This is a genomic window from Aquirufa sp. (assembly GCF_964796385.1).
Window position 1 is genome coordinate 1 of sequence record NZ_CBAUBA010000020.1, and the last position, 49,874, is coordinate 49,874.

Consider the following 49,874-nt stretch of genomic DNA (forward strand, 5'->3'; position numbering starts at 1 on the left):
CAAGGAAGTTAAACGGAATAGATCCCATTGAGATTGGTATTGGTATTAATCGAGGTAAAGCCATTGCAGGGAATATTGGATCAAAAGATCAAATGAATTATACCGTCATAGGTGATGCGGTAAATCTAGCTGCCCGGCTATGTTCTAACGCAGATGCAGGTCAAATTCTTGTTTCGGAATCTGTTGTTTCTGAAGTCGAAAATTTAGGGCTTTTTGATTTTCAAAAGTTAGAGGCAATAAAAGTAAAAGGGAAAGAACAAGAGGTCCAGATTTTTGCACTTGTAAAATGCTTCTGTACGCCTAAAGTGCTGGAGGTGCATGATTTAGTGCTTTCTGATTTACTAATCAACTTAGCTCCTGATTTGTACTACCATTGTATTTCGCATACGGTGGATGTATTTATAAGCGCTCGTAAAATTGCTATTTTAGAAGGTATAGGTGAAGATGATTTAGAGCTATTGTTAGTTGCTGCTCTTTTTCATGATACCGGTTTTTTAGTAAAAGCGGATGGACATGAGGAAATCTCATGCCAATTTGCCCAAGATCATTTGTTTAGGATTGGCTTTAATAAAAATCAAATTGATCTTATTTGTGGCATGATTATGGCCACTAAGATTCCGCAAAAACCACTGAATAAATTAGAAGAAATTATCGCTGATGCTGATTTAGATTATTTAGGAAGGAATGATTTTTTTACCATTGGAGATCAATTATTTAATGAATTACAAGCAAGAAAGGTTGTTGACAATGTATTTGATTGGGATCAAATTCAAATCAAATTCTTAGAAAACCATCAATACTTTACGAAGACTTCCCAAAAATCAAGAGCAACACAAAAAGAGAAACATTTACAATTAATAAAATCAAAATATTCATGAGTACTCATTCAACCAAAGAAAATATTCAAGATTTTTTCTATTCAGTTTCAGGCATTTTGTTTGCTGGATTTGCTTTAAAGAGTTTTTTAGTCCCTAACCATTTTTTGGATGGTGGAGTGACAGGAGGGGCTCTTTTAATTCATGAAACGTATCATATTCCAATCACCATGCTGGTGATCTTGTGTAATGTGCCATTTATCATCATGGGTGGATATTTAATTGGTAGAAGTTTTGCGATACGCACTTTATTAGCAGTTATCGGTTTGGCATTGGTACTTACATTCGTCCCATATCCTGTCATCACTTCAGATAAATTATTGGTTTCTATTTTTGGAGGGGTCTTTTTAGGCTTAGGTATTGGCTTGGGGATGCGCGGAGGTTGTGCCATTGATGGGATTGAGGTATTAGCATTGTATACACTAAAGCGTTCCGGTTTTACGATCTCAGAAATTATTTTAGGTATTAATGTGATCTTATTTTTAATCGCTGCGATTGGCTTAGGAATGGTTACAGCACTTTATGCTATGTTGACCTATTTTATTGCCACTCGGAGCATCGATTATGTGGTGGAAGGTTTGGAAGAATATATTGGTGTTACGATTATTTCCAAAAACCATGAGGATATTAAAAAGGCTGTCGTCATGCAAATGGGAAAGGGTATTACGGTTTATAAAGGGGAGCGGGGTTTCATGAAAGATAGTTTTGAAATCAGTCATCCTACCGATATAATTTACACCATTATGACGCGTTTTGAGGTTAGACACTTACGTAATTTAGTACTTGAATATGACCCTAATGCGTTCATTTTTACCAATATCATCAAAGAAGCAGCTGGTGGGGTTTTATTGAAAAGAAAAGGGGATCATTAATTTAAAATAATACATAAAGCTATTTTTGGGTCTTGATTTAACTCTTGAAGCTTAGATTTAGTTTTATTTCTGGTGGTGCCAAAGGAATTTATAGATTGTCTTTGGTGAAGATCAGTAAAAAGATGAGGTGGTGATTCAAGCCAAGATTATCTACACTTTAGACAAAATTTAAACTCAAAAACAATCAATTATTACACATAGTTTCAACAAATGAGTCCAAGTAATATGGGGTTTGACCAGTAATTGGGTCTTCTGAATTGTTTTAATTTTAAAATAGTTAATTTAACGAGTGGAATGACCTATTTAATTGAAAATCTCAATCATATTAATTAAGTTTTGAAGACTCCTTTAATGAACAGAAATATCCTTTTATTACTAGCATTCATTTGTGTAATGACTGAGAGTTTGGCACAGAAATATGCCCCACCTCTTAGTCCCGAAGAATCCATGAAAAAGTTGCAGGTGGCCGAGGGGTTTTCCGTTGAATTATTTGCATCTGAACCCCATGTCTTTGATCCAGTTGCTTTAGAATTTGATGCGCAAGGAAATGCCTATGTCTTAGAAATGCCCGATTACCCCTATGAAGTTGAGCTCGGAAAAGGCCATGGCCGAATTCGCTTGTTGAAGGATACAGATGGAGATGGTAAAATTGACAAATCAATCATTTTCGCTGAAAATATAACAGAAGGGACAAGCATACTATTTTGGAAAGGGGGGGTACTTGTAACCGCGGCACCTCATATTCTATATGTAAAAGATACCAACGGGGATGGCAAATCAGATACCTCGGAAATTTTATTTTCAGGTTTTTTTCAAAACAATTCAGAAGCTCAAATTACCAGCCTAAAATTAGGTGTTGACAATTGGATTTACGCAAATAACCATGGCCAAAATGGGAAAGTAAGCTTCGCGAAATCACCGGAAATACCACCATTAGATGTTAAAGGTGCCGATTTTCGATTTAGATTGGATCGAAATGTTTTTGAGCTTGAAACTGGTTCAGGACAATTTGGACAAACCATTGATGACTGGGGACATCGCTTCTTTACGGAGAATTCAATTCATGTCCAACAATCAATTATTCCTTGGCGCTATACGCACAGGCATGCCTATCTTCCCATATCGAAATTTAGTACAAGTATCACAGATCACGAAGAACATACTTTTCAAGAAACTCAACCTCCCTACTGGCGGGCGGAAAGAAGTGCCCGGAGAAATAAATCATTCAAAGAAGCGAATTTGAATCGGATCGAATATGCGGAAGACCGATTTAGTGGGTCGACCGGAAGTACCATCTACCATGGTGATGCACTGCCAAAAGAGTTTTATGGTAATATTTTCACGGGTGATGTATCAGGAAATTTGGTCCATCGGGATATCCTAGGTCCAAGTGAAACAAGTCCTATCATGGTGGCTAAACGAGCTGAATCTGAAAAAAACAAGGAATTCATCTCTTCCACCGATCCCTGGTTTCGCCCCATTACATTCTCGGTTGGCCCTGACGGATACCTATATATGCTTGATTATTACCGTCAACATATTGAAACACCGGTTTCGATTCCTGATGATTTAAAAGCCGACATGGATTTTATGGCAGGTAGTGATATGGGGCGAATTTATCGGGTTAAACCGGCTAACAGCCCTTATAAAAATGTTAACATCAATCTAAATGCTGTATCAAGTATCAAATTACTTACTTATTTAGCTTACGAAAATGGATGGTACCGGACGCATGCGCATCGTTTGCTTATTGAACGTCAAGATAAGTCAGTCGTAAAATCAGCTAAACTTCTATTCAATAAAAGTAAGGATCCAAGAACGAGATTGCACCTTTTATACGTGCTGGAGGGTTTAAACGCATTGGACTTAGCAGTCATTAAAAAAGGGTTACAAGATTCTTCCCCAGGTGTTCGTGAAAATGCGTTAATGCTAGCTGAACGCTATTCAGAAACTCTTCCAATCATATTAAACATGCTAAATGATTCGTCCCCAAGGGTAAAATTACAGGCTGCCTTAAGTCTCGGGCAGTTTAAAAGTCGAGAAATTATCGCTGCATTTTCAAAACTTATTCAAAGTCAAGGAGAAAATGAATGGATACGGGTTGCGGTTTTAAGTTCAGAGATTGGCTCCTCTCCAGAACTTTTGGAATCTTTGGTAGGCCAAAATGCATTTTCTCCAAATTCTGAAAATTGGAAATTACGTTTTTTACAAGACCTTTCTTATACTATCGCGGCTAGAAACAATAAATCCCAAATGGTATCCTATTTAAATTTGTTTTCTCTTCCTACCATGAGTGATTTAAATTTACAAACGGCTGCACTAAAAGGACTTAAATTAGGATTCACTAAAAATGGCGCCTCAAAGGAAATCGCAAGCCAACTAAACACAGGGTTAGCGTCTGAAGTAAAGGTTTCTTTTCAGACCTTGCGTCAAATTTACTCAGCACGCTAATTTCAATTCCTTTAGACCACAAATTGAAAATGAGCAAATTGCACTAAAATGATAGCGAATAAATATGCACGAAGAACCTTTCTTCAAAGGCATTTGAGGTTGGGTTACCTACTGACAGGATCAGGAATTATTCTGAGCCTTAAATCCAATGCGGCAAAAAAGCAGCCAGCCAAAAAAATAGTGCCCCAAGATGATCCTAAAAATCCATGCGATGATCTTTCTAAAGTCAGTGCTGATGAAATTGCGAAGAGAAAAAAATTGGCCTATGTAAACCAATCGCCTGTTGAAGATAACCAATGTGGAAATTGCAACCTTTTCATACCCGCTCCTGATAAGCCATGTGGCGCATGTCTCTTATTTAAAGGCCCAGTTAGCCCTGCGGGCCATTGTGCTTATTGGGCTCCTATAAACGAATAATTATACAGGATTCCATTAAAGAGATAAATACGTAAGGATATGCCTAATTTTTGATTAATGTAAAACCTTGCGAATTGCTTTCATTAATATGGCCTCTGCCTCTGCAGTAACGGCTGAAGCTTGTCCAGTTTCGTAACCACCTTCTGTGTAAGCAATCGAATTTCCAATGTAACCCATCCCATAATCTCCATAGCCAGCTACGGCAACAAATAAATCTTTGCGTTCAGCTTTGGCTGCCAGTTGATATTCAACAAAAGGCTCACCAGGTAGATGAAGGATTTTCACATGTCCCATGGTTAAACAAGAAATATCAATCTTTTTGCCAGATTGAAGACGCCTTAACCAAACTAATTTTGATAAATTATTGGCTAAAAATACAGCTGTCTCCGTTTTCATTTTTGCCTCCAGTGATTCAATATGAGTTGCAGGAATCAAAGCGACCGGTTCGATGTTCCATTGAATGGAATTTGATTCTATACGTTCAAGTTGGGTTTGATCCCATGCTCTTTTCATTCCATCAGCCAAACGTTCGGCCAAAATCAATCTATTTTTTTTATCTCCATCATTGTATTTTCCTGCTGTTAGATTACCACCTGCTCCGTTGAAATGAATATGAAGTGCATCGGGAACGGCCAATTGGCGTAAAAAACGAGCAATGCCAGGGAAATCAGGATTAGCCACCCCAGTTCTGTAATAACTTTGGGGATGTGAGGCATAATAACTTAAAACCGCAATGGGTTTATCATTATTCCAAAAACTAATCAAAGAGACCATGGGGTCAATTAATCCTTCGGGTTCAGCACGGATAGCTGGATCAAGGGTGGCTGAAGTTCGCGAAGCTTTGGCTTTACCATCAGGCCCTATTATCCGTCGATTGGAGGCAACTTGATATACAGGGGCTTGTCCTTTCCCGATGTGTGTAAAGGGTACTGCAACAGAAATAGATTTCTGGATGGCAAGACCGAGACGTTTAATCAGATCTCTTGTATAAGTCCCTTCAAAAGCGTTTGGATTTAAGCCTGCCTCTTGCATTAATTTCTCCGCCCCTAAATCGGATGTGGGGGCATCATGCTGATGAATGGCATGCACAACAACCCGCTCAGGAATTGTAGCCGCCGCCTCAGCCATAACGCGTTTAAATTCATCTTGACTATCATTACTGACCCCAATCCAATCTACTGAGCACATGACAATCGGTAGCCCCGCCCCTAAAATAACGACCCCTTTCGCGCGCAAACCTAAATCCCAGTCATTAACCATGGGATTATACGTTAATTCAGACCCTACCGGTGGTGTTGCGTCTATATCGAATAGCGCTAGCTTTAGGGTTGGCTGTACGGATTGCGCATTACTTAAAACAGCATGAAGCGCAAACACACAAATAAAAACGAAACGAAAAAGCAAAGCATTTGATTTGTAAAACATTCCCTAAATTTTAGACCTATGTTCAAAGCATGAGGTTGAAACATTCATTTTATCCAAATTTAAAGTTTCCTACTAGTGCTTATTTTTAAACAATGTTAAAGAAAATATCCATTATGTAAAATTTATGTCAAATTTCTTGTCTACTTACAAGTAAGTCAATCAAGTAGTCGCCTCACAACTAGATGCCTTTAAATTAGTACAGGATTTTGAATCTTTACAGCTTAATGGTAAATCTTTTTTATTTCAAATATGTTAAAGACAAAAGCATTAATTTTTCGGCGGCTGTCTTTGATTTCAATCTGGTAAAATCACGTGACGTGTTATCGCCAACTTCATAAACTAGTGCTTCTGCGTTAAATTCCCGATTAAAAAATGCTTTAGAAATTACTCCAGAGGTAGGTTTGCTTCCTCTCGCATTTACTTTATAATCTGGAATTGTCTGTTCCAACGACTCAAACCAACGTGTGATTAGTCCGTCCATGTTGGTGGGCTTTTCCGTGATATTTGTGTAAAAAATATCATCCCAAGTTGAATGAAAGTCAATACCAAAATAAAGTTTACGTTGGGTTCCAGTGAGTTTTTTTCGCAGGAAATCACGCACAATTTGTGTTTCAGGTTGGTTGAAATCCTCCCAATCCCGATTGAGGTCAATTCCCCCCGTGTTATGTCGCCAATGTCCATTATCAACTCCATCCGGGTTCATCATAGGGACCACATAAACGGTATATTTTTGTCTGAATTTTTTCGCAGTTTCAGAATCCAAGCAAAGCGATTCCACAAATGCCTGCAAAGCAAATTGACCCGTAACCTCAGGTGGATGCAAACGCCCAATAACAATCATAATCTTCGAGTCCGACTGATCTTCGCCGATACGCAAGCATTGAAATGGTCTATTTTGGGGTGATTTACCAATGATTTCGCTCGATACAAATTTATTTTTCAGAATTCCTTTCGACCAATCAGTGACAATCGACGAAGTCATCAGTTCTTGCGCAGCCACCCAAGTTGTCTTGCTATCTACACGAACGCGCACAAAGGCAGATTCCGATAACGCATTGTCCTGGAAATTTTGGTTTTTAGCTTGAGGATCTTTGACTAAGATACAATCGGTTGAATCAACTACTTGCCAAGTTTTACCATCCCGACTGATCTTTGGGAAATAGCGATGTTTGGCATTTAAATAGGTTAGGTGAATCCATATAGTCTTCGGAGTCTTACTTGTTACTTTAAACGCATACCAGGGACTCGGATTGATGGGGTAATTTTCTGCAGCTATGATCGCCGTGTAAAGTGTATCATTATCTTGCGTGATTCCGTTGAGTCTCGCTCCGGCAAAATCATTATCAAACGTAATATTCCCTAAGGTTTGTTGGCCAAGCCACTGCGGAATAATCGCATGGTTTCGCGTATCTACTTTTCCAGTACTAGAGGCGGATTGTCCCTCAAATTTGGGTTTTGTTGTCTGTGAAAAACCTGTAAAAGTTAAGAATACTAGGAGTGCAGTAAATAGTTTATTCATTTTAAATTAGCATCTATGATGCATTAAAGTTTCAGTTGGTTACATTCTTGTTTTTAATGAATAATTTCAAGAACGCTTATTTTGTGAATGTTTAAATCAGAAAACGTCAAAAAATTTCCATTAATTAAATAAATAATTATACAGGTAAAAATGATAATAAAACAACAATTAGTTTCAAAAAAGTAATATAAGTTTTAAGTTTGATTTCTATTAATTTATTTAAAAAACCAATTCACCCTAAAAACACATGAATTTAAAACTACCAATTTTACTTCTTTTATTGTTTTGTACGTTCGCGGGTTTCGCCCAAAAAACAATTAAAGGTCAAGTAAAAGATGACAAAAGCCAAGAGGGGTTACCCGGAGTTTCTATCTTAGTTCGGGGAACTAATGTAGGCACATCGACCGATTCAAATGGTAATTTCTCTCTCAATGTTCCAGATAATGCTAAAGAACTTAACTTTAGCTCTGTTGGATACAACGCTAAAGTTATTGCCATCGGAACCCAGGCATTTATTAATGTTTTATTAGCAGAAGATGCTGTAAATCTACAAGAAGTTGTAGTTAATGCGTTAGGATTTAAAACCAAAAGAGATCGATCTGGTTCTACTTCTTCAAGTGTTTCTGCAGAAGCAATTCGGTCAAGTGGGGAAGCCAATATTTTGAATAGTCTGGCAGGAAAGGCCTCGGGTGTTAAAATTTCTCGTGCCAATGGAGACCCGGGTGCAGGAACTAATATCCAAATTCGTGGAGCAAATACCATTGGTGGTTCTTCGCAGCCTTTAGTTATTGTGGATGGCGTTCCGTTATCCAATGACAACCTGTATGGTTCAGGAAGTTCACGGTCAGGTGGGGTATCCCAACAATCCCGTTTGAATGATTTGAATCCAGAAGATATCGAATCTACACAGATTTTAAAAGGTGCTTCGGCGGCTGCTTTATGGGGTTCCAGAGCAGCAAATGGTGTTTTGGTGATTACCACGAAGCAGGGGAAGTTAAATCAAAAAATGAAAGTTAGTTATTCGGCTACCTATTCAATGGATGAAATCAATAGAAAACATCCCATGCAGACTACTTTTGGTCAGGGTACAGGTGGAAGGTATAGTGCAACGGCTTCCAATTCTTGGGGAGATAAAATTTCTGCAAGATCCGGTGAGCCAGATGTATTTAATACGAAGGGCGAATATTTCTTAGGTAATGACGGGCAAAGATATTACCCTATCACGGCTAAAAATTCGAAAGATGTCTTTGTTGATCAAAACTTCGATCAAGTTTTTCAAAAAGGCTCATTCTTAGAGCATAATCTTAGTATTTCTGGTGGCAGCGGAAAAACAACCAACTTTTTTAGTTTAGGTTATTTAGGGCAAGAGGGTATTATCAGGAATAGTGATTACAGTCGATTTACCATGCGATTTAATAATCAGACATTCTTCAGTAACAATGTAAATCTGACGACTAAGGCTAACTACATTAGAACGAATAGTAATCGAATTCAACAAAATTCAAATACGGCGGGTCTTTATCTAGGCTTACTTCGTCAGCCAGCTGATTTTGATCAAACGGCTTACATTGGTACTCACTTTTCAAGTGCAGGTGTTCCCACTGAAGGTAGACAAAGAAGTTATAGAAGGTATTTAGGAAACAACATCAATCCATTTTTTAATAACGCATTGTGGACAATTAATGAGCAAGAAGCTACTTCAGCCGTTGATCGTTTTAATGCAAATACCAACCTGAATATTAATCCGATCAGTTGGCTTAACATCGACTTACGCGGTGGTATCGATACCTATATTGACAAACGTGTTTACTTTGCACCAATTGGTTCAGCGAGTTTTAATAACGGTAGATTAGATAATGAGAACTTCACTAATTCCGAAATTAACTTAGATGCGATCGTGCGTGCTGATTTTCCGGACTTAGTAGCTGATAAAGTTGGATTTAATGCTACCGTAGGTTTTAACGTGAACGATCGAAATAGAAATAATTTGTATGCTAATTCGCGAAATTTTTTGGTGAATAGTAGAATTCAATCATTCTCCAATAGTGTTGCTCCTTTTGAAGTTTCCAATAGCACTAACCGAATTAGGTCAAATAGATTGTACTCGATTTTCGCATTTGATTTTTACAAACAAGTATACCTTAGTTTTTCAGGCACTCAGGAAGCAGCCTCTACGATTAAAGGCAACTATTTTTATCCTTCCATGGATTTGGCTTGGCAGTTTTCACAATTGCCAAACATGACCAATAAATTACTCTCGTTTGGTAAAATAAGAATGTCTTATGGGCAAGTAGGTGTTCAGCCCACTGCTTATAAGTTTGGTACTACGTATGAAAAGTTTTCATATTTAACTTATGATGATGAGCTTGATGTCAACGAGTTTGGAGGTGGTTTCAGACTTAATGATGATCAAGGTAATGATGTATTGAGACCAGAAATTAAGACTGAGATGGAGTTAGGTACTGATTTACGCTTCTTTAAGGATCGTTTAAGCCTAGGTTTGACGTACTACAAAAATGAAATTAACGATATCCTTCTTGCTGTCAATTTATCTCCATCTTCTGGATTTTTGTCTAAATATGCCAATGCAGGTAGAATGGAAAATAGAGGTTTGGAGATTGATTTAGGATACAAGATTATCGCACAAGCTAATTATGGCTTGGAATTGTATGGAAACTGGAACAATAACAGAAACAAAGTCTTAGATCTAGCAGGGGTAGATAGAGTTGCCTTGTCAGACCAATCCATTACCTCCAATGCAATCGTTGGCCAACCTTTAGGTATCCTATTCGGAAGTAAAGCACTTAGAAATGATGACGGTAGTTTGGCATTAGATGCCAATGGATTTCCTAAACTGGCTCCTCAGCAAGGAATTATTGGTGATCCGAATCCAGACTGGAGAGGTGGCTTAGGACTCAAAGGATTTTACAAGAAATTAAATTTCAATGTGTTGTTTGAGACCTATCAAGGTGGAGATTTTGCAGAAAGAACGCGTTTTGTATTAAATGCTTTCGGAACGTACGGAGATACAGGCAATGAAGTTACTTTGACAAAAGATACTAAAAACTCAGCAGGAAGAGTTTTCCCAGCTGGAACTACCTTGCGTGGTAACCTTTTTGATTATGGTGGAGGCGAAGTATTACTAGATGAAGGCTGGTATAATTCACTTGGTGGTGGATTGGGTGGATCAGCCATTAACGAGTTCTCCATCACGGATGGTAGCTGGACGCGTCTTCGTGAAGTTTCACTAGGTTATAACCTGGGCGGTGCGAAGTTCAAAAAAGCTACCAAATTTGACTCTGTTGATTTATCAGTTTCGGGAAGAAATCTATTTATCTGGACGAAGGTAAAAGGAATTGACCCAGAAGTAAATCAATCTGGTGTTGATAATGGATTTGGTATCGAATATTTCACGAATCCAAGTACACGTTCGTGGGTATTTACTGCGAAGTTTAATTTTTAAAATCTTAATTTGAAACGATGAAAAATATAAAATATGCAGCTCTATCGCTATTGTTAATATTTAGTGTAGGGTGTGAAAAAATAGTTGTAGGAATTAACGATAATCCAAATGAGATTTCCTCAGATTCCTTTGAAGCTGGTGTGTTGTTACTTAGAGGAATTGAAATCGCTAATATCTCTGTCCAAGCTGGACATGGTACGCGGATTGGTGGTATGTGGACTGGACAGACCAGGGGTTTAATTTTGTTGTACAAAAGTATAGCAGAATATAATATTTCTGCTGAGGAAACTAATAATATCTGGCAGAATGCGTATCAAGGAGTTGTTAAACAAGCCAGACTTTTGAGACAACAAACCGCATCAAGCCCGAAAGCAAAACAGTATTCGGGGATTACAAAGGTTCTGGAAGCACATACGTTGGGTACTATGGCAAGCTTGTTCGGAGATATTCCTTATACAGAAATAGCGAGAGAAGAAATTGCTGACCCTAAATTTGATAGTCAAAAATTTGTTTTTGCTCAATTGCAAATTTTGCTAGATGAAGCAATAACGGATCTGGGTGCTGCTCCTAATACAGATATTCCTGAAGATTTAATTTATGCTGGAAATACTGTGAAATGGATTAAGGCTGCCCGTACATTAAAAGCACGCTTGTACATGTACACGCGTGAGTATGATAAGGCAAACCAGCAAGCATTATTAGGTATTCTTACGGCAACTGATGCTATGCTTTATACACCTCCGGCAATTGGTTTAGGAAGTACAAATCTTAATTACAAAATGGTTATTGAACGCGGAGGATATTGGGGCTTTACTGGATCGTATCTAGATGATTTATTAGGAAAAGGACGTAACAATGCCAAAACTCAGGAAAATGCACGTTTGGCTTACTATCGATTTGATGGAGCATCGGCTACGAACAATAAGGGTATTGCCGCAATTAATACACCAATGGTGTTAGTTGGCTTTGAAGAAAACCAATTAATTTTAGCCGAAACGGCCGTTAGAGCTGGAAAAACAGCTGATGGACTTGCTCAATTAAACAAATTAAGAGCGTATTTAACTGGCGGTAAGGCATTTTTAAAATTGAACGCAGCAGACCCATTAAAATATGATGCGTATGTATTAGCCGACTTTGAAAAAGGTGGCATGGAAAACCTAGATGGAATTCCTACCGATAGAGCTTTACTTCGTGAAATTATTGAGGAAAGATATGTATCTGGTTTCACAGGTTTATTGGCTTTTGATGACTTGAGAAGATTAAGTTCGAAAGAAAAAGATATTGCTGTATTACCTCCATATAATTCTCCAACTATCAAGCAATATCCGCAACGCTTCATTGTGGCGCAATCAGAGCTTAGTGCCAATCAAAATGCACCTAAGGATCCAGGAATATTTAGCGTTACAGAAGTAAATAAATAGTTAACTGATTGGTTAAATTCCAATTATTTATAATTAGCAAAACCCTCCAAGTACATTAACTTGGAGGGTTTTGTTTAGCCTCCTAAAACCATGAAATCACTTCTTCACTTTTTGGTACTCAGTCTTTTTATTCCGATGTTCGGAAATGCCCAGGATGAAAAGCCAGCAGCGATCGAAAGAGCTTGTCCCAATGTCTTTTCTTTCAAAAAGAATGACAAAACGTATTCGTTTCGTTATGCCAGTAATCATCCGATAGCTGAGCAGAATAAAAAAATTAAGCAGTTGGTGATTTACATTCATGGGGCGAGACGGAATGGATTGGACTACTATGAGTGGGGAGAAAAAGCGGTCAATGCAGCCAATAAAAAAGAAGAAACACTATTTATTTCACCCCAATTTAATTCAGAGAAAGATTTAGAGGACCACAAGCACGATTCGTCCCATTTGTTTTGGGTAAAGAATAATTGGCGAATAGGCGATGAATCGGTATCGAGTACGAAACGTGCCATGGAAGACTCATTCAGCAGTTTTAGTTTAGTTGATTCGTTGATCGCCCGAGCTTGTGACAAAAAGCTTTTTCCGAGTCTGAAAAAAATTACCATCATTGGTCATTCGGCCGGAGGACAGTTTGTTTCCCGTTATGTGGGCATGACGCCTATGCCTTCGATCGCTTCGAAATACAAGTTTAATTTTATCGTCATGAATCCATCTACCTACATGTATTTAGATGATCGAAGACCTGTAAAAACGGAAACTGGTTTAACGTTTATCAAACCCGATACCAGTGGTTGTCCTGGTTTCAATGATTATCCTCGGGGCATGGACAAGCTAAATCCGTATGCTTCCCTAGTGGGTGTTGAAACCATCAAGAAACTATTCCTGAATCGAGATATTCGATTTATTCTGGGTGAGAAAGATGTCAATATGAACGATAGTAGTTTAGACAAGACATGCGAGGGCAATATGCAAGGGCGTTTTCGTTTAGAGCGGGGGCAATATTTTTATGATTACGTCCAACTGTTTTCCCCCAAAAAGAAACTATACCAAATGGCCGTTGTACCAGATGTAGCTCATGATGGAGATAAAATGGTTAATTCTAAGGAGGCTCGTTGGCATATTTTTGGTATGTAGTTTAATTAAAATATGATTAAATGAATTTTTTCCAAATCGAGAATGATGCCATTATCGCGGGACTATTTTTAATTCTATTAGCTGGAATTTTTTATAGTGCTGATTCCAATCATGGTTTTTGGAAAAAATTATATGGGGTAGTTCCGCCCTTATTGTTTTGTTATTTGATTCCAGGTTTTCTGAATAGTTACCATGTGATCAGTGGAGAAGCATCTGGTTTATATCGTTTTGCGACGGCTTACTTACTTCCTGCCTCCTTGATTTTATTATTATCGACAGCAAATCTGAAAGCTATCTTTGGATTAGGTAATAAAGCGTTACTTATATTTTTTACAGGTTCAATCGGTATCGTTATTGGCGGCCCTATCGCATTGTATGTTGTCTCGTTCTTTTCTGACAGTTTTCATGTCGCAGCTCAGGAAGCGGGGTATTGGAAAGGATTGGTTACCATCACGGGTTCGTGGATTGGCGGAAGTAGTAGCCAATTGGCATTAAAAGAGATTTATGGATGCTCAGAAGAGCTATTTGTCATCATTTTGGTCATCGACGCTTTGGTGGCCAATGTATGGACAGCGCTCTTATTTTATGGTGCAGGAATTACCCATAAAATTGATGCATGGCTCGGGGCAGATGCAACGTTGATTGAGGATGTCAAAAAAAATATCTTAAAATTTAAGGAGACGAAAGATAAACCTGCCGACTTAAAAGACCTGACATTTATTTTGGGCATAGGATTTGGTGGAACGGCTGTTGCGCATGCGTGTAGTGGCTTAATTTCAAAATTGTTTGCACCACATCGCGACTGGCTCATTGCGCATGGTTTAGAGCCTTTTTCATCCCAATTCTTATGGCTGATACTCTTGTCAACAACGATCGGAATACTTTTATCGTTTACCCGCGTTAGAAAAATGGAAAAGCTAGGGAGCACGGATTTTGCCACGCTCTTTATTTATTTCTTAATTATGACCATTGGCATGCGTCTCAATTTATTTACTATCGGAGCCAACGTTGGATTACTCGCAGTAGCAATAATCTGGATGCTGATACATATTATTTCTATGATTGTAGCTGCCAAAATTATCAAAGCCCCTTTCTTTTTTGTGGCAGTCGGAAGCCAAGCAAATATCGGTGGAGTGGCGACTGCACCCGCCGTGGCTGCAGCTTTTCATCCTTCCTTAGCGCCTGTGGGAGTTTTATTGGCAGTTTTGAGCCATGTCATTGGTACGTATGCTGGCATTATTTCAGCTTGGTTAATGCGCTTGGTGGATGTCTAATCTGCTTTCTGCGTTAAGAGCGCAATACACATCTTCATTCCTTCCTCGTAGTTTTTAATTTTAATGTTCTCGTTGGCAGCATGTATGTTGTTATACGGATTAGGAATTCTAAGTGATACCGCTGGCACGTTTAAGGTTTCGATGAAAGAAGCCATGGGTTGCGAACCACCCGTGGCACGCACCTTTAAAAATTTGCCCACAGCTCTTTCTGTTGCTTTGGATAACCATAGGCCGATTTCAGAATCCATCGGCGTTCTAAAAGGTAGTGATCCTTCTTTTTGTTTCAACGTAGCCAAGGTTTTGAATCTGGCTCTTTGTTGGTCCGTAGGTAAACTATCAATTAATGTAACGCCATGTTGTGTTAAGTAGTTTTTGATTAAACCGATTTGTCTCGAACCGGGTGTTTCGGGAACCAATCGTAAATCTAATTCAGCAATGGCCATACTCGGAATCGTCGTGGTGACTAGTTTTCCTACGTTGGATGCTTGCAAACCACGGATATTTAAGCTGGGGAACTGCATTGCTTCCTGATAAGTTTCTCCCACTTTTTCGGCTTCTGCAATGCCAATTTCCGCATTTATTTCCGCCATATTTTCGGGTATTTCAGCAAATGATTTTTTGTCGGCTGCTGTAATCGTAACTCCATCATAAAACCCTGGAATCGTTACCCGTCCATCATCGTCTTTCATGCCCGCCAAAAGCTTAGCTAATTTTAATGCTGGATTGGGGGCATAGTTGCCATACTGCCCGCTGTGCAAATTTTCTTTGGCACCGTATACCGTTAGGGTTAGCGTGGCGATGCCTCGCGCTCCAAACATGATCGTCGGGATATCCGAAATGTGTCTCGTCCCATCCATGATCACTAGGCGGTCGGCCGCCAAAAGCGCCCGATTCTTTTTGACTAAATCTGCGATGGTGGGGGAACTTAACTCCTCTTGAAAATCCATGATCACCTTGACGTTATATTCAGGTGTAATATTTCTTTTTTTTAGGGCGTTTAAAGCAGAAATTAAACACATGGCAGGGCCCTTTGAATCGGATGCAGACCGAGCAACTATTTTCCATTCAGGGTCTATTTTGGTCTCAATCTCATTCCATGAAACTTCTTCTCCTTTTTGATTTCTAATAACCGGCTCAAAAGGATTAGGTTGATTCCAAGCCGATTTTTCTACGGGTTGACCGTCTATTTGCAGATAAAATAAAACATTGGGCTTTTTGGGGTCGGTTATGTATTCAGCGTATAAATGAGGTATTTTCGACGAAACTAGCTGCGTGGTTTTAAACCCTAAATTTTGAAATGTTTTTTCACACCACTTCAGATTGGTTTCAATTTGTTGGGGATAATTCCCATCATTGGGCATTTGGAGGAATTCTTTGAATGTCAAAAGCGAGCCTTTAATCTCTGACTGTTCAATTTCATTTATTTCGAGCTTGGTGAACTTTTGGCCATAAGCCGACAAAGAGGTAACCAATAGAAGGGCAAAAAGAATTCTCATCTGCATGAAGATTTTATGAAAAATGGGAGAGTGAAAATAGGCAGAATCAAGCAAATAGCATAACTATTTTGCTGTAATACTAAAGCTACTAAGATTTAGTGTTAAATGACTTAAATGGAAGATCGTATTAGGGAAATGCCGGGTACAAATATTCAATTAATTAGTTAAGCTTTTTGCCTGAAAACCCCACTCGTCCTACCACTCCCGTTTAAAAAAACCACCTCGTGTGAGGTGGTTTCTGGTGGCCCAACTAGTTGACTAATTTAGTAGACTAATGAACCTAAATCGTATCTAAACCGAACCAGATTAATCTATTTGTATTTTTGGAGTGTCTTAACGGATTAGTATCCGGTGAAATCCGACTCCTGTGCTCTCTTATTTGCTGCTCTAATTCAGTATTGATTTATTTTATTTAAAATGAAATAATTACTAAATTAGAAACATCGAGAAACACTCCTTAAGGTAAAGTCCACTTTAGTTTGACGACGTACATGCAATAACAAAAAACATGCCCTACTAATGTATCACCAACATCTCATTGTTAAAGCTGTTTTAATCTTACATTTTAACTTGTAAAATAATGATGAAAGTATTGATTTTTTGCCTTATAATTTCAATTTCTGGCTTTTCACAAGTAAGCGAAAGGAATATTTTGTCTCAGAAATATTCGTTGGAATTTCTTTCTAAAAATTTGATTCCCCACAATGAATGGAAGCCATATCCAAAAACGAGTCAGGAATGGCAGGCCATTTTGACTTCTGTGCAAATTGATGAAATAATCAAAATTTCGGAAAACTTGCTTAATTGCCCTATTGCCGAAATTACTGGCTCTATGGCTATGGATTTTGTTCGTTCTGGAGATAGGGAAAATCACGGAAAGGCATCCTTTGGTCGTAGAAACCATTTGGTGCCATTGATTATAGCTGAAAGTATTGAAAATAAAGGACGATTCACCGAAAAGATTTTTAACCTTATGTGGGCTATTTGTGAGGAAAGTTATTGGGGTGTACCCGCCCATATTCGTAGTACTGGGCTACCCGATATTGAAAACCCTGTTGTTGATTTATTTGCCGCTGAAACTGCCGCAGTATTAGGTTTAGCTGACTATTTGATCGGTGAAAAAATGGACAACATTAATCATTTAATAAGAAAAAGAATTTATTTTGAAACGAATAGAAGGGTTTTGCAACCCATTAAAAAATGGGAAAATTATTTTTACCTAAGTCGCACAAAACCAGTCAATAATTGGAATCCGTGGATCATTTCAAACCTTTTGATGGCCAATTTATTTTTGGAAAAAAATGAAACTAGGAGGGTGGAAAATGTAAAAGATTATTTATTTCATTTAGATGCCTACTTAAATAGTTTAGGCGAAGATGGTGGTTGCAATGAGGGTCCTACTTATTGGTTTCATGCTGGGGCTTCTGTATTTGACTTTCTCGAAATTATGAAAAGCGTTTCTAAAGGAAAAATCAATATTTATCATGAGCCTTTGATAAAAAATATGGCTTCATATGTATATAAAATGCACATTTCTAATACTTATTTTGTGAATTTTGCTGATGCAGATCCAAAAATTGAGGAACCCGATGGCTTGCTGCTTTATCGGTTTGGAAAGGCAATTGACGACGAGAAAATGATAGCAATGGGGCAATGGGCATTTTATAAGTTTAATCAAGAAATGACTGTTCCAGGAAGAAATTCAATGCGAGTGATGGAAAACCTGATGTATAGAAATAAAATTCCCATGCAGACCGGACAGTATCAACCCAGCGGAACTTATTATATTGCAGATATTCAGGTACTTAGTTCAAGAACAAAACAAGACTTATTCCTGGCGACACATGGGGGACACAATGCCGAAAGTCATAACCATAATGATGTGGGTGACTTTATTGTATATGCTAATGGAGAACCTATAATAATCGACCCTGGTCGTGGAAATTATACGGCTCGCACCCAAACACAACGTTACGACTTATGGTATACGCAGTCAAACTATCATAATCTACCCATCATCAATGGTATCGGGCAAAGAGTTGGGCGAGAATTTGAGGCAAAAGAGGTTAAATCTATTGTCAATGAAAGTGAAGCAACGTTAAAAATGAATATTGCCTCAGCCTATGAAAAAGAAGCAAAAGTTCAATCTTGGAATCGCTCAATAAGCTTAAATCATCAGAAAAATAGGGTTGAAATTTTGGAAGATTATGTTTTAATCGATAGACCAATTTCATTGCAGCAAGTATTCATGACGGTATGTAAAATTAATATAGATACACCGGGTACCATTGTACTTGAAGCTGAGCATTCAAAATTTGAGATTAGCTATGACCCAAAACTTTGGAAGCCAAGCATTGAACTAGCCTCTACCGAAGGCATGGAATATAAAAAATTTAAAACTAATTGGGGTGGCAAGCCAGTTTCCAGAATAATTCTTGAAAATAAAACCCTCAAGCAAAAAGGTAAGTATGGATTTGTGGTGAAAGAGTTATCTAGTAAATAATACATTGATAATTAATTTCATACTGTTTGTAAGCCTTTGTCAGGTTTATCTAAATGGTCATGATACCATAAAGTTTTTTACCCTGTAAATCGAAAGCGAAATTGGACTGTAAGCGACAACTTTATGAATGGTTTGATTTTAAAACAAAACTAGATCTCGACCGAAATCTCGACTCGTGCTATGCAATTTGCTATCGCTCTCATTAATATGAAGGAATACTTATTTTTGCTATTCATTCTGATGTATTTAATGGTTGAGTTATAGGTTTGAACAAATAAAAATCTCATTAATATCTTATAGAATTAATCTATTCTAATTTTTATGATTTATTCTATGGGAGTGTGGTGAGTTAAAATCAGTCTCTTGTGCTCTTTTGTTTGCTGCTAGGGAATGAAGGTGTTTGCTTTATTTCAGTTGGGTCGTATCTACACGGCTAGGGGTATCTTCCCCGGATATAATACTGGTCGCACTCTTAGCGATCGCCTTAATAATCTCAGTCATATTAGCTAAGTCCAAAGTCTGTACTTCGTCGCTGGCCTTGTGGTAATTAGGTTCACTGTCCATTTTAGAGGTAGAAATGGTATGCGCTGGAACGCCTAATTCTGCTAACGTCGCATTGTCTGAACGGTAAAATAAGTTTTGGTCTGGGTAAGGATCCGGATAAAAGGTAAATGGCGATCCTGTAAGATTCTTTTTTAAAATTTCCCCCATCGAAGATTTCTCATAGCCTGTGATGTAGGCGCTATTTTTACCCCATTTACTTTCTGTACCAATCATCTCCAAATTAAACATGGCTATCACTTGGTCTGGATTGAATTGTTTTGAGAAATAAGAACTTCCGTGGCCCCCGCTTTCCTCGGCTGTAAAGGCCGTAAAAATGAGTGTCCGTTCGTTATCACGCTTTTTAGCGTAGTATTTTGCTAGCATCATTACAGCGGTTGTTCCAGCAGCATCGTCATTCGCCCCGTTGTAGATGGAATCTCCTCGCACAGCTTTCCCGATCCCTAGGTGATCATAATGACCTGAGAAAATAACATATTCATTTGGACGAGATTTGCCAGGAAGGATCCCCACGACGTTAGCTAATTCGAGACGTTCGACTTTTTGGACCGCGGTGATTTTAAACTTGGCAGGTATGGTATTGGCAATCACGAAAATTATGTTGGCCTGTGATTCTCTGAGCGGACCTCTGCCCGACAGGCGAGGAATATATTTTGCAAAGCTCTCGTGCAAGAAAGCGATGGTGGGCTTTTTGGCATTCATAATCGTGTAAGCATTTTGGCCAAAATTAGCTCCCTCTTGAATGCTTGCCACTTCGTAACCCGATTTTTCGTCGAGTTCAACTGAAGACTCTTTGGAAATAATCGCGATTTGGTTTGCCTCTAAAGATTTTTCATCCACGCGTATGTTAGCGGAAATTAGCGAAGACTTAAACATGGGGAAAGTTTGCAAATACGTTCCGTTGGTCTTTTGCAATTTTGCTTTTTTGAATTCTTCTGCAATGAAATTCGCGGCCTTTTCTATGCCTGGTGTAAAGGGTTTTCTGCCGGCCAACTCATCTGAGGCTAAATAGGTTTCGATGCGCTCCGTTTCTGCGCGCGAAATAATTTTGTCAATTTTTTGCGCCTGAGCCAGTAAGGGTAGCGCTATGAGTAGTAAGATTTTATTCATTGGAAATTTTTTTTCCGACAATATTACAAAATTACCTACAGAATGGATGTTAATGTTAGGAAAAGGAATCTGGTAGGGAAAACTCTTTTTTATTAGATCTCCGTCTAGAATATTCATTATCAGTCGCCTAAATTTTGGTAATTTATCGTGAAAATTTGCATATTTACATAATATTTCACGATCAATAGGTTTGATCAACATGATAAACCAAACTACAAAAGATAAAATTGAGGCATTGCGTCAGCAATACATGAATTTGACAAAGGGAAATGAACCTTTGTTGAAAGAAATAGCCCTTGCCGAAATTCCAGAAATGGTTTACAACTCAAATGCGATTGAAAACTCTACACTTTCCTTAGAAGACACCGAAAAAATTCTTTTAGGAGGCATTTTGGGGCGAAAAGTAAATGTTCGTGAAGTATACGAAGCTAAAAATTTAGCTACGGTTACAGAAGCTTTATTGGAAAAAAACAATTCGACACTCCAAATCAAACTCATTTTAAGTTGGCACAAAATCTTACTCACCCTAATTGACAACAACATTGCTGGTCGATTTAGAATAGGTAAAGAATGGGTACGGGTAGGTAATCACTTGGGAGCAAATCCGCAGTTTGTAAATATGCTCATGCAAAGGTTGGTCGATGATTACAATAAGAATAAAACAAGCTATTTTTTAGATGCTATTGCAAACTTTCATGCAGAGTTTGAAACCATTCATCCTTTTGTGGATGGGAATGGGCGTATGGGTAGAATACTTATCAATTTGCAGTTAATGAATGCAGGATTTCCGCCGATTATCATTCAAAATAAAAGCAAGCATACCGAATATTATCCACTATTTTCTCAGTTTCAAACTACAATGAAATTTGGTGGTTTTACTGAATTATTTGCCTTGCTTTTGCAAGAAAGTTTACACAAACGAATAACCCTACTCAACGCAAAAAAAATAATTCCTCTTTCCATATGGGCTTTGCAAAAAACCATTAAAGCAAATGTGGCTGCCAACAAAGCCAAAAGGCAAACCATTCCTGCCTTTCGCCTCCGTGAAAAATGGATGATTGCAGAAGAATATAATCCAACCGAACAATGAACGAAGAAGAAATAAGCGAACAATTTTTTGACGACGCAAAACAGAAGTTAAAAAGCTAAATGCGCTTTAATATACTCTGCTAGTGCGGAGAGTTGATATTTTTAAGGTTTTAATTTTTTATGGAAATGAAGTTTAAATTATTTTTAGTGTTGCTATTGATGAATCTTCAAGTTTCATTAGCTCAAAACAACCGCCTTGAAACGACCAATAAAATTGGATGGTATAGTTACACGGGAACTTTTAAAGTATCTGAAAAAGTAGGCATACATACGGAATATCAATGGCGCAGAAATAACCTGATTGCCTTTTGGCAACAAAGTCTTTTAAGAACGGGGTTAAATTATAATGTAAACGCAAGAGTACTTTTTCGATTAGGTTATGCAGTGGCAGAAACGTACCCTTATGGCGAGTATCCCTTAAATGGATTGGGTAGGAGCTTTACCGAACATAGAATTTTTGAAATGGTTCAACTTGCACATAAAGAGGGTTTAGTCGATTTTTCTCACCGATTTATGTTGGAACAAAGATTTATTGGAAAATATAGTTCGGCAAACGAGTACACAGAAGACGAATTTCCACTGTCCGGTAGAGCGAGATATATGATTCGCCTTCAGGTACCATTAAAGGGTAAAGAAATAAAAGATAAGACACCGTATGTTGCGGTTTACGATGAGATTCTTATTGGATTTGGGAAAAATGTGAATGCAAATGTTTTTGACCAAAACAGAATAGGTATTTTAGTGGGCTACCGCTTCAATAAAAATGTCAGGATCGAAGGAGGTTATTTAAATCAAACGTTGCAATTAGGTAGACTCATTAATGGAAAAAATGTATTTCAGAATAATAATGGAATTATTATTAATACTAATTTCAATATCGATATGAAAGGGAAAGCGGCAGATAAAAAATAATTAGTTGAAACCATTTAAGATATTTAACACGTATTTTAGGATTGTCGGTAAATCGCCGGCAAAAACTTGTCAGTCGGTAGTAAATTTGGATCATCAAAGGGGATATTTCTTGCATTGTTTAAAAGCGAGATCTTAATTTGTGAAGACTGTTGGCATTATTAAATTCATATGAAAAATAGCAGGTATCTATTTCTTTTCGCATTTCTGACCTCTACGCTTTGTCGTGTCGCTCAAAGTCAGACTTCACCCGAAAAGATAAAATTTGTGAGGCAGGGGGTAAAGAGATTGATTTTTGACGAAAAACAATCCATTCATTTGGCGGGAATTGAACCAGGTAAAATCATCGGATTATCTGCTATGCATCCCATCAGGCATTACTCGGATGATCACTCCAAGGTATTTGTTAGCGAAGACAAACTGCTTATTCAATCAGCGAAAGAAAGCCAGACATCCATTTGGTTTGGGGGTTTTAATTCATTTGTAACGTACTCCATTGATCTCGCTTCTTGCTCTGGAAAAGGAGAAATTGGTTTTGAATTTTCGGATGCCAATAAAAAAGAACAATGCTTTATCAAGATTGAATATAAGGACTCAATACTGACTGAAGTAAAGTTGAGAGTCGTTAAAAATGCTAAGGAAATTATAGATAAATCAATTGCAGTAAACCTTGATGAAGTAAAAAACATAAAAGGTAGAATTATTCTTCAAATGCTGGGCAGTGGATTTACTTTGTATTTGCAAGATCAAGGATTGCCACAAGTCATTGGACAAAGTGATTTTAACACCTACATTGATTTACGCGAAAAAAAGTATTTGCATTCTTTTCAATCACAGCTATTTGTACATCTGAAAGAAGGACAAGTTCAGATCAAGAAGGTTGAAATGGCTATTTCCACCGGTATTGGGTTGGCTGATATACGAACTATAACCTATGAAAATGGAGATCCTATGCTCGATCAGGGGCGATTGTGGTATACCATGTCGATTCGTGGCCGTGCCTTAGATCATCATATTCAAGGGGTATTTAGTATGGATCCAACGGTCTTTGATGTCAATCTTGAGGGAATTATCTTGTTTGATCGTAATGATGGAATATTAAGAAATGAGGTGGCTACACATCTTTTTTATGATAGAAAAAATAAGGTTTGGCGCGGATTGACTACTGGTTTTAGCGCTTTTGCGAATCCTAGTCAAGAAAAAAAACAACTGCTGGCCATTGAGAGTAAAAAGGATCCTCGATTTGGTTTTTCGACTATGGCTGCTGTCCCTATTGACATGGTGGGAGATATTGAAGACCCGCATATATTATTTGATTCAGTGGCACATAAATGGCGCATGCTGACTTGTGAAAATCTGAATGGCTATAAAGCTGTGGTGTTGGAATCCGATGATTGGAATAAAAGATATAAAAGAATTGCGGGTCCTGTCGCACATAATTCGACCGGAACATCCATTCAAAAAATAGGCGATAAATTGTTTTGTTTTTCAGGTAGTTCGGATCGGAAAATATATATATACCGTTATCCTGGGCTCCAGGAAGTAGGCAGTTTGCAGATGGATTTACCCCCTTGGGATGAAACATCTGGCACAAGAGTATGGCCTAACGTAGTTCAATTGCCAGAAGGCTATCCATTTCGATATATGGCATTAATGATGGACCGGTTTAATTACCCTGGCTTGAAAGGTCCAAATTGGACTTACGGTGCAATTTATCTATACCACGGATATGATTAAGCAATGGAACTACGAAGGAGTATAAGACGAATTAAGAACGAATGCCAATAACAAAATAGGTTAGTCCATTATCAACAAATTAAAAGGGTCGTTCCTGTTTATTAGGGAGTGTTTAATTTTAAACAAAGTCACATTTCACCTGAAAACCCCACTCGTGCTACCTGTTTTGCTACCACTCCCGTAAAATAAAAGAATCCACCCTTTTGAGGTGGATTCTGGTGGTCCCACTAGGATTCGAACCTAGGACCCCCTGCTTGTAAGGCAGGTGCTCTGAACCAGCTGAGCTATAGGACCAATCTGTTAAATTGGTTTGCAAATATCTGTCTTTTATTTTTTTTATGCAAGTCGGCACTTGAATAAACTTGATTTTTTTTATCTCTAAGGCCTATTTTTTGATTATCTGCTTGAAACACACCATCTTTGCAAGCAAATAAATTTACCATGGAATCGCTTTTTAGCCTAGACAATCTTATTAGTCTTCTTACATTAACCTTTTTGGAAATCGTTTTGGGGATTGATAATATTATTTTCATTTCCATTACGGCTTCCCGATTGCCCAAAGAAAGTCAAGCGAAAGCCCGAAACATCGGTTTGGTCTTAGCCATGGTCTTCCGTGTCATCTTGCTTTTTGGTATTTCCATTTTGATTTCACTTCAAAAGCCATTCATGCACATTGATACCACATACTTTAAAGTTGCACCCACCGGTCAAGGCGTGATTTTGTTCATCGGAGGATTATTTTTGTTGTACAAGGCTACCAATGAAATCTTTATGAAACTAGAAGGGGAGGAGGAGCACAGTACTAAAGCCGGTAAGGCGATAAACAGTGTCGCTAAAGTAGTGACTCAAATTGCACTGATTAACCTAGTATTTTCAATTGATTCCATCTTGACGGCCATAGGTCTTTCAGATAATATGTGGATTATGATTATCGCCGTTGTGGTATCGGCTGTCATCATGATGGCCTTCTCGGGGCCTGTTGGCCGTTTTGTCAACAACCACCCGTCGCTTCAAGTCCTCGGATTATCTTTCTTGATTATGATTGGTTTTATGTTAATCGCCGAAGCTAGCCACGGTTCTGAACTAAGCATCCTTGGAAATAGTATCGGTGAGATCCCCAAAGGCTATCTATATTTCTCCATTGCATTCTCGCTCTTTGTTGAATTTATCAATATCAAAATGCGTAAGCGTAATAAGCCAGTAGACCTTAAGAGGTAAAATAGACTTCAGACGTTAGACGCTAGACGTTAGCTATTGAATTAAATCAAAAAGACCCTAAGGAATATTCCCTAGGGTCTTTTAATATTTCTAATGTCCAGCGTCTAACGTCTGACGTCTATTTTTTTATTGCCTTCGCTACGCCCAACAACTCCTTAGCGCCACCTTGTGGTAAGCCCAATACCTTCTTTTTAACCTTGCCTGACGCATCCATAAAGATTATCGTTGGGTAGCCTTCAATTGGATACATATTTGCCAAAGCAGGTCCTTCACCCGCCTCCATGTCGACACCAATCGACACGAAATTTGCATTGATGTAATCGCCCAACTCTTTATTAGGGAATACTTTGTTCTTTAATACTTTACATGGGCCACACCACGTCGTGTAGGCGTCCAACATGATTAATTTGTTTTCCTTCTTTGCCTTCTCTTTCGCCTGGCGAAATGTTCCCTCAAAGAATTTGACACCATCACCTTCCGCTGCGATAGCTGGGAGAGTTAAAAGGGATAGGAATAGGATGCTTACTAGTTTTCTCATTACAAGTTGATTTAGTCCGAAGTCAACAGTCCGGAGTGAATTTAAGGTATGACGTCTAATGTCCAACGTCTAACGTCTATTGTCTGATGTCTAATGTCTAATGTCTGACGTCTGTGTTAAATTCGTATAATTAAAACCAAAGGTTTTAATTATACGAATTTAACATCACCGGCATCACCAGCAACAACACATCTTCGTGCTCATCCTGGTCAGACGGGATAATTAAGCCAGCTTTATTTGGCTCACTTAATCTAATATCTACAAATTTCGAAGATAAATTTCCTAGTAATTCAGAGATCAATTTGGCATTAAAGCCGATCTCCATGTCCTTACCAGCATATTCGCAGGCCAACGACTCATTCGCCTCATTCGAGTAATCCAAATCCTCAGCAGATAATGTCAAGCTATTCGACGTTAACTTCAAACGAATCTGGTGCGTCGTCTTATTCGAGTAAATCGAAATACGCTTCACCGAACTCAAGAATTCCAAGCGATTTATCGTCACAATCTCATTGTTCTCCTTCGGAATCGCATTCTCATATTCTGGGAAACGCTCATCGATAATCCGACAAATCAACTGGAAACTTTCAAAACTAAAGAAGGCATTCGATGCACTAAATTCAACCGTTACTTGCGTGTCAGCCGTAGGCAATGTCGACTTCAATAAGGACAACGCTTTCTTAGGTAAAATTAAGCTACTCTGCGCCTCAGGACGTATATCCGTTCTGCGGTAACGTACCAAACGATGTCCGTCCGTCGCCACAAAATTCGTATGATCTCCCATCATTTGAATCAATACCCCCGTCATAGCTGGACGCATATCATCATTTGAAACGGCCAACAATGTATTCGAAATGGCCTCACCTAATGTTAATGCCGATAATGTAATCGATTGATTTTTGGCAACCTCTGGAATCCTCGGGAAATCAATTGGATTCTCACCACTTAATTTAAACCGACCATTTTGTGTCGAAATCTCCGCTCCAAATGTGCCTTGATCCGCGCCAATTGTTACCGGTTGATCCGGTAAACTACGCAACGTCTCCAACAATAAACGTGCCGGCAAGGCGATAGATCCATTCTCAAATCCCTCCACATCCAAGGTCGTAGTCATCACCGTCTGTAAATCAGACGCCGTTAATTTCAAGGTATTACCCTCCAATTCAACTAAAATGTTCTCCAAAATTGGGATGATTGGATTACTTGCGACTACCCCATTAATGGCGGAAATCTGCTTCAATAACACATTGGAGGCGACTAGAAATTTCATTGCTTATCGTTAATTTATGACGTACGTTTTCAAACCTCGAAGTTAAAAGAATTAAGCAACAAAGCCAAGCCCTTTAGCGATTGTATTTATTCCGGCGATAGAGCACCACCATCAAACTAAACAATCCACCAAACAAAATAGGCAGTAGCATATTTATGCCCTGCCAAAATCCCTTCTCTGCCTGAATCTTTCCTTTGTCCAAAGGACGAAGTCGGATGTTTTTGCTGCGGGCCAATAAAGCCTTTTGGTCATCCAATAGGTACTGTAATCCATTCAAGATAAAGTCGGCATTCGCAAAGGTATGCTTGGAAAATGGATCAAACCCCAAAGCCAACGGTCCCTTCGTTTCCGGATCAATGCCATTCAATGCAATGTCACCGTCACCTACCAGAATCAACCCACCCGCTTGATCGGATTCACCTAAAAACCCTTTTTGTAAACTATCGTTTGGCAAAGGCCTATTTTGAAATACCGACTTAAATCGACCCTCCAATAAATACGCAATTACCTGCGTACCCGCCTTATATTTTGCCGGATCAAAATCCTTGCCTGTTGATGCAAATGGCAAGGTCGCCGGTGCCTGCTGCACCTGTGTATAGGTACTCGTCTGTAATAATGGGGTCTTTTTTAAAGAATTAGCACTTGCTACCGTATCTATACTCGACACAAAGCGCCCATAGACCGCATCTAAATTCTTAGTTATCAACGTCGCCGGATTACCACGCAATAACGGAAACGCAGGCCAAGGCATTAATTCGATACGCGGTTTATTTCCATAATTTCCTATGGCCAACGGAATCGCCCCACACAATGACGCATCTTTCACCCAATTGCTATTCAAGCGTAATCCATATCGGTAGAAAAGAGCATTTAAGCCAACATCCATCACCGAACTTACCAAACCCTGATTCGCAATGGTATCCGTCCGCACACCCTCCATAAAGAAAATACCTTTACCTCCTTTGACCAAAAATTGATCAATCTTGTATTGATCCGACGGGCTGAAAACACGGTCTGGCTGAATCAAACAAATCGCATCCAATCCATCTAATGTCGCCGAAGCGCCTAAGTCAACTGGATATAAATCGTATCGCTTGCGTAAAGCAGCAATCAGACTTAACTGATTCACTGCCGGTATGTGATTGTAATCCATCAGAAAACCGATTCTCTTACGCTCCTTTTGCGCCAAGCTTTGAATTCCTTGCATAATCTCGTATTCCAATCCCTCAATCGACTGATTCAATACCTCTTGCGGATTCGCTAATTGATTGCCTTTAAGTAATAAAACGCCTACCGATCTTTCCCCTTTTGTTATTACTAAACCCGGAAAAGCCAATTGCTGCACCTGCTTTCCATCTTGCTTATTGACAATATTCGTCGGCGGTAACCCCAAGGAATCCAACTGAAATATCATCCGCTCCCGTTCCTGCTCATCCGGGTACTCCGCATACAAATCAATTTGCTCGATTTCGATAGTCTGAGGGCTTTGACTTTTTATATCTGCCAATATACTAATCGTCGCCTGCTCGAGACGCTTAAAGCCACCGGGAAGTCCATCTCCGCCTAAGTAAACTTGAATACGAATGGGCGCATCCAATGCCTGTAGGTTCGTCAGCGTAGATGCACTTAACGTAAATTTTTTATCCTCACTGATATCCCAACGCATACGAATGAATGGACTCGCAACTAGTAGCGCGATACCCATTCCAAGCCATAAGATCCAACGATTTTTTATCATACTTAGCTTTCAAAAAAGAAAAGCATTCCTTACAGAATGCTTTTCAATCTATCTTTTATTAAACGATCAATAAAATTTGTATCGCTTATCTTCAATTTTCGCATTTTCTTTAATTGCCTCATTGATGTAGAACGAAGTACGTTGCAAATTCATCGATTGAATTTGGTTTTTGTAAACCGAATAATCCGCTAAAGCAGGTGCTTCCATTGAATTAGTTTTCTCTGCGATAAACACGCCATTTTCGCCTACGAATACCGAACTACGTTTTCCATTTTTCAAACCTGCTATGCGGCCTAAGGCAATCGCATCTGGTCCAGCCGTATTTAACATACCGGCTGACAACGTAATATCTTGTACAGACTCAACCAATGCACCTGCACCATATTTCTGTGCAATTTGCTCCAATGTACCTTTGATTCCCGCAAGCTTCGTTGAAATCTGCTCACCTTTCATTTGATTACGAACCATGGCAGTCAACTCCTCACGGAAGTCATTCACTTTTACATTTTCTTTCTCTGTTTTTCCAGTTAAATAAGCCACAATGTATTGATTATCTTGTTCGAAAACTTTCTTCGAACCATCACCTATCGACGTGTTATCATCAAATGCCCAACGAACAATTTCACGTGCATTACTTAAATTATTGATCGCTGAGGAATTCTCTAATAAACGTTCAGCACGCATCATGATAATGTTTTTGTCTTTCTTTATCGCAACTTCAAATGCAGCTTGTGTTCCGTTTGCATTCGCAAAAGCATCTGCTTGTGTGAATATTTTATCCAATGTAGCCTGTGAAGGAGCAATCGTTTTGTTGATGGCTGCCAATTTATAGCTCGTATTTGTTTTGGCATCTGTTACTTTAACTACGTGGAAACCGAAATCAGTTTCAATCACACTTGGCATTAGACCAACACCATTATAGCCAAACAATTCTTTTTCAAATGATTTGACCATTGACCCATTATTTTTGAAATAACCTAAATCACCACCATTTTGAGCAGTGCCATCCATGCCATTCATTTGAGCCAATGTCTCAAAACTTCCACCACCTTTAACTTGCGTTAAAATAGCCTCCGCACGTTGTCTTGCCTGTGCTTTCGCCGAATCGGATTTATTGGCAGGAGCAATCAAAATATGACTAGCACGCATCGTAAACAATGAGTCTTTCTTCACGCCACCATATTTATAGATCGAGTACGTTAACCCTTCTTTAAATGGACCATAGATTCCACCCACTTGGAAAGTACCTAGTTGAGTTTTAACCACTTCTGGAATTTCAGCATAAGGTAATAAATATGGAGTCCGCACATCTGAATTTAACATCGCAAATGCTGAGTCATTCGGTGCAACCGCTAAATCTTTCGCTAATTTTTTGATTTGTGAATAGAATTCGGCTGTGTCTTGCTTCGTTGGAATAACGGGGAAAGTTGCATACTGAATTGAACGTGTATTTGTTCCCTTGTATTGATCTTTATGCTTAGCTAAATAATCTTCCAATTGCGAATCTGTCACTTTAACAGTAGAGTCCGAAACAGAGAAGAACGGTACATATAAGAAACGCGCATTGAATTTAGAAGTTTGTGCTTGGTATTCTTTCGCCGCATCTGCCTGTGTCACGTAGTTCGACATACGCATTAAATTCTCATACTTCGCGCGGATACGATCTTGTGCAATTGATTTCTCAAAACTCGCCCAGCCTTGTTGTTGTTGTGCCGGCATTGTCTTCAAATTCTTTAAAAACTGAATGACAAAGGACTTGTCAAATTGACCCGTTTGTGGATTAGTGAATTGCTGGCGCACCGAAGGATGAATGTAATTTCCTTGAACCATATCAATTAATTCTTCCTCTGAAACACGTAATCCCAACGCATCAAACTCTTTTTTATAAGCAATATCCAAAACGTATTGGTTCCAAACTTGATCACGAATCATCGTCGCCTCTTGCTCGGATGGGCCTTTGCCTGTTTGTGCTGTGTAATTAGCCGTCGCCTCTTCTACCTTTTTTTGGAAATCTTGAATGAGAATACTTTCACCGGCAATATTGCCAACCTCCTGTGAGCTTCCGCCAAACAAGGATGATTTTCCTTGGAAAATATCACTTCCTATGAGAAACAACACTAAACTGATCGCGATAGCCGCTGCTGCAACCCCTGATTTCTCTCTAATTTTTGTAATTAATGCCATTGGTATGAATAAATAATTGTTTTTAATTTCTCTTTAATTGCCGATAATTTCGTGAACAAAAGAAACGCAAAATAATCACATTTCTATTCAAAAAGCAAGTCGGAACTAAACTAATCTATGCCTTTAAGGTCTTTGTCAAACTTTCTAGGAACCGATCTGCAATGGATTGGTCTATGCCTAAACTTGGCAGTAGCCGTAAGGTGTGTTTTCCGGCATACCCGCAAAAGATGTGATGGGTGTTCAATAACGTATCACGCACTGGTCCTACGGGGATTTCAAGTTCAATTCCAATCATCAAACCACGGCCACGAACTTCCTTGATTCCGGAGATTCCTGCCAATTCCCCCATCAGGTAATCACCTACCTTTGTTGAATTTTCAAGTAATTTTTCTTCCTGAATGATGTCTAAAACCGCATTCGCCGCCGTGCAGGCTAAGTGATTTCCACCAAATGTCGTCCCCAATAATCCATAACTTGCTTGAATATGTGGTGCGATTAAAACGCCACCGATCGGAAAACCATTTCCCATGCCTTTCGCAGTAGTCATCATATCGGGATGAATATCGGCAAATTGGTGTGAAAAGAATTTACCAGAACGTCCGTAACCACATTGCACGGAATCTAATATTAATTGCGCGCCCGTTTCATCACAACGTGTTCTTAACGCTTGTAAAAATTGGTTTGAAGCGACGTGTATTCCACCTACGCCTTGAATTCCTTCAACAATTACTGCTGCTGTTTCTTCGGTAATTACCTGTGCCAAACTCTCAATTTGATTGAATGGGTGGAAGCTTACATGCGAAGTGTCATTGATGGGAGCGACGATGCTTGGGTTGTCGGTGACTGCCACCGCACCCGCCGTTCTTCCATGAAATGCTTTGGTAAATGAAACTACTTTCTTGCGTCCTGTATGAAATGAGGCCAATTTTAAGGCGTTCTCATTTGATTCGGCTCCGGAATTTGTTAGGAATAATTGGAAGCTTGGGTATCCCGAAATGCGACCTAATTTTTCGGCTAATTCTTCCTGACCTGAAATGATAATTGAGTTTGAATAGAATCCAATGTTGCGCAGTTGCTCCGTCATCTTCGCCACATAATGTGGATGCGAATGCCCGATGGAAATCACCGCATGACCTCCATATAAATCTAAATATTCCTGCCCATCTTTTGCCCATACCGTACTTCCCTGTGCTTTCACAAGTTCGATCGGGTAAAGTGGGTAAACGTCGAATAGTTTCATAGTATAGTCATCAGTCACTAGTCGCTAGTCACTAGTCGCTAGTTTATATTTATTCTTACCTCTTATTTGTCACTTCTCACATCCAACCTCTAACCTCTAACGTCCAATGTCTAACGTCTAGCGTCTAACGTCTAAAAATTTGCTGCTTTGAGCCTCAACCCCGCTGATTCGTCCCAGCCGAGCATTAGGTTCATGTTTTGAACGGCTTGACCTGAGGCGCCTTTTAACAGGTTATCGATCACGGAGCTAATTAAAATTTGGCCTTCGTGAACTTCTAGGTGCAAAAAGCATTTGTTCGTGTTGACCACTTGCTTGACATCCACCGCTTGGGGGCTGACAAAAACAAAGGGCGAATCGCGGTAGTAGTTTTCGAATAAATCAATAGCCTCTTCCTGAGTTCCCGCGAAATCCGTGTACACATTCGCCATAATTCCCCGCGTAAAATTACCGCGATATGGAATGAAGTTGACCTTAGGCACAGGGTACTCAGACCCCAAAACCATGCCTATTTCTGTCAAATGCTGATGTGTGAAGGCTTTATATATGCTAATATTATTGTTTCTCCAGGAGAAATGACTCGTTGGTGATAATGCCTGACCTGCACCCGTCGACCCCGTAATCGCCGAAACATGCACGGCTGATTTGATCAATCCCGCGGTGGCTAATGGCAACAAGGCTAATTCGATTGATGTGGCAAAACAACCCGGATTGGCAATTTTATTCGCAGTACGGATTTTTTCTTTTTGAAATTCAGGTAGCCCATAGATAAAACCTTCCGATTCATCCCGGAAATCTGTGCTCAAATCTATGATTTTGGTATGCCAAGGAACCTCGTTGGCCGCTAGGAATTTCTTTGATTCCCCATGTCCAGAACATAAAAACAATACATCCACAGGACATAGCTGATCGCAGAATCGCACATGCGTCGAGCCTAGTAAGTCGGTGTGCACATCTGAAACCAATTTCCCAGCCTGTGAATTTGACATAATACACGTCAAAACTACATCGGGGTGGTTCACCAAAATGCGGAGTAATTCACCTCCCGTGTAACCTGCCGCACCTACGATTCCGATCTTTGCCATTAGTTTGATTCGTTAACTTTCCGGTGGATCATGGTTTGGTTCGAAACAATTTTCGAGAATCCACGCACATCATCGCCCGTCCAGGCTTTATTCATTTCGCCATATGCACCAAATGCAGATGACATTAAGTCAAATTTAGACTCAATTCCGGTTACTTGGAATTGGTACGGCGACAATACCACATGTACCGTTCCCGTCACATTATCTTGGGTATCTGCTAGAAATGTTTCAAAATTACGCATTACGGGCTCTAAGAATTGGCCTTCGTGCAACAAGGTTCCATACATATCACCAATGTTCTGCTTCCAGTATAATTGGTGTTTAGTCAATACATGTTTCTCTAATAAATGATGCGCCTTGATGATGATTAATGGGGCAGGAGCCTCAAAACCCACACGTCCTTTGATGCCAATAATCGTATCGCCCACGTGAATATCCCGACCGATCGCATAGGCACCCGCTCTAGCAGTCAATTCGCGAATCGCATCTACCGTGCTTGGGAAGGTGTTTCCGTCGATGCCCACTAATTGGCCATATTCAAATTGTAAAGATATTTTAGTTGGCTTAGTTTCGGTCAACTGCGTTGGCCAAGCTTCTTCCGGTAAATAACCATCCGAAGTCAGGGTTTCTTTTCCGCCAACGGACGTTCCCCAAAGACCTTTGTTGATGGAATAGGTCGATTTATGCCATTCCTGAACGACACCTTTAGATTTCAAGTAGTCGATTTCAGCTTCACGTGATAATTGTAAATCGCGAATTGGGGTAATAACCTCGCATTCAGGTGCAAGTATACGGAAGACCACATCGAAGCGCACTTGGTCATTTCCGGCACCTGTACTGCCATGCGCAATTGCTTTTGCGCCAATCTTTGCTGCATATTTAGCTACGGCTGTGGCTTGAAAAACACGCTCAGCAGATACAGAAAGTGGATATGTATTGTTTTTCAACACATTGCCAAACACTAAATATTTGATGCAGTCTTGGTAATACGATTCAACGACATCCAAAGTTACATGGGATGTAACGCCTAAGGAATATGCTTTTTCTTCAATGGTTTTTAATTCTTCAGGAGAGAATCCGCCGGTGTCAACTAAGGCTGAATGCACTTCCATTCCGCGTTCCTCTGTTAAATATTTGACACAATAGGAGGTATCTAATCCGCCACTAAAGGCTAAAATTACTTTCGGCTTGCTCATATTTACTTCGTTTTTCCTTTCGAATGGAAAGGCATTAATAATTTTTCTTTCATTTTTTTCAGCTGCATGAAATCGGCAATATTCTTCAAGAATATCCACTTCTCATCTTTTTCAACATTGCCATCAGCTTGGTTTGGGTCGAAAATCATGCCCGTACACAAGCAGATTTTACGTTCTGTACGAGTCAAAATATCATAATTCACGCAGGATTGACAACCTTTCCAGAAATTGTCATCTACGGGCAACTCGGAAAAGGTCGTTGGCTCATAGCCTAGGTCGCTATTGATTTTCATCACAGCGAGCGAGGTGGTTATACCAATGATTTTTGCGTCGGGATAGCGTTCGCGCGACAATTGGAACGCTTTTTCTTTGACAGCTTTGGCTACGCCAAATTGCCTGTGACTAGGTCTGACGATTAAACCTGAGTTAGCAACAAATTTACCATGTTGCCAGGTTTCGATGTAGCAAAAGCCTACAAATTCGCCCGTAACATCATCGGTAGCGATGATTGCTTTGCCTTCCGACATCTTCTCTTGAAGGTAATCAGGGGTTCTTTTGGCGATTCCGGTGCCTCTTGCTTTGGCAGATTCCGCCATTTCGTGGCATATTGATTCCGCTAAGTCATAATGGGATTGACTGGCGACTTGAACAGTGTATGAATTCATGAATGATAATCAGAAATAAATAATTTATTGAGTACGTGAAACTGTACAGGGTATCAAACCCTGAAAATAAACCTTCGTCGTCGGACGGAGGTAATGACGTATTTCATTGAATTATTTATCTTCATGTTCTTGTTAAACAGCGGATAAAGCCGCTAATTTGTCGCCAATTAAGCGCCAAATTTCACTAATTTGATGGGTAATTCCCAATAAACCTTCAATTATTTCATGGAAAATAATAATTCCTTGAGCACGGATCAGTTGATCTACGCATATGCCTCCGGTGTTTTTCCGATGGCGGATGCGGAAACGGGAGATGTAAATTGGTATCGACCTGATCCTCGGGCGATTATTCCTATCGAAACTTACCAGCCAGGACGTTCGCTCAAACCCATACTTAATAAGGGTATTTTTGAGATTCGGGTGGACCACCAGTTTAGACGCGTGATGGAATTTTGTGCTGCGCCGCGCGCGCATGAGTCGGAAACATGGATTTCCGCTGAGATTATTGACGTATATACCGCATTACATGAAATGGGTCTAGCTCATTCCGTTGAAGCTTATGTAGCGGGGGAGCTGGTGGGTGGATTGTATGGTGTACATATGGGTGCTGCTTTTTTTGGTGAATCCATGTTCACGCGAGCATCCAATGCCTCCAAGGTTTGTTTTCATCATTTGATTTCAATTTTACGCGCTAATCAGTTTGAATTGTTGGATTCTCAGTTTATGAACAATAATGTGCAGCGTTATGGGGCAATTGAGATTTCGCGATCAGTCTATGAAAAACGTTTGGCAAAAGCGATTAATCGCCCATGTAGTTTTGTATTTTAAACGCGCTTTTAGACCACATTTCAACGGAAAGGGCTAAATTGCATTTTCATTTTTTACCCTATGTCAAAACCAATTCTCGTTATCAAGTTCGGTTCGTCTTCCATCACCCATGCAAATGGGGAGGTTAATGAACTGACATTAGCGAAAATTGCCGAGCAAGTTGCTTCGTTAAGTTCACAGTATTCCATCGTTTTAGTTTCATCAGGTGCTGTGGCTGCGGGTAAATCAGCGTTGCATAATTATAAGGCTACACTTTCAGAACGGAAGGCTGCGGCTGCCATCGGTAATCCAATTTTGATCGCGAAATACAGTCATTACTTCCAAAAATATGGCATTTCGATTGCGCAAAGTTTGTGTGAACGCCATCATTTTTCGGAAAGAGAATCCTTTCTACAATTGAAGGAAACGTACCAGGAATTATGGCGAAGTGGGGTAATTCCCATTGCGAATGAAAATGATGTAGTTAGTAATGTCGAGTTAAAGTTTTCGGATAATGATGAATTAGCGACATTGATTGCGACGGGATTTGGGGCGGAGAAATTATTGATATCTACGTCGGTAGGTGGTTTATTAGATGCGCAAGGTCAGATCATCCGTCATGTAGAACGCATTGATGCGGATATTTTACATGTGGTTAATTCGGATACATCGAGTACCGGTTTGGGAGGGATGATTTCCAAATTAACCTTTACGCGGTTAGCGACACGGATGGGAATTAAGGTCGTTATTTTCGGACTTGATCAGGGTCAGGGAATCGTAGATGCCCTCCATGAAGAAATAGGCACGGTTTTCGAGGCACAGGAGGCTTCATTTACGGCTCGCCAAAAATGGTTAGCCTCCGGAAGTCTAATTGCCGGCAAAGTAGTCTTAGACAAAGGTGCTGTAAAAGCCATCCAAAATCGCAAAAGCTTATTATCAGTGGGCGTCATCGAATACCTCGGCGAATTCGACAAAGGCGAAGTGATCGAAATCCTAGATGCCCAAAAAAATCCAATCGCCGTCGCCCGCGCCCGCTATTCTAAATCAGAATTGCAGCAGGCAAAGCAGGGGATGGAAGTTGCGCATGCGGATGACATCGTTCTTTATTAGACGCTAGACTTTAGACGTCAGACGCTGGACTTTGCACTGATTTTGTAGAGACGCGATACTTCGCGTCTAGTTATCAAAATATATGTTTATTGATTTTATAAACTCTTTATCAGTTTTTCATTTATAGAATCCCTCTTATTTCTTTTCCTTTACTTCCCATGAAGAATCAAAGGAAATTCGAAAATCTGTTAGTCTGGCAACGCTCAGTACCTCTGACCAAAAAAATCTATTTTCATTTTAATGTATCAGACGATTTCGGATTTAGAAATCAGATTCAGCATGCAGCCATTTCAATTTCCAATAACATAGCAGAAGGTTTTGATCGTAAATCAGACCGGGAGTTTAAGCGTTTTTTAGCGATTGCTTTAGGCTCCCAAAGTGAAGTTAAATCAATGGTTATTACTGCTTTTCACTTAAGTTACATTAATGAAGAGGATCAACAGGAACCAGTTGGTCAAATCGATGCCATCGGTAAAATGACAAATTCCTTGATCAATTTCTTAACCAAGGAATTAGAAAAAAATAAATAATATTTTGTCCAACGTCTAACGTCCAACGTCTAACGTCCAACGTCCAACGTCTAACGTCCAACGTCTAACGTCTAACGTCCAACGTCTAGCGTCCAACGTCCAGCGTCTAACGTCTAAGATATAACAACCGCTCTCCCACTCTCTACATCCGCCTCCACAGCCTTGTACTTCACATTTTCCTTGATGCTGCCATCAATGTACTGAACCGTAACGCGCTGATTTCTGTCCGCGATTTTAATCGCCTGACGTGGTGCGACACGCTCTTGAGTCGCTTCGGATGGGTCGTAATATCCGGGATTTTCTTGTGCGCCAGATAGGCCGCCCAACAACGACGACAATGCCTCATCTTTGCTCATCTGTAATTTAGGAGTCTTTTCTTTCGGTGCTTTTGCCGCCGATTGATTCGTCGACTGCACCGCCGGAATCTCCGCCTTAACCACAAAACTAATCGTGTCCATATTCACCCGAGCCACAAAACGTTGGAATAAATTCACCGCCTCAAATTTGTAAATCAACAAGGGATCTTTTTGCTCGAATACGGCATTTTGCACCGACTGCTTTAAGTCGTCCATCTCGCGTAAATGCTCTTTCCACTCTTGGTCAATTAATGTCAACGTAATGAATTTCTCCATCTCAGTAATCACTTCCTTACCCTGTGAAAGAATTGTTTTATCCGCATCCACCACAATTCCAGTGACCATTTGGCCATTTGAAATAGGTACTTGAATGCCTGAAAATCCCTGACGTTTTGCCTCTTCCGCCACTTGAATCACCTGATTCGAAATCACCTCATTCTTCGCTTTATAGTGCTGCTCCGCCGCCAAAAATAATTGTTCCGTCTTGCGATCAGGTGCCAAACGACTAAATTCCTCCGCCGTAAACGGAGGCTCCATACCCAAAATCTCAATCACCTTTAATTCTAATTCGGTGTAGTCGGTGTAGTTTGCCGACAAATCTTGGCACACGTCAAATAAAATATTAACGATGTCCAACGATAAACGCTCGCCCAAAAGTGCATTTTGCCGACGTTTATATATAGCATTTCGTTGGTAATTCATCACGTCATCGTATTCCAATAACCGCTTCCGAATACCAAAGTTATTTTCCTCCACTTTCTTCTGCGCACGCTCAATCGACGACGTAATCATCGAGTGCTGGATCACTTCTCCCTCTTCCATCCCCAAACGATCCATCACTTTAGCAATACGATCCGACCCAAACAAACGCATTAAATTATCCTCCAAAGACACAAAGAATTGAGACGAACCCACATCCCCTTGACGTCCCGCACGACCACGCAACTGGCGATCGACGCGACGCGATTCATGTCGCTCCGTTCCTATAATAGCCAAACCTCCCGAAGCTTTCGATTCTGGACTTAACTTAATATCCGTTCCACGACCCGCCATGTTGGTCGCAATCGTAACCTTGCCCGATTGACCCGCTTCCGCCACAATCTCCGCCTCGCGCGCATGCTGTTTGGCATTCAATACATTGTGCTGAATCTTGCGAATACTCAATAATCGACTCAATAATTCTGAGTTTTCAACAGACGTTGTACCCACTAAGACCGGTCGGCCTGCCGTAACTAATTCCTGAATCTCCTCCGCAACGGCATTGTATTTTTCGCGGACCGTACGGTATACTTTGTCCTCATGATCCTTTCGTTGAACCACACGATTGGTTGGGATGGATACGACGTCCAACTTATAAATCGTCCAAAACTCACCCGCCTCTGTTTCCGCTGTTCCCGTCATACCACCTAATTTATGGTACATCCGGAAATAATTTTGCAAGGTAATTGTCGCGTAAGTCTGCGATGCATCCTCCACATTTACGCCCTCCTTTGCCTCAATCGCCTGATGTAATCCATCTGAATACCGACGACCCTCCATCACACGACCCGTTTGCTCATCCACAATCTTCACTTTGCCATCGACCAAGATATATTCGGTATCTTTTTCGAATAGGGAATAGGCTTTTAATAACTGGCTCACCGTATGAATACGGGATGCTTTTTCATTGTATTCTGAAATGAGCTGCTCCTTTTGAGCTAATCGCTCACTATCGTTCAAGTCCTTATTTTGCTCGATTTTAGTTAAATCAATCGATAAGTGAGGTAAAACGAAGAAATCAGGATTTTCTGTATTCCCACTCATAAAGGCCAAACCTTTTTCAGTCAATTCAACCTGATTGTTTTTCTCCTCAATCGTAAACAATAAAGGCTCATCCGCTTGTGGCATCAGTTTTTGATTCTCTGCCAAATAGATCGATTCCGTCTCATTCATTAATTGCTTCATGCCGCTTTCTGACAAGAATTTAATTAATGGTTTCGACTTAGGAAGTCCGCGGTGAGCACGAAATAACGCTAACCCACCTTCTTTGCGATCTCCCGCAGCGATCAATTTTTTAGCCTCAACTAAGAAATTTTGTACGATTTGTTTTTGGGCTTCAACCAATTTGTGAACGCGCGGTTGGAACGCCTCAAACTCCTGTTCATCACCTTTCGGAATCGGTCCCGAAATAATTAACGGGGTACGCGCATCATCAATCAATACAGAATCGACCTCATCCACCATCGCAAAATGGTGTGGTCTTTGCACCTGATCTTCTAGACTTCGTGCCATATTATCGCGCAAATAATCGAAACCAAATTCGTTATTTGTGCCATACGTAATATCCGCCATATAGGCTTGTCGGCGCTCATCCGTATTCGGCTCATGCTTATCAATGCAATCCACTTTCAAGCCATGGAATTCAAACAAAGGTGCATTCCACTCGGAGTCACGTTTCGCCAAGTAATCATTGACAGTTACAATATGTACGCCACGTCCTGCTATCGCATTTAGGTAAGTGGGAAGTGTAGAAACCAACGTCTTACCCTCACCCGTACCCATTTCAGAGATTTTTCCTTGATGCAAGACAATACCACCGATCAACTGTACATCGTAATGTATCATCTCCCAAGTAATCTGATTGCCTGCCGCGAGCCATTGATTATGCCAAATTGCTTTTTCGCCCTCAATAACCACATTGGCTTTTTTGGATGCGATAAATTTATCTTCAATGGTAGCCGTAACGACTAATTTTTTATTCTCTGTAAATCGACGTGCCGTTTCCTTTACAACAGCAAAGGCTTCGGGCAAAATGTCAAGAAGCACAATTTCCAATTGCTTGTTGCGCTCTTCGTTTAATTTATCAATTTGTTGGAAAAATGTCTCCTTTTCATCCACATCAGCCGTAGCCATTCCTTGCGTATGCAATTCAGTAATTTGCGTGTCGATTTCCAAGAGAAATTCGGCAATACGCTGTTTAAACTCGGAGGTTTTGCCACGAAGTGCATCATCTGAAATCTCATGCAGCTGAGCGTAGGCGTCTTTAATTTTATCAACAATCGGAAGAATTACTTTGATGTCGCGGTCCGATTTAGTACCAAATATCTTTGTAACGGTTTTGCTTAGTATCGAAAACATGTTTGACAGTGCCTACCTAGGCTTGGTGAAAATTTAAATTGCAATTTACCAATTTGAATTTTTATCCGTGCTATGTTGGATCAATTAATCCAATATTTTTGAAAATTTGAACCTATAATTGGTTTATTTTGTATTCCAAATTTCATTTTCCATGGCTGATTATCCCGTATCACCCCGCCGTACCCCGCGCAAAAAGTTAAAAATGCCAATATTTGGTGGCATGATGGGTGGATCCTCTTCAGGTCCTGCAGTTACAGGAAAGAATTTCACTACCTATCTGATTGCTATTGTTGCTGTCGCATTAATTGCACAAATCTACTTGCCTCAATTCTGGGCTGAAAATTTATATGACTCTCCAGATGAACTGACTGAGATGACTTTAGATGGAGCGATTCGAAAGAAGTATGCGGACGCCTCAAATAAAAATGAAATCCACTACATTTTAGTTGTTAAAGAAAAGGGGAACACGCGAAAAAAAATTGATTTGTATTTAGCTGACCCCAATTTTTTCGATCAGGTAGCTGTTCCTTTTCGTGTCAAAAAAGAAGCCGGTAGCCTCGCAGTGCGTGTTACACGCTTTGCCAAACCCGATACCATATTGAATATTAACCTGTTAAAAAAATAATCAATTAGTTGATTATTCGGTTTTTACTTTTATATTTGCGTTATAACTTACATTTTATGCCTAGCGCATCACCATCAAACGTTAGACATCTTCTATCCAGAACATTGTTCGGTTTTTCAGCGAATGACTATGAAAAAGCGATGGGTTATGGGTCGTTAATTTCTTTAGTGGATCAAGCTTTATTAGCCCCAGTTCCACTTCCTGCAGCTCCTAATGCGTGGGTTTCGCTCGTTCCTGCTCAGGCCCAACAAAGTTCCGGCGATGCTGGACGCTGGTATACGGAATTAACGCAATGGTGGAATAAACGCATGTATACACAAGGGTTAAGCATGCAAGAAAAAGTCGTTTTATTTCTGCATAACCATTTTTCCTGTGAACGTGACAAGGTGAATTATCCCCAGTACATGTATCAGCAGAATCAGTTGTTTCGGAAATTTGCCTTTGGAAATTTCAAACAGCTTGTAAAAGAGATTAGTGTAGATCCTACCATGCTGATCTACCTTGATGGTAACAATAGCCGCGGGGCAGCCCCAAATGAAAATTATGGTCGTGAATTATTGGAACTTTTTACGATCGGTATCGGTAATTATTCAGAGAACGATGTTAAACAAGCTGCTAAAGCTCTCTCAGGATATCAAGTGCGTGGCTTAACGGTTACCTATGATCCAGCCCGTTCCTACACAAATGCTTCGCTTACCATTCTAGGTAAAACAGCCAAATTTAATGTCAATTCGTTAGTCGACTTAATTTTCGAGCAGAAAGCAACGGCTGAATTTATATGTCGCAAGATTTACCAACATTTCGTATACTATAAAGCGGATGAAGTTTTTGTAAAAAAAATGGCAGACGTTTTTCGGTCCAATAATTTTGAGCTGAAACCGGTATTTCGATTTTTGATGCTTTCGGATGAGTTTTACCAACCAAGTATTTTGGCTAGTAGGATAAAAAATCCACAAGAATTAATGATCGGTTCATTAAAGCTTCTGCAAATACCAGTGCCAGATTGGAACAATGTGTTTGAGCTAGCAAGAACGCTGCAAATGCAATTGTTTCAACCACCTGATGTCGCGGGCTGGCCCGGACAACGGGAGTGGATTAGCTCGACGACCTATTCGCACCGAGGCGGATTTACGGATTCGTTGCTATCTGGAAAGCGGTTCAATGGTGCTAATGTTACGGGCAAATTGAATCCTTTGGTATATGCGCGAAGTTTTGCCAACTGCGAGAAAGCGGTGGCCTTTGTCAATCAACTCATTGACCTATTTATAGTATTTCCAATTTCGGATACTAAGCGGGCGTTTTTGCTAGAAACGATGTTGGAAGGCACGATTGCGGCCAATTGGTCTACAAATACACCTCAAGCAGATGTGCGTATTGCTCGTTTAATTAAGGCGATGATGCGCATGCCCGAATATCAATTGAACTAAGGATGAAAAAGAAGATCAGTCGGCAATCATTTTTACAATCAATGGCAGTTTTGTCCGGAGGTGTTACTTTTGGTATCGGTTCGATGCCAGGTAAAGCCTTTGCACAGATTCCTTCTGCTCTTGCAGGTCAAGCAGAGCCAGGAAAAGTTTTAGTTATCATTCAGTTGGGTGGAGGTAATGATGGATTAAATACCGTGATTCCAGGAGAAGACGATAAATATTACACTGCCCGTCCCAACATTGCTATTCCAAAAGCAAGTGCCCTTAAGTTAGATAAAGACATGTATTTGCATCCCTCGATGGTGGGAATTAAAAAATTATATGATGCGGGCCAAGTGGCTATTGCCCAAAATATTGGGTACCCGAACCCGAATCGCTCGCACTTTAGAGCTACAGATATTTGGAATACAGGTTCTGCTTCAAACGTGGTTTTGGAGGAAGGTTGGGCCGGCCGTTATTTACTGACGCAGTATCCTAATTTCCCGATTCAAATGCCTAAGCATCCGATGGCGGTTCAATTGGGCTCTGTTGAATCCTTGGCCTTTCAGTCAGATCTTGGCCGTTTTGGTACTGTTTTTGAAGATCCGAACCTATTTTATCAATTGGTAAATGGGTCAACTGCCGATATGGATGCTCCGCCGAAAACGCAGGCAGGAGAGGAGTTGGGTTTTTTAAATCAAGTGGCAGCAGCTTCGATTCAGTTTGCTACGGTCATTCAGTCCAGTGCGGCTAAAGGAAAAAATTCGTTAACCTACCCAAGTACAGGTTTAGGTAGGCAGTTAGGAATCGTGTCAAAGTTGGTGTCTGGAGGCTTAAACACCCCCATTTATTTAGTTAATATAGGTGGATTTGATACGCATACAAATCAACTAACGCAGCATGCCAATTTGTGGCGGACGATTTCAGAGGCTGTATCTGCTTTTCAAACAGATTTGAAAAATCAAAATTTGGCTGATCGGGTAAGTGTTATGACATTTTCGGAGTTTGGCCGACGCATCAATCAGAATGGTTCATTAGGTACCGATCATGGAACGGCCGCGCCTATGTTTGTTATTGGAAAAACTGTTCGTGGAGGTATTTTGGGTGCTAATCCGGATTTAACTTCCGTGGATGCGAATGGTGATTTGAAATTTAAATACGATTACCGTCAAGTATATAGTACTGTTTTACGGGATCACCTTGGCTTAGATAATGTGCGAACGGCGACGATTTTTCAATCTACCTTTGAGCGACTTCCTTTATATAACAATTCGATCGAGGGAATGCCTGAGCAACATACGATGGAATTATTGGTGCCTTGGCCGAATCCGATTCGCCAAACTGGCTTGATTCAATATGGTATTTTTGTGGAGACGGATATTTTACTTGCAGTTTATGATATTCAAGGCCGCTTAATCCTGAACTTGTTTGAAGGAAAGCGCGCGGTAGGTTCTTATTCTGTGACTTTGGAGGGTTCTTTGCTAGCCTCAGGTCATTATATTCTGAGTTTGCAAAATCTTCGTGGTGGCCGAATAACACGAAGCATCCAGATTCAAAACGATTAATTTTTTCCGGCCAAGCAATATTTGTTACCTTTGATGAATCAAATGCAGGCAACAATTCTACATTTTGGTCGTTATTCATCAAATTTTAACTAATGCGTTTATTTCTGCTGGTAAGTTTATTTTTGATCCGTTTTGCTTCAATGGCTCAAAGTCCGTTTTGGTTTTTAGGTCAACGGGCTGGTGGGTATACCGATCGCTTTGATGCCCATTCTACTGTTTCGATCGGTATGGGATCTTCGAATTATATAGGTGATTTAGCCCCTTTAGGTGGTTTTGCACAGGCCGGAATTCAGTCGATGCGCTGGAATCTAGGAGCTCAATTTACACGTCATTTTTCAAAAAATTTCAGTGCTCGATTTGGTTTGTCGTATGTGCGACTTGCCGGGGACGATAATTATTTTGATCAAAATGGGGACTTTTCAGGCAGTTACTACCGCAATTTGCATTTTCAAAATGACTTAAAGGAGTTAACTATTTTAGGTGTTTTTGAACTGATGGGTAATAAAGAATTCATTCGCAAAAGACCCCAATTTGCACCATATGTAATGGCGGGAATTGCGGCATTTTCACATGACCCCCGGGCTCGAAAAGATGCTTTTATGTCGAATGGAACATTAGTTAAAGGAAATTGGATTAGTTTACATGGTCAAAATACCCCATCCGAAGGAAATTCCTACAGTTTGGTGGGACTGGCCATTCCGGTGGGCGTAGGTTTTCGCTACCGTTTGACGGATGATTTTGATCTTGGTTTTGAAATCATGCACCGTGTGGCGTTTAGTGATTATTTGGATGATGTTTCGGATAATCGGAATCAGGTACCTGCGGCAACTAGTTTTTATACGAATCGTTCTATACTTAGCGTTGCGCCTAACACTTTAGCGGTTCGAAATACGACCAAACCCGCTGTGGTTCCCGAATATTCATGGGGAGTAGATCAGTATTTTACCACCCAAATTCAGTTGGTATATCATATTCCTAAAAAGTAGTCTGTTGAATCGTTTTCTTCTTTTTGTGGGTTTATTTCTGAGCTGTCTGACGTTTGATACACTTGCACAACGCTGGGCGTTATCGGCCGCGACAGGGATGAATTTATATAAAGGAGATGTTAGTGATTGGAAGTTAATTCCGAATTTGAATCAATTGAAAGTTATTTCAACAGCGGTAAAATTCAATGTACGCTATCAACGTACGCAGGCATTTGCTTACCGGGCTCAAATTAGTTTAGGTCGAATTAGTGGAGCAGGAATTAATAATCCCGGTCCAAACCCCTCCCTTAGGTCTACTTACTTTACTTCACCTTTAGTAGAGATGTCTGGTATCGTAGATTATAATTTCTTGGATTACCAGACTGATAAAAAGATTAAAAACTGGTCTCCTTACGTGTATGGTGGATTGAGTTATCTCTTTGCTAGTCCAAAGGGTAGTTTTGGTTCAACCACACCATTTTTCACTTGGGCTATCCCGTATGGCGTGGGGGTGAAGTATCAATTAACTCCTCGGTTGGGATTGCAGTGGGAGTTTGGCTCGAGTAAGGCATTTTCGGATATGCTGGATAATACGCCCTCGGAGGGTGGGAGTGTCAGTAACTTTACGACCCAACAAACGGATCAGGTTTTACAGAGTTCAATTACCTTAACGTATGTAATCAAATCCGTTTTTTGTCCTCGCGAATAATCCCTACCTTTGCCACCTATGTGTAAGTTTAGTTAATTGTGAATCAGAATTTAAAAGAATCTATTGACCTAGGCAATCTGCCGGCGCACATTGCCGTTATTATGGACGGGAATGGTCGGTGGGCAAAACAGCAGGGTTTTACGGATCGTATTTTTGGTCACCGTAACGCGTTAACAGCCGTTCGGGAGACGATTGAGGGTTGTGGGGAATTGGGCGTGGGTTGTTTAACCTTGTATGCTTTCTCTACGGAGAACTGGAATCGTCCACAATCTGAAGTAAAGGCATTAATGAGTTTGTTGATCAGTACCATTCACGATGAATTACCATCGATGATGAAAAATAAAGTACGTTTGCGGGCGATTGGTGATTTAAGTTCGTTGCCTGTGAACTCCCAAAAGGTTTTGCAGGATGCGATAAACCAAACGGCTGAAAATACGGGTTTGACTTTAGTTTTGGCCTTATCTTATTCAGGTAAATGGGATTTAGTCCAGGCAACTAGGCAGGTGGCGTTGAAAGTAGCTGCTGGTGAATTATCGGCTGATGCGGTGAATTCGGAAGTGATTGATCAGCATTTGGCCACGGCTGGAATGCCGGATCCGGATTTAATGATTCGGACGGGTGGGGATCATCGAATTAGTAATTTTATGTTGTGGCAATTAGCCTATGCGGAGTTATATATTTTTGAAGAGTTATTTTGGCCTGATTTCCGGAAAGAGCATTTACATCAGGCAATTTTAGATTTCCAAATGCGGGAACGTCGGTTTGGGAAAACGAGTGAACAAGTTAAACGCGAGGGCTAAGCCTATTCATGAAAAATATCAAGTGCATGCAGTTTCAAAAAGTATCTAATCAATTTAAATTGTTCCGATTTATAGTATTGGGATTATTTCTTTTAGGTAGTCAATTAGGTTTTGCTCAAATACGTGGGGGTAGATTATTTCCCTCTACTGCACCGTCAGGTCCCACATTTTCCTTTGCTGATCCTCAAGAATTAGAGATTGCGGGTATCGAGGTAACTGGTTCACAGTTTTATGATGGAAACTCGATGATTAATATTTCGGGTTTACAAGTGGGGGATAAAATCAAAGTGCCTGGTGATGCGATTGCGACTGCAATTCGTAAGATTATGGATCAAGGAATTTTGGATGAGGTAGAGATTTATGTGGTCAAAACGGAAGGAACTAAAATTTGGTTGGGTATTCAATTAAAGGAGCGTCCAAGATTGTTTGCATTAAAATATACGGGTATTCGTAAGGGGGAGACGGAGACTTTAAATGAAAAAGTTAAGACATATAAGGGTAAGATTATTACGGAAACGTTACGGAAAAATCTAGAACTAGTTATTCGAAAGTATTACCAAGAAAAAGGGCGATTGAATATCAAAACGAAGTCTCAAATCGTAGTAGATACCTTACGCGGTAATAATGCTACGCTTGTAATTGCTGTAGACAAAGGTGCTAAAGTTAAGGTGAATAAGATTATTTTGAATGGAATTGAGGCTAAGCAAAGAGCATTAATCCTGCGAAAAATTAAGAACACCAAGCAGCAGCGATTTGGTCGTGTTTTTAAGCCTTCTAAATTTGTTCCTAAGAAATGGGATGAGGATAAGGAGACATTACTTGCGGCGATGAATAAGTTGGGTTTCCGTGATTTTCAAATTGAATCTGACTCAGTTTCTCGATTTAATGATGAGTCTGTTAACTTAACAATTAATTTAGTTCAGGGTAAAAAATACTTTTACCGGTCGATCATTTTTGATGGGAATTACATATATCCGGACTCGGTTTTGAATGATGTTCTGGGTATAAAAAAGGGAGATGTGTTTAATACGGAAGAGTTAGATAAGAAAATGGCTGGAAATCCAGGTGAAGACTTGAGCTCTGTTTACATGGATAATGGGTATTTGTATTATAATGCAGAGGCTGTGGAAACAGCTATTGTAGGTGACTCGATTGATTTAACGATTCGTATTAGTGAAGGAAAGCAGGCGACGATCAACAAGGTTGTGTTGAATGGTAATACCAAAACGTCTGACCATGTTGTCATGCGCGAAATTCGTACGCTTCCAGGTCAGAAATTTAATAAGTCGGCGATCATCCGTACTGTTCGCGAGTTGTCGACCATTGGTTATTTTAACCCAGAAAAAATTACACCAAATCCAATTCCGAGACCGGATGGTACGGTGGATATTGAATATAATGTGGAGGAGAAACCTTCAGATCAGATTGAATTATCTGGTGGCTGGGGTGGATTCATTGGTTTTGTGGGAACATTGGGGGTTGTTTTTAATAACTTCTCTGCAAAAAATTTAACAAAATTGTCGGCATGGCGTCCTTTGCCAGCTGGAGATGGGCAAAAATTATCGATTCGTTTTCAGGCGAATGGTGCGGCTTTTCAAAACTATAGCTTAACGTTTACGGAGCCTTGGTTAGGTGGTAAAAAACCTAATTCATTTTCTGTTTCTTTGAATCGAAGTGTATCGTATCCGTATCAGTTTCGGAATACGGGATTTGGTGGTCAAAATCAGTTTGGTGGAGGCGGTTTCGGTGGAGGCGGTTTCGGTGGAGCCGGCTTCGGTGGAGGCGGATTTGGCGGCGGTGGCTTCGGCGGTGGTGGTTTAGGAGGATTTAATGGTGGTTTGGGTGGATTTAATTCCTTTGCTGTTCCTGATTCATTACGTTCGGCACACTTTAATGTGACTAGCATTACGTTCAGTTTAGGAAAGCGCTTAAAATGGCCAGATGATTATTTTTCGTTAAGTAATTCCCTAGCGCTTTCTTCGTTTGATGTTGACCGTTATTACACATGGGCTTATCCACAAGGTATTTCTACTTCGATTACCTTCATGACTAACTTCTCTCGGAATAGTATTGATAACCCTACTTTTTCGCGAAATGGTTCTAGTTTTTCACTGACAGGTTCTTTGACTCCACCTTTTTCTTTGTTGGGCGGGAATAAATCAGGAACCTTGATTGAATATCATAAATGGATGTTTGATGCTAGTTGGTTTACCCCGTTGATTGGGAAATTGGTACTTCATACCCGTGCCCACTTGGGTTTCTTGGGGGCTTATGGCAATCGGGAGACAACTCGTTTCGAGCGTTTTGATGTGGGTGGTTCTGGTATGGTGCAAGGATTTCAATTTAACCGCGATATAATCGGTTTAAGGGGTTATAAAGATAGGTCGATTGGGCCATCAGGTTCGTATGGTAATGGAGGTGTCGCGTACAATAAGTTTGTATTGGAAGCGCGTTATCCTGTTTCGTTGAATCCGTCGGCAACGATATTTGTTTTGGGATT

36 protein-coding genes and 1 tRNA gene are annotated in these 49,874 nt (G+C 40.0%); 23 read left to right on the forward strand and 14 right to left on the reverse strand.

Features of this window, described 5'->3' with window-relative positions; all coding sequences use genetic code 11:
• From AC1W6K_RS07455 to AC1W6K_RS07470, 4 genes are all read left to right on the forward strand, one after another.
• Window positions 1–878 (forward strand): adenylate/guanylate cyclase domain-containing protein (locus tag AC1W6K_RS07455; RefSeq protein ID WP_481947009.1); only part of this gene is annotated, 878 nt, incomplete at its 5' end.
• Window positions 875–1,747, forward strand: a complete 873-nt coding sequence (locus tag AC1W6K_RS07460; protein ID WP_395784584.1) for a YitT family protein — start codon at window positions 875–877, stop codon at window positions 1,745–1,747. The genes AC1W6K_RS07455 and AC1W6K_RS07460, both read left to right, overlap by 4 nt.
• Window positions 1,748–2,098: 351 nt before the next feature.
• Window positions 2,099–4,198 carry a PVC-type heme-binding CxxCH protein gene (locus AC1W6K_RS07465; RefSeq protein WP_481947010.1) on the forward strand — a complete coding sequence of 700 codons (2,100 nt, stop codon included), beginning with the start codon at window positions 2,099–2,101 and terminating at the stop codon, window positions 4,196–4,198.
• Window positions 4,199–4,246: 48 nt separating this feature from the next.
• The gene (locus tag AC1W6K_RS07470) at window positions 4,247–4,615 is read left to right on the forward strand and encodes a high-potential iron-sulfur protein (RefSeq protein WP_481721098.1); all 369 of its coding nucleotides are present in this window, start codon (window positions 4,247–4,249) and stop codon (window positions 4,613–4,615) included.
• Window positions 4,616–4,669: 54 nt separating this feature from the next.
• Here the strand turns inward: AC1W6K_RS07470 and AC1W6K_RS07475 are convergent, their stop codons facing one another.
• Together AC1W6K_RS07475 and AC1W6K_RS07480 are read right to left on the reverse strand one after the other, a co-directional pair.
• Window positions 4,670–6,040: a hypothetical protein gene (locus AC1W6K_RS07475; RefSeq protein WP_481947011.1), complete on the reverse strand. Its 1,371-nt coding sequence runs from the start codon at window positions 6,038–6,040 to the stop codon at window positions 4,670–4,672.
• A gap of 238 nt (window positions 6,041–6,278) precedes the next feature.
• Entirely contained in the window at window positions 6,279–7,559 is a 1,281-nt protein-coding gene (locus tag AC1W6K_RS07480; protein ID WP_481721102.1) for a M14 family metallopeptidase, read from the reverse strand.
• Between the two features lie 247 nt (window positions 7,560–7,806).
• Between AC1W6K_RS07480 and AC1W6K_RS07485 the strand changes: the two genes are divergently transcribed.
• The 4 genes from AC1W6K_RS07485 to AC1W6K_RS07500 all read left to right on the forward strand — a co-directional run bounded on the left by AC1W6K_RS07485 (window position 7,807) and on the right by AC1W6K_RS07500 (window position 14,848).
• Window positions 7,807–11,022, forward strand: a complete 3,216-nt coding sequence (locus AC1W6K_RS07485; protein ID WP_481947012.1) for a SusC/RagA family TonB-linked outer membrane protein — start codon at window positions 7,807–7,809, stop codon at window positions 11,020–11,022.
• 17 nt (window positions 11,023–11,039) lie between these two features.
• Window positions 11,040–12,443, forward strand: a complete 1,404-nt coding sequence (locus AC1W6K_RS07490) for a SusD/RagB family nutrient-binding outer membrane lipoprotein (protein WP_481947013.1) — start codon at window positions 11,040–11,042, stop codon at window positions 12,441–12,443.
• A gap of 90 nt (window positions 12,444–12,533) precedes the next feature.
• Window positions 12,534–13,574: a hypothetical protein gene (locus AC1W6K_RS07495; RefSeq protein WP_481947014.1), complete on the forward strand. Its 1,041-nt coding sequence runs from the start codon at window positions 12,534–12,536 to the stop codon at window positions 13,572–13,574.
• A gap of 20 nt (window positions 13,575–13,594) precedes the next feature.
• Window positions 13,595–14,848 (forward strand): DUF819 family protein, encoded by a 1,254-nt coding sequence (locus AC1W6K_RS07500; protein WP_481947015.1) that lies wholly within the window; start codon window positions 13,595–13,597, stop codon window positions 14,846–14,848.
• Here AC1W6K_RS07500 and AC1W6K_RS07505 read toward each other — a convergent pair.
• Window positions 14,845–16,344: a M20/M25/M40 family metallo-hydrolase gene (locus AC1W6K_RS07505; protein WP_481947016.1), complete on the reverse strand. Its 1,500-nt coding sequence runs from the start codon at window positions 16,342–16,344 to the stop codon at window positions 14,845–14,847. The two genes, AC1W6K_RS07500 and AC1W6K_RS07505, sit on opposite strands and share 4 nt — an antisense overlap.
• Before the next feature lie 580 nt (window positions 16,345–16,924).
• Here AC1W6K_RS07505 and AC1W6K_RS07510 point away from each other — a divergent pair.
• Window positions 16,925–18,847, forward strand: a complete 1,923-nt coding sequence (locus tag AC1W6K_RS07510; RefSeq protein WP_481947017.1) for a heparinase II/III domain-containing protein — start codon at window positions 16,925–16,927, stop codon at window positions 18,845–18,847.
• A gap of 405 nt (window positions 18,848–19,252) precedes the next feature.
• Here AC1W6K_RS07510 and AC1W6K_RS07515 read toward each other — a convergent pair whose 3' ends face one another.
• Window positions 19,253–20,518 carry a M28 family peptidase gene (locus AC1W6K_RS07515; protein ID WP_481947018.1) on the reverse strand — a complete coding sequence of 422 codons (1,266 nt, stop codon included), beginning with the start codon at window positions 20,516–20,518 and terminating at the stop codon, window positions 19,253–19,255.
• A 280-nt stretch (window positions 20,519–20,798) separates the two neighbouring features.
• On the opposite strand from AC1W6K_RS07515, the gene AC1W6K_RS07520 reads away from it, so the two are divergent.
• The 3 genes from AC1W6K_RS07520 to AC1W6K_RS07530 all read left to right on the forward strand — a co-directional run bounded on the left by AC1W6K_RS07520 (window position 20,799) and on the right by AC1W6K_RS07530 (window position 24,253).
• A complete protein-coding gene (locus tag AC1W6K_RS07520) occupies window positions 20,799–21,608 on the forward strand; it encodes a Fic family protein (RefSeq protein ID WP_481947019.1) in 810 nt (269 codons plus the stop codon).
• A 125-nt stretch (window positions 21,609–21,733) separates the two neighbouring features.
• Window positions 21,734–22,519: a DUF2490 domain-containing protein gene (locus tag AC1W6K_RS07525; protein WP_481947020.1), complete on the forward strand. Its 786-nt coding sequence runs from the start codon at window positions 21,734–21,736 to the stop codon at window positions 22,517–22,519.
• A gap of 168 nt (window positions 22,520–22,687) precedes the next feature.
• Complete coding sequence (locus AC1W6K_RS07530) at window positions 22,688–24,253, forward strand: hypothetical protein (RefSeq protein WP_481947021.1); 1,566 nt, start codon at window positions 22,688–22,690, stop codon at window positions 24,251–24,253.
• Window positions 24,254–24,469: 216 nt separating this feature from the next.
• Here AC1W6K_RS07530 and AC1W6K_RS07535 read toward each other — a convergent pair.
• Window positions 24,470–24,547, reverse strand: a tRNA-Val gene (locus AC1W6K_RS07535).
• Between the two features lie 147 nt (window positions 24,548–24,694).
• Between AC1W6K_RS07535 and AC1W6K_RS07540 the strand changes: the two genes are divergently transcribed.
• Entirely contained in the window at window positions 24,695–25,471 is a 777-nt protein-coding gene (locus AC1W6K_RS07540) for a TerC family protein (RefSeq protein ID WP_481947022.1), read from the forward strand.
• Window positions 25,472–25,589: 118 nt separating this feature from the next.
• Here the strand turns inward: AC1W6K_RS07540 and AC1W6K_RS07545 are convergent, their stop codons facing one another.
• From AC1W6K_RS07545 to AC1W6K_RS07580, 8 genes are all read right to left on the reverse strand, one after another.
• Entirely contained in the window at window positions 25,590–26,009 is a 420-nt protein-coding gene (locus AC1W6K_RS07545; protein ID WP_481720002.1) for a thioredoxin family protein, read from the reverse strand.
• Between the two features lie 145 nt (window positions 26,010–26,154).
• Complete coding sequence (gene dnaN / locus AC1W6K_RS07550; protein WP_481720000.1) at window positions 26,155–27,279, reverse strand: DNA polymerase III subunit beta; 1,125 nt, start codon at window positions 27,277–27,279, stop codon at window positions 26,155–26,157.
• Between the two features lie 73 nt (window positions 27,280–27,352).
• A complete protein-coding gene (gene gldG, locus AC1W6K_RS07555; protein WP_481947023.1) occupies window positions 27,353–29,017 on the reverse strand; it encodes a gliding motility-associated ABC transporter substrate-binding protein GldG in 1,665 nt (554 codons plus the stop codon).
• Between the two features lie 66 nt (window positions 29,018–29,083).
• Entirely contained in the window at window positions 29,084–31,201 is a 2,118-nt protein-coding gene (locus tag AC1W6K_RS07560) for a peptidylprolyl isomerase (protein WP_481947024.1), read from the reverse strand.
• Between the two features lie 115 nt (window positions 31,202–31,316).
• Window positions 31,317–32,441 carry an aspartate aminotransferase family protein gene (locus AC1W6K_RS07565; RefSeq protein ID WP_481947025.1) on the reverse strand — a complete coding sequence of 375 codons (1,125 nt, stop codon included), beginning with the start codon at window positions 32,439–32,441 and terminating at the stop codon, window positions 31,317–31,319.
• 131 nt (window positions 32,442–32,572) lie between these two features.
• Window positions 32,573–33,523, reverse strand: a complete 951-nt coding sequence (argC, locus tag AC1W6K_RS07570; protein ID WP_481947026.1) for an N-acetyl-gamma-glutamyl-phosphate reductase — start codon at window positions 33,521–33,523, stop codon at window positions 32,573–32,575.
• Entirely contained in the window at window positions 33,523–34,719 is a 1,197-nt protein-coding gene (locus tag AC1W6K_RS07575; protein ID WP_481719990.1) for an argininosuccinate synthase, read from the reverse strand. The genes argC and AC1W6K_RS07575 overlap by 1 nt, the downstream gene beginning before the upstream one ends.
• 2 nt (window positions 34,720–34,721) lie before the next feature.
• Entirely contained in the window at window positions 34,722–35,384 is a 663-nt protein-coding gene (locus tag AC1W6K_RS07580) for a GNAT family N-acetyltransferase (protein WP_481719988.1), read from the reverse strand.
• Window positions 35,385–35,609: 225 nt separating this feature from the next.
• Here AC1W6K_RS07580 and aat point away from each other — a divergent pair, with 225 nt between their 5' ends.
• The 3 genes from aat (at window position 35,610) to AC1W6K_RS07595 (ending at window position 37,831) form a co-directional block, all read left to right on the forward strand.
• Window positions 35,610–36,212 carry a leucyl/phenylalanyl-tRNA--protein transferase gene (gene aat, locus AC1W6K_RS07585; protein WP_481947027.1) on the forward strand — a complete coding sequence of 201 codons (603 nt, stop codon included), beginning with the start codon at window positions 35,610–35,612 and terminating at the stop codon, window positions 36,210–36,212.
• 60 nt (window positions 36,213–36,272) lie between these two features.
• A complete protein-coding gene (gene proB / locus AC1W6K_RS07590) occupies window positions 36,273–37,301 on the forward strand; it encodes a glutamate 5-kinase (RefSeq protein WP_481947028.1) in 1,029 nt (342 codons plus the stop codon).
• A 158-nt stretch (window positions 37,302–37,459) separates the two neighbouring features.
• On the forward strand, window positions 37,460–37,831 hold the full coding sequence (locus AC1W6K_RS07595) for a four helix bundle protein (RefSeq protein WP_481947029.1): 372 nt from the start codon (window positions 37,460–37,462) through the stop codon (window positions 37,829–37,831).
• A 113-nt stretch (window positions 37,832–37,944) separates the two neighbouring features.
• On the opposite strand, the gene secA is transcribed toward AC1W6K_RS07595, so the two are convergent.
• Window positions 37,945–41,304, reverse strand: coding sequence for a preprotein translocase subunit SecA (gene secA / locus AC1W6K_RS07600; protein WP_481947030.1), 3,360 nt, complete (start codon window positions 41,302–41,304; stop codon window positions 37,945–37,947).
• 151 nt (window positions 41,305–41,455) lie between these two features.
• Between secA and AC1W6K_RS07605 the strand changes: the two genes are divergently transcribed.
• From AC1W6K_RS07605 to AC1W6K_RS07635, 7 genes are all read left to right on the forward strand, one after another.
• Window positions 41,456–41,929 (forward strand): hypothetical protein, encoded by a 474-nt coding sequence (locus AC1W6K_RS07605; RefSeq protein WP_481947031.1) that lies wholly within the window; start codon window positions 41,456–41,458, stop codon window positions 41,927–41,929.
• Window positions 41,930–41,985: 56 nt separating this feature from the next.
• Window positions 41,986–43,356 (forward strand): DUF1800 domain-containing protein, encoded by a 1,371-nt coding sequence (locus AC1W6K_RS07610; RefSeq protein WP_481947032.1) that lies wholly within the window; start codon window positions 41,986–41,988, stop codon window positions 43,354–43,356.
• Between the two features lie 2 nt (window positions 43,357–43,358).
• Complete coding sequence (locus AC1W6K_RS07615) at window positions 43,359–44,900, forward strand: DUF1501 domain-containing protein (protein ID WP_481719974.1); 1,542 nt, start codon at window positions 43,359–43,361, stop codon at window positions 44,898–44,900.
• Window positions 44,901–44,992: 92 nt separating this feature from the next.
• Window positions 44,993–45,886 carry a DUF6089 family protein gene (locus AC1W6K_RS07620; protein WP_481947033.1) on the forward strand — a complete coding sequence of 298 codons (894 nt, stop codon included), beginning with the start codon at window positions 44,993–44,995 and terminating at the stop codon, window positions 45,884–45,886.
• A 4-nt stretch (window positions 45,887–45,890) separates the two neighbouring features.
• Window positions 45,891–46,574, forward strand: coding sequence for a DUF6089 family protein (locus AC1W6K_RS07625; RefSeq protein ID WP_481947034.1), 684 nt, complete (start codon window positions 45,891–45,893; stop codon window positions 46,572–46,574).
• Between the two features lie 38 nt (window positions 46,575–46,612).
• Entirely contained in the window at window positions 46,613–47,374 is a 762-nt protein-coding gene (locus AC1W6K_RS07630; protein ID WP_481947035.1) for an isoprenyl transferase, read from the forward strand.
• A gap of 8 nt (window positions 47,375–47,382) precedes the next feature.
• Window positions 47,383–49,874, forward strand: a 2,492-nt coding sequence (locus AC1W6K_RS07635; RefSeq protein WP_481947036.1) for a BamA/OMP85 family outer membrane protein, incomplete at its 3' end; no start/stop codon positions are given.

Coding starts and splice junctions, on each gene's coding strand:
- AC1W6K_RS07460 (WP_395784584.1), top strand. CDS start 875: ATGAGTACTCATTCAACCAAAGAAAATATTCAAGATTTTTTCTATTCA.
- AC1W6K_RS07465 (WP_481947010.1), top strand. CDS start 2,099: ATGAACAGAAATATCCTTTTATTACTAGCATTCATTTGTGTAATGACT.
- AC1W6K_RS07470 (WP_481721098.1), top strand. CDS start 4,247: ATGATAGCGAATAAATATGCACGAAGAACCTTTCTTCAAAGGCATTTG.
- AC1W6K_RS07475 (WP_481947011.1), bottom strand. CDS start 6,040: ATGTTTTACAAATCAAATGCTTTGCTTTTTCGTTTCGTTTTTATTTGT.
- AC1W6K_RS07480 (WP_481721102.1), bottom strand. CDS start 7,559: ATGAATAAACTATTTACTGCACTCCTAGTATTCTTAACTTTTACAGGT.
- AC1W6K_RS07485 (WP_481947012.1), top strand. CDS start 7,807: ATGAATTTAAAACTACCAATTTTACTTCTTTTATTGTTTTGTACGTTC.
- AC1W6K_RS07490 (WP_481947013.1), top strand. CDS start 11,040: ATGAAAAATATAAAATATGCAGCTCTATCGCTATTGTTAATATTTAGT.
- AC1W6K_RS07495 (WP_481947014.1), top strand. CDS start 12,534: ATGAAATCACTTCTTCACTTTTTGGTACTCAGTCTTTTTATTCCGATG.
- AC1W6K_RS07500 (WP_481947015.1), top strand. CDS start 13,595: ATGAATTTTTTCCAAATCGAGAATGATGCCATTATCGCGGGACTATTT.
- AC1W6K_RS07505 (WP_481947016.1), bottom strand. CDS start 16,344: ATGAGAATTCTTTTTGCCCTTCTATTGGTTACCTCTTTGTCGGCTTAT.
- AC1W6K_RS07510 (WP_481947017.1), top strand. CDS start 16,925: ATGATGAAAGTATTGATTTTTTGCCTTATAATTTCAATTTCTGGCTTT.
- AC1W6K_RS07515 (WP_481947018.1), bottom strand. CDS start 20,518: ATGAATAAAATCTTACTACTCATAGCGCTACCCTTACTGGCTCAGGCG.
- AC1W6K_RS07525 (WP_481947020.1), top strand. CDS start 21,734: ATGAAGTTTAAATTATTTTTAGTGTTGCTATTGATGAATCTTCAAGTT.
- AC1W6K_RS07530 (WP_481947021.1), top strand. CDS start 22,688: ATGAAAAATAGCAGGTATCTATTTCTTTTCGCATTTCTGACCTCTACG.
- AC1W6K_RS07540 (WP_481947022.1), top strand. CDS start 24,695: ATGGAATCGCTTTTTAGCCTAGACAATCTTATTAGTCTTCTTACATTA.
- AC1W6K_RS07545 (WP_481720002.1), bottom strand. CDS start 26,009: ATGAGAAAACTAGTAAGCATCCTATTCCTATCCCTTTTAACTCTCCCA.
- dnaN (WP_481720000.1), bottom strand. CDS start 27,279: ATGAAATTTCTAGTCGCCTCCAATGTGTTATTGAAGCAGATTTCCGCC.
- gldG (WP_481947023.1), bottom strand. CDS start 29,017: ATGATAAAAAATCGTTGGATCTTATGGCTTGGAATGGGTATCGCGCTA.
- AC1W6K_RS07560 (WP_481947024.1), bottom strand. CDS start 31,201: ATGGCATTAATTACAAAAATTAGAGAGAAATCAGGGGTTGCAGCAGCG.
- AC1W6K_RS07565 (WP_481947025.1), bottom strand. CDS start 32,441: ATGAAACTATTCGACGTTTACCCACTTTACCCGATCGAACTTGTGAAA.
- argC (WP_481947026.1), bottom strand. CDS start 33,523: ATGGCAAAGATCGGAATCGTAGGTGCGGCAGGTTACACGGGAGGTGAA.
- AC1W6K_RS07575 (WP_481719990.1), bottom strand. CDS start 34,719: ATGAGCAAGCCGAAAGTAATTTTAGCCTTTAGTGGCGGATTAGATACC.
- AC1W6K_RS07580 (WP_481719988.1), bottom strand. CDS start 35,384: ATGAATTCATACACTGTTCAAGTCGCCAGTCAATCCCATTATGACTTA.
- aat (WP_481947027.1), top strand. CDS start 35,610: ATGGAAAATAATAATTCCTTGAGCACGGATCAGTTGATCTACGCATAT.
- proB (WP_481947028.1), top strand. CDS start 36,273: ATGTCAAAACCAATTCTCGTTATCAAGTTCGGTTCGTCTTCCATCACC.
- AC1W6K_RS07595 (WP_481947029.1), top strand. CDS start 37,460: ATGAAGAATCAAAGGAAATTCGAAAATCTGTTAGTCTGGCAACGCTCA.
- secA (WP_481947030.1), bottom strand. CDS start 41,304: ATGTTTTCGATACTAAGCAAAACCGTTACAAAGATATTTGGTACTAAA.
- AC1W6K_RS07605 (WP_481947031.1), top strand. CDS start 41,456: ATGGCTGATTATCCCGTATCACCCCGCCGTACCCCGCGCAAAAAGTTA.
- AC1W6K_RS07610 (WP_481947032.1), top strand. CDS start 41,986: ATGCCTAGCGCATCACCATCAAACGTTAGACATCTTCTATCCAGAACA.
- AC1W6K_RS07615 (WP_481719974.1), top strand. CDS start 43,359: ATGAAAAAGAAGATCAGTCGGCAATCATTTTTACAATCAATGGCAGTT.
- AC1W6K_RS07620 (WP_481947033.1), top strand. CDS start 44,993: ATGCGTTTATTTCTGCTGGTAAGTTTATTTTTGATCCGTTTTGCTTCA.